We start from the raw sequence: 57,671 nt of genomic DNA, 5'->3' as shown, positions 1-57,671 counted from the left end.
GTTTCAATCCTTAAAACAGTATTATTTCACCCAACCTTTGTGACCTAATAATGACAGCTCATAATAATTCTAACGAATGTGAAAAGCGCTTATGCGCAACAAGTAAATTATTACCGACTTGAGATTGGGCACTATAGCCAAGAAGCTGTAACACCTGCTTTAACAGTGCTTGATGCTGCTGTTGTTTTGAATGGTTTACTACTTCTAATACCTCCAGCATGGCCAGTACATAGCTAGAGCCTGATTGGAGTGATTGCCAAATACGCGTTTGTATTTCAATAACTTGATAAATTGAAGTTTTATAAGTATTAATCTGCAAGCTTAATAGATAGTTTTCTAATGGATTCATTGTAGCGCCCTTTTAAAAACGCCACTTTAAAAGCTCAAGTTAAGTTGAGGTAAAGTGTTTTTTTATTAGTTTTTACTCCACTTATTCATTATTTCTTTAAATAATTTAGCATCCTTGTCTTCACAAGGTCTGGGCGAACCGCTTGGCACTCCAGATTTACCAAACACCGAATTAAAATCGATGCCATAACACATACCATTTAGCACCTCGATGCGCTTGCTACCATCACCACTCTGCCAAACGACTTTTGCCTTATCTGATACTGTTAATTGCACAGGTACAGATATCCTGCCTACAGACGAATTATTATTTGCGGCGTTCACCTGACCAAATAGCGATGCATTAGAAGAGTCATTTTCAAACTTAAGCTCTGGAATTGGCGCATACGGGTTGAGCTTTTTAAAGGGTACTTCGGTTGTTTTTGAGTGTTCAGGTGCCTGATCAGGCTTTGCGACCTCAGTTGTCACTTCTTGGGATTCACTAACTGAGTATTCAACAACCCTATCATCGCTTTTCTGCTTAGGACTGCTATGAGGGGTTTCCTCTCTTAGCGGCAAAGCCTTCGCTTCATCAACTGTTTCTGGCGGCTGATCCGATAAAGGTTTGTCTTGAGTCTTCTGCAAACTTGGTAGCTTTGTTAAATCGACACTCACATACGCGTTGATTACCTTGGGCGGTTCAGCGACTGCGGGAAGTTTCACAGACTTTCCATATCGAGCAAATAACAATAAAAGCATAGCATGTAGCGTAATCGAGATGATCCATGCTTTGTAATTCCCTTTTAACACTCAAGTGCCTCATTTTTATTTTTAAGAGTGTCAGATGAGTGAAATAGTTCATCAGAAAATGGCGGTAAGCGGTATTTTAAAAACAAAAAGCCCCAGCAGATGCCGGGGCTTTTTAGTAAGGAAACTTAATTAAAAATTAAGCTTTCTTTGGACGCTCAACAACGTCTACTAAAGTCCAAGACTTAGTCTTAGAAATAGGAGCGCACTCAGAAATAGTAACTACGTCACCAGTTTGAGCTGTGTTGTTTTCGTCATGTACGTGTAGTTTAGTCGTACGTTTGATGAATTTACCATATACTGGATGCTTCACGTAACGTGCGATAGCAACAGTGAAAGATTTATCCATCTTGTCGCTGATTACACGGCCTTGAAGAGTACGGATTTTATCGCTCATTATTGACCTGCCTTCTGGTTAATAACTGTTTTTACACGCGCGATATCGCGACGTACTGTTCTTAGCGTGTGTGTCTGAGCTAACTGACCAGTGCTTGCTTGCATGCGCAGGTTGAACTGCTCACGAAGAAGTCCTAGAAGTTCAGCATTTAGCTCTTCTACGCTTTTGTCTTTTAGTTCGCTAGCTTTCATTACATCACCGTCCGAGTTACGAAAGTTGTTGTGAATGGTAATTTACGCGCTGCAAGGTTAAATGCTTCACGAGCAAGCTCTTCAGAAACACCTTCCATTTCGTAAAGTACTTTACCAGGTTGAATTTCAGCAACCCAATATTCAACAGAACCTTTACCTTTACCCATACGAACTTCTAATGGTTTGTTCGTAATTGGCTTATCTGGGAATACACGAATCCAGATTTTACCTTGACGCTTTACGTGACGTGTCATAGCACGACGAGCTGCTTCGATTTGACGAGCAGTCATACGGCCACGGCCAGTAGCTTTCAAACCGAAAGTACCGAAGCTTACTTTGTTACCGTTTTGCGCTAAACCGCGGTTGCGGCCTTTGTGCATTTTACGGAATTTTGTACGTTTTGGCTGTAACATTACTCGCTACCTCTACTTAGCACTTTTTTTGGCTTTCTTTGGCGCGCGTTTAGCTGGCTTCTCTTGCTCTTGTACTAGTGGTAAACCACCAATAACTTCGCCTTTGAAGATCCAAACTTTAACACCAATGATACCATAAGTGGTTAAGGCTTCAGAAGTTGCGTAGTCGATATCAGCACGAAGAGTATGTAGAGGTACACGACCTTCACGATACCATTCTGAACGTGCGATCTCAGCACCGCCAAGACGACCGCTAACTTCAACTTTGATACCCTTTGCACCAATGCGCATTGCATTTTGTACCGAACGCTTCATAGCGCGACGGAACATAACACGACGCTCTAGCTGTGACGCAATACCGTCAGCTACTAGTTGTGCATCAAGTTCAGGCTTACGAACTTCAGCGATATTAATCTGAGCCGGAACACCTGCAATCTTAGTTACTGCTTGACGTAGTTTTTCAACGTCTTCGCCTTTTTTACCGATAACAACACCAGGACGAGCTGTGTGAATTGTTACACGGATAGATTTAGCTGGACGCTCGATAACGATTTTAGACACAGAAGCCGCTTTTAATTCCTTAGTAAGGAAAGTACGTACTTTGTGATCGCCAAAAAGCTGATCAGAGAAATCTTTTGAATTCGCGTACCAGGTAGAAACCCAAGGTTTAGAGATACCTAGGCGAATACCAGTAGGATGAACTTTTTGTCCCATTACTTATACTCCTAGCTATCTGAAACCACAACAGTGATGTGGCTTGTACGCTTAAGGATGCGGTCTGCGCGTCCTTTAGCACGTGGCATAATACGCTTCATTGTTGGACCATCGTCCACAAAGATCGTAGTTACACGAAGCTCATCAATGTCAGCACCTTCGTTATGCTCTGCGTTAGCAATAGCAGACTCAAGTACTTTTTTAACTAATACAGCCGCTTTTTTAGGGCTGTACGCCAGGATTTCTAGAGCGCGATCAACCGGAAGTCCGCGGATCTGATCTGCAACTAGACGTGCTTTTTGCGCCGAACCAGAGGCGAATTTATGTTTAGCTAATGCTTGCATTTATCATTCCCCTCTTAACGTTTCTTCGCTTTCTTATCCGCAGCGTGACCGCGGTAAGTACGAGTTGGTGCAAATTCACCTAGTTTGTGACCGATCATTTCGTCTGTGATGAACACAGGAACGTGCTGACGACCATTATGGACAGCGATGGTCAATCCGATCATGTTAGGTATGATCATTGAACGACGGCTCCAAGTTTTAATTGGCTTCTTGTCACCGCTTTCCAACGCTTTCTCTACCTTCTTCAGCAAGTGTAGGTCAATAAAAGGACCTTTCTTGAGAGAACGTGGCATGGCTATTCCTCAACTATTATTTAGTACGACGACGTACGATAAATTTATCAGTACGCTTGTTCTTACGTGTCTTAGCACCTTTAGTCGGTTTACCCCATGGAGACACAGGATGACGACCACCAGATGTACGACCTTCACCACCACCGTGCGGGTGATCTACCGGGTTCATGGCAACACCACGAACTGTCGGACGGATACCACGCCAGCGATTTGCACCAGCTTTACCTAGTGAACGAAGCATATGCTCAGCATTGCCTACTTCACCAAGTGTTGCGCGACAGTCAGCTGGAACTTTACGAACTTCGCCAGAACGAAGACGTAGAGTTACGTATTGACCTTCACGAGCAAGGATTTGAACGTATGCACCAGCAGAACGTGCGATTTGCGCGCCTTTACCTGGTTTTAATTCTACGTTGTGAACAGTCGAACCTACAGGCATGTTACGCATTGGTAACGTGTTACCAGCTTTGATTGGTGCATCAATACCAGATTGGATTGAATCACCAGCTTTTAAGCCTTTAGGTGCAATAATGTAACGACGCTCACCGTCTGCATATAATACAAGAGCGATGTTTGCGCTACGGTTTGGATCATACTCTAGACGCTCAACAACAGCTGGAATGCCATCTTTAGTGCGTTTAAAGTCGATTACACGGTAATGATGCTTATGACCACCACCGATGTGACGAACCGTGATACGACCTTTGTTATTACGACCACCAGACTTAGAGTTTTTCTCTAGTAGTGGTGCGTAAGGTTTACCCTTATGTAGATCTGGGTTAACCACTTTAACCAGGTGACGACGACCCGCAGAAGTTGGTTTACACTTTTGAAGTGCCATAATTCTAACTCCCCTTATTACTCGGCGCCGCCGACAAAGTCTAGCTCGCTACCTTCTTTAAGAGTAACGTAAGCTTTCTTCCAGTCTGAACGACGACCGAAACGCATGCCAGTACGTTTTGTTTTACCCTTAACGTTTAGTGTGCGAACACCAGTTACTTCTACTTCAAAAAGCTTTTCTGCTGCAGCTTTGATTTCAGCTTTAGTTGCATCAGAAGCTACTTTGAAAACAATCGTGTTGTTCTCTTCAGCAGCGATAGTGCTTTTCTCAGAGATGTGTGGAGCAAGGATCACTTTTAAAAGACGTTCTTCACGGATCATGCTAGCGCCTCCTCAAGTTGCTTAACAGCAGCAGCTGTAATAAGTACCTTATCGAAAGCGATTAGGCTTACAGGATCGATACCAGCTACATCACGCGTGTCAACCTTGTATAGGTTACGTGCCGATAAGAAAAGATTCTCATCTACTTCTTCAGTCACGATTAGAACATCTTTAAGCTCAAGTTCTTTAAGCTTAGCAACTAGTTCTTTAGTTTTTGGTGCTTCAAGACCAAACTGCTCAACAACGATTAAACGCTCTTGACGAACTAATTCAGATAAGATGCTTTTGATCGCACCGCGGTACATTTTACGGTTTACTTTTTGGCTGTGATCTTGTGGTTTAGCTGCGAAGCTAACGCCACCTGAACGCCAAATTGGGCTACGAATTGTACCAGCACGTGCACGGCCAGTACCTTTTTGAGACCATGGTTTTTTACCACCACCGCTAACTTCAGAACGTGTCTTCTGAGCACGAGTACCTTGACGAGCACCTGCTGCGTAAGCAACAACTACTTGGTGTACTAATGCTTCGTTAAACTCACGTCCAAAAGTAGCTTCAGAAACTTCAAGAGCGCCAGAAGCGTCTTTAATTGCTAATTCCATCACTAAATCTCCAGGACTTATGCTTTAACAGCTGGTTTAACGATAACGTCACCGCCGATAGCGCCAGGTACTGCACCTTTAACTAAAAGCAAGTTACGCTCAGCGTCAACGCGAACTAGTTCTAAGTTTTGAGTCGTTACACGCTCAGCACCCATGTGACCGGCCATTTTCTTACCTTTAAACACCTTACCAGGTGATTGGTTTTGACCGATTGAACCAGGAGCACGGTGAGATAGAGAGTTACCGTGAGTAGCGTCTTGCATGCTGAAGTTCCAGCGCTTAACACCACCTTGGAAACCTTTACCTTTAGAAGTACCGGTTACGTCAACTTTGTTGATTTCGTTGAATAATTCAACAGTAAGCTCAGCGCCTACTTCAAAATCGCCTTCACCACCATTTAGGCGGAATTCCCACAGACCGCGACCCGCTTCAACACCAGCTTTAGCGAAGTGACCCGCTGCTGCTTTGTTTACACGGCTTGCTTTTTTAGTGCCTGCGGTTACTTGAAGCGCGTTATAACCGTCAGTTGCTTCAGATTTGATCTGAGCAATGCGGTTAGGTGTCGCTTCGATAACTGTCACAGGGATAGATACACCATCTTCAGTGAAGATACGTGTCATACCCACTTTACGACCGACTAGACCTAATGCCATTTTCCTAAAACCTCTCTAATCTTCCGATTAACCCAGGCTGATTTGAACATCAACACCAGCAGCAAGATCTAAACGCATAAGAGCGTCAACAGTCTTGTCAGTTGGTTCTACGATGTCGATCAGACGTTTATGGGTGCGGATTTCGTACTGATCACGCGCGTCTTTGTTAACGTGCGGTGAAGTTAGTACAGTAAAACGTTCAAAGCGTGTAGGTAGTGGGATTGGACCACGTACTTGAGCGCCAGTGCGTTTCGCAGTTTCCACGATTTCCGCCGTTGATTGGTCAATCAAACGGTGGTCAAAAGCTTTTAGGCGAATACGAATGCGTTGATTTGACATTCTTAAACCTCAATATAAAGAGCATTTAAAAAGAGCATAAAAAAACGACCGAAACAATCTTAATAACTAAGATGTCGGCTGCTTTCTTATATCTACGATGAATTCCAAATCGGAATTCCTGTTTATTAGCTTGAAATCCAAGCTTAATCTTTCCTTCCAAGTTCCCGAGGGAATTTTGAAAGCCTGCGTATTATAGATAGATTGGTGATAAATGCAACAACTATTTTGAAAATCTCAAAGGTCTAAATTAAATTTTGTTTAATTTTCGAACTTTATCAATAACATTAGCGTCTTTAAATTATACTTATGCGAGTAAAGAGGCTAGAAAATCGCTTTTAAATGGTCAGTCCAGTTAATAATTGTTATTCTATGCCGCTTATTTTTGACCACACTCGGTCTATTTAATATCTACTAATAACTTTGGTGAGTTGATGCGTATCATTAATCGTTGTTTAAATTTCATTTCTGCCGGTATGAACCGCTTGTTTGTAAAAAGTAAGGTGCTGCCAGAGAATCCGATTGAACAATACAATCTAAACCCAGCCAACCCTACTTTTTATATTGTTAGGCTAAATGCACGCTCTGATTTAGCAGCACTGGCGCGGGTATGTAAAAAATACGGCTTACCTAACCCGACCGAAGAGCAGTTATTAGGTAATGCAGAACTTGATCGCTTTATCGGTATTCAAAACCCACCACCGCTATTTGGTAACAAAAGCAAACCTAGCAATGCTCTGCAGCAAGGCAAACAAATTATTGACCACCTGATGCAATCAGGTGAGAAAAACGTCCAAGTGATCCCAGTGACGATTTTATGGGGCCGCAACCCAGGCAAAGAAAAACCAGGTTTAGGTACTTTGGTGTCTCATTCATTAACACCTAGCTGGTTTCGTAAATTCTTTGTGTTGCTATTTTCTGGGCGCGATAACTTTATTCGCTTTAGTCAGCCACTCGATTTATCTTTATTGGTCAATGAAAAAGCCGATGTTGATGAACTACCACATAAACTTTTACGTGTAGCCCGCGTGCACTTTCGCCGCCAAAAACTGGCAGCGACTGGCCCGAAAATGCCATCACGTGAACAGCTATTTAATTCGCTACTTGCCTCACCAACAATAAAAAAAGCAATTCAAATAGAAGCGAAAGAAAAAAACATTAGCCAAGAGCAAGCGCGCCAAAATGCGCTAAAGCTACTTGATGAGATTGCCGCTAATTATAGCGATGCCACCATTCGTGTTGCAGACCGTATTTTAACGTGGCTGTGGAATAAACTTTATAACGGGATTGATATTAAGTTTTCAGAACAAGTGCACGAGCTCACAGATAAAGGCCACGAGATTATCTATATGCCTTGTCATCGCTCGCACATGGATTACTTATTGCTGACCTATTCTATTTACCATTTAGGCTTAGTTCCGCCGCATATCGCTGCCGGTATCAACTTAAACTTCTTCCCAGCAGGGGGGATTTTCCGTCGCAGTGGTGCTTTCTTTATTCGCCGCTCATTCGCGGGCAATAAATTGTATTCGTCAGTATTTAAAGAATACCTGAGCCAGTTATTTATCAAAGGCTATTCAGTAAAGTTTTACACTGAAGGTGGTCGTAGCCGTACTGGTCGCTTGTTACCGCCAAAAACAGGTATGCTCGCTATGACATTACAAGCTATGTTACGCGGCATTGATCGCCCTATTTCAATTGTGCCTGTATACATTGGCTATGAGCACGTAATGGAAATTAATACCTACTTAAAAGAGCTTGCCGGTAACGATAAAAAAGGTGAGTCGGTATTAGGTATCTTTAAGGCAATTAAAAACCTTAAAAACTATGGTCGTGGTTATTTAAACTTTGGCGACCCTATATCGATAAACCAATATCTCAATGATCAACAACCTGATTGGCGAGAGTCGATTCACCCAACTGATGTTCAGAAACCACAATGGCTTGGACCACAAGTCGCTAACCTCGCTGATAAGGTAATGGTTAATATTAATAGCGCCGCTGCACTTAATGCAGTGAATCTACTTGCGATGATTTTACTGGTAAATGATAAGCACGCGTTAAGTAAACCTAAGCTGATTGCTCAGCTTGAGTTTTATTTACATTTACAGCGTAGCGCCAGCTACAGTGAAAAGGTGACCACACCAGACGAAAGTGCCGAGCAGCTACTAGAGCATGCCCTTAAACTTAATAAGTTTGATGTTATCAGTGATGAGTTCGGTGAAATTATCGCGATTAACGATAAAGAAAAAACACTGTTCAACTACTACCGTAATAACGTGTTGCACTTGTTTGCAGTACCGAGCTTATTGGCGCTGCATTTATTCAAAGCACATCAAACTACCATGGCAGATTGCCAAGCCTTAATTGCACGTTTTTACCCGCTATTTGCCAAAGAGTGGTTCTTGCATGAGTTAGATGAAAACTACATTACGCGCGTACTTGCAAGCTTCGTTGATCAGGACCTGATTGAAATTGATAGCGATAATATCAAGATCACAAACAGCAACGACTGCTTAGCGAAACTCGAAATGCTTGGTCGTGCTCTAAGCTTAACACTACAACGCTACGCTATCGTGGTTGGTTTTATTCAAACTAGCAGTGGTATTGAGCGTGAAGAACTTGAACACGAAAGCCAAGTGTTAGCAGAGCGCTTGGGCACCTTGCACGGCATTAAAACCCCTGAGTTCTTCGACAAAAAAGTACTTATTGGTTTTATTTCAAGCTTGCGAGAGCAAAAGCTAATTACCGAAACAGAGCAAGGCTTAACGGGTAGCAATGAACTATGTGAGGTGTATTTATACCTTAAAGCATTGCTGCCAGCACGGGTCTGGCAGTCAATTGACGATATAGTGCAAAGTCAAGCTCAGCACACAAAAGATTAACGCTGACGCATGACCCCTTCTTGGATCGTTGAGGCAACCAAATTGCCTTGGCGGTCAAAGAACTGACCTCGCACCAAACCACGACCAGAGCTCGCACTTGGGCTATCAATCGAATATAAAATCCAATCGTCTAGTCTAAACGGGCGGTGGAACCACATTGCATGGTCAATCGTCGCAACCTGCATATTCGGCTGCATAAACGATACGCCGTGCGGCTGTAATGCAGTCGGTAAAAATTCAAAGTCAGATGCGTACGCGAGTAAGTAATTATGAATACGCTGATCGTCAGGCATCTCACCATTAGCTTTAAACCAAATATGCTTAACTGGCTCCATCACTTGTGGTTTGAATGGGTTATGAAAAGTCACAGGGCGCATTTCAATAGGCACTTCACGAATGAACTTATTCCGAATTGGCTCAGGAATAAGCTCTGCATTTGCTTGGTAAAATTCAAGCGATGACTTTAATTCTTCAGGCTGAGGGACATCAGGCATCTGCGCTTGGTGTGATAAGCCTTCTTCTTCACCTTGGAAAGAAGCGGTCATGTAAAAAATTGGCTTACCATATTGAATTGCTTTTACACGGCGAGTACTAAAACTTTTACCATCACGGATATTCTCTACATCATAGACAATCGGCTTTGCAGCATCACCTGGACGCAAGAAGTAAGAGTGTAAAGAGTGAACAATACGCCCTTGTGGTAATGTTTCTTTTGCGGCAGATAGGGCTTGGCCCATTACTTGGCCACCGAATACAGCTCTAAATCCTAAATCTTGGCTTTGCCCGCGATACAAGCCTTGCTCAATCTCTTCTAACGACATTAATGACAGTAGGTCATCTAATACTTGGCTCATTTATTTATCCTCAATCCCGACAAGCGTTTAATGATACTATAGACTAATTGGAAGTAAATCTTTGTAAGAGCACCTCATTATGGCTTATTGGCTTTTTAAAACCGAACCCGATGCATTTTCAATTGATGATCTAAAAAACGCACCTGAGCAAACTTCTATGTGGGATGGCGTGCGTAATTATCAAGCCCGCAACTTTCTGCGCGATGGTATCAAGCACGGTGACTTGGTAATGATTTATCATTCAAGTTGTAAACAGGTGGGTGTTGCTGGTATTGCTACGGTAACTCGCGAAGCTTATGCCGACCCAACACAGTTTGATTTAAATAGCGACTACTACGACGCCAAAGCAACCGCTGACAACCCGCGCTGGTTTGTGGTCGATGTGCAATATCAAGCACACCTTAAAAAGCTAGTGAGCCTGCAGGCGATTAAAGCCAATGATGCAATCACCGAAATCGCCCTTAAAAAAGGCGGCCGATTATCAGTAATGCCTGTAACTGAACATGACTGGCAACAGATCATCGCAATGAGCGAGGGCTAAGCATATAAAGTAGCGGCCATTTTTAATGAGCTGCTATTTTTGCTATAATTTCGCCCCTTTATTTTAGAGGTACTAAGGGGGATGTATGAAATTATTGTATTGGTTAGAGGAATGGACCAACCTCCCACGCGATGAGCAACAAAGCCTTGTACCTATGACTGGCGGTGATTTGCTCGGCGATGTTTATGTAAAATACCATATCATTGATGCCAATAAGCCCCTGCTAATTACCTTCTCTCCTGCTGGAACAAATTATCAAGAACATGATATTACTGATGATTTTTCGCCTTGGGCTTATAAGCTCGCGAAAAAACAAGATGTGAATATTATCGCCTTTCAACATTTAGGCATTAGCAACTGGTTTAGGCACCGTAACCTGTTGTTTTTCATTGAGCAGCTAGCACCACTGATTGGCGGATTCAAAGAGCGGTTAGGTTATGGTTTGAGCCGAGGAGGCTTTGCCGTTGGCGCCTTTGCCAATCTATTAAAGCTTGATAAAGTTTTACTCTTTCACCCTGTTAGCACAAAAAACAAAGAAAAAGCACCATGGGATGACCGTTCAAGCACTGACATCGCGCAAAAATTCGATTGGAACGGTGACTACCACGATTTAGATTTAGGCCATGCAAAGGGTTATATTATTTACGACCCAACTAATCGTATCGACCGAGCTCATGCTAAACGTTACCCACAACTCACCCACTTACGCGTGTTTGGTATGGGCCATAGTGTTCATGCAACATATTTAAATAAGTTTGGCTTTTATAAAGATGTTGCTGTTGATTTTATAAGCCACCAGCAAGTTGATATCGCCCAATTCCGCCAGCAAACCAAAACGCTACGCTTTAAAGAAGACTATTATCGTCGCCTAAATAAGGCAAACAAGAGTTCGCCACATCGTTTAGCCTTACTAAGCACCGCGCATACAATTTTAGCTGAAGAAAAAGCCGAGCACATGCAAGAGCAAAAAGATGCGATTGATGTGCAACCGCTGATTGATGTTGCAATCAAACATCAAGATGAGCACCCAAACGATGCAATTAAGGTCTTAGAAGTGGCTCAGCAACTCTCACCCGATGATCCTGTGATAGACCATAAACTAAAACAGTTGAAGTGATACAGCAGCTGTAAGTTTAGAAGCATTAGCAGTAAGCGGCAAAAATCCAACTTATGAATCAAATAAGCTCTGTTAAAAAGCCTCCTTTTCGATAAGCTTAAAGCTTCCAGCTATCCCCTCCCATACCTATCATCAAATCGCTCGATGTCAGTTTCATCAAGTATCGCTCCGGTTTGTACTTCGATAACGATTAGTGGCGTGTATTGTTGATTAGCAAGGCTGTGTAGCTGCTTAGCCGCGATGTAACAAGATTGGTCGGCGGATAATTCAAATTCATCATCACCTACTCGCACGCTTGCCACTCCAAATACGACGACCCAATGTTCTGCACGGTGCTGATGGCGTTGAGTTGAGAGCTTTGCGCCGCTGTTTACGATTATTTTCTTTACTTTAAAGCCAGTGCTTTCAATTAAAGTTCGATAGTTGCCCCAAGGTCTGAATACGGCTTGATGGTGGGTTAGTTTATCGCTATCAACAACAGCAAGCTGTTTAAGTAAATCAGGAAGCTTATCGAGCGCACTTTTGTCTGCCACTAAGGTGGCATCATGAGTATGTATAATTGCTTGATTACTCACGCCGAGCGCCGCAATAGTGTGGTCAGCCTCGCTGATCAGTAGATTATTTTCGCTATCTAAACTCACTCCTTGTGAGGCTAAATAGTTGCCATGATGGTCTTTTTCTGCGATTTTCGATAATGCAGAAAAGCTGCCAACATCGCTCCAATTTAAGTCAACAGGTATAACAGCAACGTTAGCGCTACGCTCCAAAATAGCATAATCAATAGAATCACTTGGGCATGCTGTGAGCGCACCCGCAACAGGCCGTTGAAACCCTAAATCTGCGGTGAAGCTAGCCGCTTTTGCGACACTGTCAGCAATCTTTGGCGCAAAACGATTAAGCTCACTCAAGTACACATCTGGCAAAAATAAAAACATGCCACTATTCCAGCCATACTCACCACTGGCAAGGTATTTTTCGGCTAATTGCAGAGCTGGTTTTTCTTTGAAGTCAGCCACCTTAAAACAGCCTTTATGAGCTAACTGTTCACCTTGGCGAATATAACCATAGCCGGTATGTGGCTCAGTGGGAGTAATGGCAAAGGTTACTAATTGTTGTTGCTGACAAAGCGCTATCGCATTATCTAAGCAGGCAATAAGTTTATCAAAATCACTGATATGATGATCAGCAGGCATCACCAACAAGGGATCAGTTAGACCATTTTGCAGTGCAAATTCAGCGGCTAGGGCAATCGCGGGGGCGGTATTTTTACCTTCAGGTTCAAGCAATAAAGTATAGCTATCTGTGATTTCTGCAATTTGCGCTTTAGCGATAAAGCGATGCTCTTCATTGCACACTAGAATTGGTGCATTAAATCGTGAGTCAGCCACTCGTAAAAGCGTGCTCTGTAACAGTGATTTTTCGCTAAGCAAAGACAAAAACTGCTTAGGCATCGCTTTACGCGACAAAGGCCATAAACGAGAACCTATGCCACCAGCAAGAATAACGGGGGTGATTTTGCGACTCATGATTGCTTAAAGTAAATAATCCAACCATGAGTTTAACAAATTTTTGAGTATGCGGCTTCGAGCAATTACAGTAACTGAAATTGATCAGCATCTAAGTGAGCAGGAAACGCTCTTCGAAAGTCATCAAGCGGTGATTTTTCTAAGCGCTGAATAATGATACCCGATTGGCCATCTTCGAGCTTAGCCAAGGTGTCACCTTTAAAATCATAAACGGCAGTTCCACCACTGTGGGCAACATTATTACCATCAGCACCAATGCGATTGACACCCACGACATAACACAGGTTTTCCATTGCGCGTGCTTTTAGCAGGGTATCCCAGACATGGCGACGAGCTGCTGGCCAATTAGCTACGTTGATCATCACATCGTAGTCGTTGCAATTACGCTGAAATACAGGAAAGCGTAAGTCGTAACACACTTGCGGCAAAATGCGAAAATCATTGATAGCGAATACCTCGCGATGCTCGCCTGCTGCGACGAAATTGCCTTCGTTACCTAAACAGAATAAATGGCGTTTGTCGTAATACTTCACTTCGCCATTTGGCCAAACCCAATAAAAGCGATTAGCCTTTTTGTCGTCTTTTGCAACTAAAACAGAGCCTGCAACCACAGCATTTTTTTGCTTAGCTGTGGCTTTTAACCAGCTAAGTACCTCGCCTTGTTCTGGTTCGCTGCAATCTAGATTAATCGCAAAACCCGTGGCAAATGTTTCTGGCAAGACAATTAAATCAACTTGCTCGTTTAAACTGTTAAGCTGCTCAGTAAAGTGCGCAAGGTTAGCGCTTTTATCAAGCCAATGCAGTGATGACTGCACTAAAGCTAAGGTTAAAGTTGGCATAAAATCTCCGCGGCACATTTTAATGTGTCATCATTTTTAGCAAAACATAAACGAATCACTTTGTCGCTGCTTGCACTGTTATAAAACACACTGAGTGGTACAGCTGCAACACCCGCTTGCTCAACCAACCAATGGCAAAACTCAACATCATCAAGATCAGACACATCACTGTAATCGAGTAGTAAAAAGTAGGTACCTTCACTTGGTAATATTTTAAAACGGCTTTGCGCTAGTGCTTCGCTAAGCAAGTCGCGTTTTTGTTGATAAAAATGACTTAGCTCATCAACATGCTCAGGCTCTAACTCAAGCATATCGGCTAATGCATGCTGAGCAGGCGTAAAGCTTGAAAAGGTCACATATTGGTGAATTTTACGAAACTCCACCATCAGCTGAGCGGGTGCTACACAGTAACCCATCTTCCAGCCGGTGCTGTGAAAGGTTTTACCAAAGCTTGAGATCACAAAACTGCGTGCAAATAACTCAGGGTCGATCAGCGCACTTAAATGCAAAGCACCATCAAAGGTAATGTGCTCATACACTTCATCACTAATTACATATAAATCATGCTTAGTAACAAGCGCTTTAAGGGCGTTAATATCTTCTGTTTTAAAGATTTTACCGCTTGGGTTATGTGGCGTGTTGATGACGATGACACGTGTTTTTTCTGTAATAACATCAGCTACGGCTTGCCAATCGATTTTGTAGTCTGGCGCATGCAAAGCAACATGAACTGAACGACCGCCTGCAAGTTCAATTGCCGGTTGGTAAGAGTCATAAGCGGGGTCAAACACCACCACTTCGTCACCCTCTTTAACAAGCGCTTGAATTGCTACGAATAATGCCTCTGTTGCCCCTGAGGTGACGGTAACTTGTTGCTCGTAATTTATGTTGTTATGGTATTTTCTAGCAATCAAAGCTGCTATTTGCTGCTGTAGCTTTGCAACCCCACTTGAAGGCGCATATTGATTTGCTCCCTCAAGTACATAATGATTGAGCTGTTTTTTTAGTAATTCTGGTGCATCAAATTCAGGAAAACCCTGAGATAAATTAAGCGCTTGGTGCTTATTTGCTAGAGCGGTCATTTGACTAAAAATACTGGTGCCTAAATTCGGCAATTTACTTTCAAACACAGAGGTTCCTTAAAGATGGTTTTGCGCCCGAAGCGATGCTATCATTGCTTAAAACAGATGTATAGCCGTCTAAATAACTTTTAGAATGTCGAGGAATATATGCATAACAATACCGCTATTTCAGAACTAATTGAAGCTGGTAAATGGGTAAGCCAACGTGGCTGGGTCCCTGCTACTGGTGGTAACTTTTCAGCCCGCACTGCAAGCGGTTATGTCGTCACAGCAAGTGGTTTCGATAAAGGTCAACTCGGCACTCATGCATTTATTGAATTTGATCATGAAGGCAATCGTACTAAAGGCTCTGGCAATCCATCAGCTGAAACTGAGCTACATTTGAATATGTATAAGCTTATCCCGTTAGCTAAATTTGTTTTGCACACTCATTCTGTTGCGGCAACCGTGTTATCTCGTGTGATCAAAGGCCACGCTATCAATTTGCATGGCTACGAAATGCAAAAATCTTTAAGCGGTATCAAATCGCACTTAGATACCTTAACTATTCCCATTTTTGATAATGACCAAGACATTGACCGTTTAAGCTTACTAGTCAGTGATCATCACCTTCACACCCCTATTGAGCATGCCGTATTAATTCGTGGCCATGGTTTATATGTCGTTGGTCGAGATATCAAAGAAGTACTTCGTCATTTAGAAGGGTTAGAGTTTCTATTTAGCTGTGAGCTTGAGCGCCTAAAATTAGAAGGTATTCAAGCTGGAGTTCAGCCATGATCAAAGCAATTTTAACTGATATTGAAGGCACTATTACCCGCATCTCATTTGTTAAAGACGTATTATTTCCTTACGCGGCAGGGCAATTACCTGAGTTTGTAAAATCACATCAAACAGACCCAGAAGTTGCAGCCCAAATTGAGGCCGTTAAAGCACACATTGAACAACCCGAAGCCGATATCGACACGGTTATTAGTCATTTAATTCATTGGATTGAAACTGATCAAAAAATTACCCCACTCAAGCAGTTGCAAGGCTTAATTTGGCAAACGGGCTACGAAAGTGGTGATTTTACTGGCCACCTTTACCCTGACGCTTATGACTTTTTACAAGCCCAAAAACATGCTGGTAAAAGTTTATATGTCTACTCATCAGGCTCAGTAAAAGCCCAGCACCTGATTTTTGAGTTTTCTGATTATGGTGATGTTAGACCTTTATTTAGTGATTACTTCGACACTAAAGTTGGCGCAAAACAACAGCAGAGCTCTTATGAAAATATTATTGCCGAGCTGCCATTTGACGCTGCCGAAGTATTGTTTTTAAGCGATGTGGTGGCAGAGCTTGATGCTGCCAAAGCTGCAGGCCTTGGCACTTTACACCTTGTTCGCGATGGACAAGCAGTAAGCGACGCTCACCCATACATTAACGATTTCACAGCATTTAGTGCGGAGCTTTTAGCATGAGCCAATTAACTATTTTTAATGATAACAACGCAAACAACATACTGTTTCATAGTGAAGACTTAAGCGCGATTGCCAGTGAGCTGAATGCGGTTGGCGTTCGCTTTGAGCAATGGCAAGCAACAGCACAGATTGACCAAGATACCAGCCATGACGCTATTTTAACTGCCTATGCTAACGATATAGAGCGCCTTAAGGCTGAAGGGGGTTATCAAACAGTGGACGTTATTTCGCTTGCTAAGGGAAGTCCAAATGCCAGCGAACTACGCAGTAAGTTCTTATTTGAACATACACATAGCGAAGATGAAGTTCGTTTTTTTGCGAAAGGCCAAGGTTTATTCTGCTTACACTTAGGCGACAAAGTGTATCAAGTGCTTTGCCAACAAGGCGACCTAATTTCAGTACCAGAACTCACACCACATTGGTTTGATATGGGCAGCGACCCTGAATTCACAGCAATTCGCTTATTCAATAATACCGAAGGTTGGGTCGCTAAAAGCACTGAGTCAACTATTGCTACCAACTTCCCGCTGCTGGATTAACATGGAAAAGCTATTCTCGTACGGTACCTTACAGTACCCGCAGGTTCAGCTTGATACCTTTGGGCGTTTGCTCGAAGGTCAACCTGCTACGCTAACTGGGTATGTCATTGGTGAAGTCGAGATCACCGACGAAGCCGTGCTTAAAAGTAGTGGTCAACGTTTTCACCCGGCGTTAATCAAAACAGGCAAACAAAGTGATATTGTTAATGGCACTATTTATTTAATCACTAAACGTGAGCTCAATCAGGCTGATGCTTACGAAGTAGATGATTATCAACGAATCGCAGAAACATTCCAATGTAACAACCAAGCTTGGCTATATGTTGCAAAAAACAGCCTTTAATTTACAAATATAAAACAAAAAGACCCAAATCAAGAACAAAAGCTGTTATTATCTTCCCTATCAAAATTAATATTTTTTAGTTAAAGGACTAAACATGGGGTCGGCATTTTCACCCTTACGCGATACCGTTATTTATGTGGGTGAGTGGCAATTTAACACTCAGCAGCAAACCATCAGCGATGGCACTCATAAGCGTGAACTAGAACCTTTATTGTTTAAATTGCTGTGTTTCTTTATTGAGCATAATGATCGCATTATCACTCGCCAAGAGCTGGTTGAGAATATTTGGCAACAAAGTTTTGTTGATGACAATGCTATTAACCGTGCCATCTCTGAACTAAGAAAAACTCTCAAATCAGAAAAGCAGCCCGGGCAAACTATTAAAACCCATTACCGCAAAGGTTATAGCCTATTTATTAAAGTTAAGCCTCTTGAGCCCACCCCCATTTCAGACCCACAAATAACAGAAGATAAAAACACAGAACATAAAGAAGCTGAAACTCCAGTTAATACAACTCCCCTTAACGTGCAAAAAGCGCATTCTTCACGCTGGCCATGGTCTTTTGCGGCCTTAGCGCTTGGTTTATTGATTGCGGCTATTTGGTTGTTCTTACAGCAACCTAAAGTAAATGATGAAGCACAAAACGAAGCGCCATTTTTAGACCTGCAAGCCGAAACGATTTCATGGCATAAGGGCACTCACTATCAATTATTGCTAAATCACGACAAAACGCAGCTTGCCTATGTGCTGCAAAATGACAATCAGCATATTTATGTTGTCGACTTAACGACAAAAAAAGAGTACTCAATTACATCTGGCGCTGTCTTTTTACAGGGCTGGTCTGAAGATGGCGAGCGGCTATTTTATAGTTCATGTGAAAACAGTGACTTCAATGATTGTAGTGCTTGGCAAGCAAGCAATTTGCTATCAAATGAAGTATTACTAAAGCCAGTTACAAATCAATCTATATTAAATATCACACCAGATCAGTACATTGAAATTGGTAATACGGCAATTACAAGACGTAATAATTACCGTGGCTTAACTCACCTATCTGCTCTGTATGCGCAAGACTTAAAGACCGGTGAAGAAATTCGCATTACATCACCTAATATTACTGGCACTGGCGATTATATTTTAACAACACTTAAAAACCCCAACCGTGTTATTTTTGAACGCCACAATGTTGGCCAAGCAGAAATTTATATAGCGAATTTAGACGGTAGCTCACTCAAACTTTTAACCACCAACGAATACCGAGCTTGGGCTGCAACTTATGATAAACAAACTAACTCGCTTGTTTGGTATAACCGCGGTAAATTAACTATTGAATCATTTTCATTTGATACCATGAGTCGGGGACAAGCCATTAAAGCCCCAGTAAAACGAGCAAATTACGCTTACCCTCTTAATAAACAAAGTGTACTGATCAGCACTGATTTACACGACAGTGATGCGGCTATATTTGACATAAAATCAAAACAAATGAGCTATATTGCCACAGCTAATAAGCATGAAGGTGATTTGGTCGCCCTGACTAATAATGATGTCTACTTCGCTGATCTTGAATACTATAAACGACAGCACTGGCTCAGAAAAAACAACCAATATATAGATATAACCGACAAAATTGGTGAAGATACCACCATTATTTCTGCAAATAACGACAGCAGTCAGCTGGTGAGTTTTAATAAAAGCAATCAAAAGCTAAGCTTATTAAATGCCAATGACTTTTCAGAAGTTAAACACTGGACACTACCAGGAAACAGCAAACTAGCAGCAGTCAGAGGTAATAAAATTGCAGTAATCTTTACCGAGCTTAGTAACCAGCAAAACCAACTAATGATTTTGCACACCAACAGCGATCAGGTTGTCAAAAGCACCATCGACACCCCATTGGCAATTGCTTGGTATGATGATAATCAGCTAATCGTCCATTCTAAATACGGAAAATATTTGCTTTTAGATAGTGACAGCAATACTTATAGTGAGCTGATAACTCCTGACAAACTAATAGAGCTAAAGCCTTCAATTATCACTATGACAAGCAACCATCACAGCTTATATATTGCCACAAATAATGAAATTTATAGTATTGACTTGGCAAACATACAAAATGTTGATCTAGCAATGAAAATGCGGCCCTTACACTATATAACGCATATCAATGCGAGTAATGACAAGCTGGCGATTTCGTTACTAACCGCAAATAGTCAAAATAGCATTGAGCTCTACACTAAAAAAAGTGCTGAGTAATTTTCTATTTTAATTGCTTTAGAATACCTTGCTCGATATCAGATTGGTTATAAACGCCGCTATCGAGCACCCAGCCTGTGACTAGGCTAGCCGGTGTAACATCAAATGCCGGGTTATAAACCTTCGCGTTAGTTGGTGCCCATATTGCTTCGCCAAAACTGCCACTAACACCGCGCACTTCATTAGGGCTGCGTTGCTCAATTTCGATATTCGCACCACACGCCGTTTGTGTATCAAGTGTCGTAAGTGGCGCAACGACATAAAATGGAATGTTATGGAAATGCGCTAACACAGCAAGGTTATATGTACCTACCTTATTAGCAAAGTCACCGTTTGCAGCAATACGGTCTGCACCTACAAAGATTTTATCTACTTTGCCCGCAGCCATTAAACTCGCCGCCATGTTATCGCAAATCAAGGTATAAGGAATTTGCCAGCGCTCAAGCTCAAAAGCCGTTAAGCGGCCGCCTTGCAGTAGCGGTCTCGTTTCATCAACCCAAACATGAATATCACCGTGGCGTTGCTGCGCTTTATGAATAACCCCTAATGCAGTACCGACACCCGCAGTCGCTAACGCACCGGTATTACAGTGCGTTAAAATGTTATCACCTTTATCAACCAAGGCAGCACCACGTTCTGCCATGCTATCGCAAAGGGCAATATCTTCTTTAAATAACTGCTCAGCAGTAGAGGCAACAGCTGCAACATAATCAGTCTCTACAAGCGCTACGCGTAACTTGGCCATGCAGTGCATAAGGTTAACGGCGGTTGGGCGTGTTGCTTCTAGTTCATCTATAGCAACCGCAAGTGCTGATTGACTCATGCCCTGCTCGGCTAGGTGTGCAACCAATAAGCTAGCACCTAAGCCAATTAAAGGCGCTCCCCGGATTTTCAAAGTCAGAATCAAATCTTTCATCGTTTCAACATCGTTACATACATGCCAATGCTGTTGATGTGGTAACAAATACTGATCAAGCACGGTTAGCGTACCTTGCTGATATTTAATACTGCTGGCGATGAGATCTTGCATACTGAATCCGAATAACTAATGAATAACTAATTTATGTGAATAGTTATTTTACATCAGTTTTGATAACTAACAAACTAGATGTATGGACATCTAAACGGTTACAGGTATAGAATGCTCAAAGTTAATTGTATTACGAGATAGAGCCATGGCTAAATACACTGCCTTTAATGCAGAGCATGCTGTTGATTACATTAAAGAACTTGTTAAAAGTGAACTAATTTCAGTCTTCCCTGCTGATGCAGCACTGACTGCATACGAGTTTGGAGATGGAAACTTAAACTTAGTTTTTCGGGTTGCTGATCAGCACAACAACAGTGTAATTCTAAAGCAAGCACTCCCTTATGCCCGCTGCGTAGGTGAGTCATGGCCATTATCGTTAGACCGCGCCAGAATCGAAGCCGAAGTATTGATTAATCATGGTAAGTTATGCCCAGAGCATACCGTGGCGATATTGCATCACAATGTAGAGCTGGCATTAACCGTGTTAGAAGATTTAGGTGAGTTACAAATTTTACGTGGCGCACAAATCAACGCAGAGCAATTTCCCTTATTGGCAAGTCATGTTGCGCTCTACTTAAGCCGAACAGGCTTTTATAACTCAGATTTTTACTTATCTGCTGAAGATAAAAAAGCCAAAGTCAGTCAATTTATTAACCCTGATTTATGTAAGATCACAGAAGACTTATTTTTCACTGATCCGTACATTGAGCATGAGCGCAATAATTTCCCTGCAGAGCTTACTGAGCACGTCGAAAGTATTCGTAATAATGATGCTTTAAAATTGGCCGCTGCTAAATTAAAAGCGAAATTTTTATCGTGCCCGCAAACTTTATTGCATGGCGATATGCACAGTGGCAGCATTTTTGTTGATAGCAAAACCACTAAAATGATCGACCCAGAGTTCGGCTTTTTTGGCCCTGTTGGCTTTGATATCGGCTCATTTATGGGTAACTTGCTACTAAATTACTGTGCCCAAAACGCCCGTATTACAGAGCAAGCAAAGCGCCGTCAGTATCAAACCCATTTATTAACTTGCTTACAAGACTGTTATAGCCAATTTGAGCAACATTGGTTAAACCTAGCAAGCAGGGAAGCAACTGATATTAGCTTTGCAAACCGCGCCTTTAGCGAAGATTACTTACAACACGTATTGCGTGATGCGATTGGCTACTGTGGCGCTGAACTTATTCGCCGTACTATTGGTTTAGCCCATGTTGCAGATATAGACGGTATTGAAGATGCACAAGCTCGTTTAGCAGTACAACAGCAAACGCTCGTACTCGGCGAGCAACTGATGCTCAATGCCACAAGCTGTAACAATAAAGACGAGTTCTTTTCGTTGTTAATCAGTTTATTAAACTGATAGTCAAAAAGTAAAAAGGCGCTTAATGCGCCTTTTAATTATTCAACTCAACTAGATTATTTATTGTAGTGCTCATACATTTTATCGAGCGGCTCTGATAAACCATTTTCTTGTACCACTCGCACATGCTGGCGAGCTAACTCGCGGGCACTTGATACACCACATGAATGAGCAATCAGCCCTGCACCATAATGAATAAACTTATTATAATTGGCGACACGTTGTGCCTTATCGGTCACATCTAGGCCCCGCTGTAAGCGTTCATTATGAGTCGTAATACCGGTCGGGCAGGTATCTTTATTACATTGTAGAGCCTGAATACAACCTAACGAAAACATATGACCACGCGCCGACACAATAAAATCAGCACCCAGCGCGAGTGCCCAAGCCACTTTTGACGGTACGATTAGCTTACCCGATGCAATCACTTTCACTCGTTCTCTGAGACCATGTTTTTTTAGCAAGTCAACAACCAAAGGCAGGCTCTCTCGTAGCGGTAAACCAACTGAATCCATCAAGGGTTGAGGGGCAGCGCCCGTTCCACCGTCGGCACTATCAATAGTGATAAAATCAGGGGCAGATTCAATACCACGGTTATTTATTTCACTAAACAAGGTTTCGAGCCAAGTGTATTCACCAATAACCGCTTTAAAACCGGTTGGTTTACCTGTGGTACTGCGTACCGTTTCAATCATATCGAGTAAATCTGCTGGGCATTTAATCTCTGGGTGACCATTTGGACTAATCGAGTCATGCCCTTCAGGAATACCCCGAATTTTTGCAATTTCAGCAGTCACTTTGCGCCCTGGTAACATACCCCCTTTACCGGGTTTAGCACCTTGACTCATTTTAATTTCGAACATTTTAACTTGTTCGTGCTCAGCAATCGCTTTGAGTTTTTCGGTGCTTAATTTACCGTGCTCATCTCGTACACCATATTTTGCCGTGCCAATCTGAAACACAATATCGGCGCCACCTTCAAGGTGGTAAGGGCTGAGCCCTCCTTCGCCGGTATTCATCCAACAGCCGGCTAATTTTGCCCCTCGCGATAATGCGCGAACAGCGGGCTTAGATAATGCGCCAAAGCTCATACCTGAAATATTAAATAACGAGTTTGTTGTATAAGGAGCTTGGCAATAAGGCCCTAACGTGACTTCGCTTGGATCAAGTGCATCTTCATCTAAAGTCGGAAACGCACAGTTCATAAACATCACAGTGCCCGTTGCATCAAGGCTTTGGGTTGAACCAAAGGCCGTAGTACGGTCAACATTTTTCGCAGCACGATACACCCAGCTTCGCTCAGCACGATTAAATGGTAGCTCTTCCCTATCCATGGCAAAAAAGTATTGTCGGAAGAATTCACCTTGGCGTTCAAAAAAATAACGAAAGCGACCGATCACCGGGTAATTACGGCGAATCGCCTGTTTAGATTGCGTCACATCACTAATGTAAAAGCACACAATCACCAGCAAACCTATACCGAGTGCAAAAATAAACAAGCTGGCAAATACATCGATACTAAAAATTATAAAATCACTCATCCAAGGCCCCTTTGTGAAATGACATCCTTCAAAGCATATAAGGTGTTTATATTACGTGCAATAAACAAAAAGGCGTGATGTAAATCACGCCTCTTCTTTTATACTGCTATACAGCTATGCTGCTCGTTTTGCTAATTCAGCTTTAATATAAAGTTGAATTTGCTCTTCAAGCACTGACATTGGCACTGAGCCATGACGCAATATTTGATGGTGGAATTCGCGAATATCGAAATCTGCACCAAGTGCTTGCTCAGCTTCGTGGCGTAGACGTTTAATAGTTAGCTCACCAATTTTGTATGACAACGCTTGTGCAGGCCATGAGATATAACGATCAGTTTCTGTCTTCACATTATGCAATGAAAGCGCGGTGTTTTCGCTCATAAACTTCATTGCACGCTCGCGGCTCCAGCCATACATATGCATACCTGTATCAACCACTAAACGTGCCGCTCGCCACATCTCATAAGTTAAACGACCAAAGTCACTGTATGGGTCTTGATAAAAGCCCGCTTCGATACCTAAAAACTCCGAATATAAGCCCCAACCTTCACCAAATGCCGACAAATATGCATTACGGCGATAACTTGGTAATGACTCAAGTTCAGCATTTAGCGAGATTTGTAAATGATGCCCAGGTACTGCTTCGTGTAAAGTTAATGCTTCAAGTACATACAACGGGCGCTTATCTAACGCATAGGTATTAACCCAGTAATAACCTGCTTGGTCATCACGGCGAGAGCCTGAGTAACGACCCGTTGTATATTTAGGTGCAATGCTCTCTGGCACTGGCGCAACACCGTACGGCATTCTTGGCAAGGTGTGGAATAACTTAGGTAACTGCGCATCCATTTTCTTGGCAATGTAAGACGCTTCTTTTAGCAAATCTTTTGGTGTTTTTGCGTAAAATTGCGGATCAGTACGTAAAAAGTGCACAAAATCAGCAAACGAGCCTTCAAAGCCTACTTTCTCGATAATTTTTTCCATTTCTGCGCGAATACGCGCGACTTCTTGTAAACCCAGCTCATGGATTTCTTTTGGCGTCATATCTGTGGTGGTGTAGTACTTAGCGCGATTTTCGTAAAACGCTTTGCCATTCGGCGTACTTGAAATACCAATATCTGTACGTGCACCCGGTTGATATTCATTGTTAAAGAAGGTTAAGTAACCTTGATATGCCGGAATAACTTGTTCTGTGATAATGGTTTGCGCTTGCTTTTGTAGCGCTGCAAACTCGCTATCACTTAGGCCTGCCGTGTTATTTAAAAATGGTTTGTAGAATTCAGACTTAGTAGCATCATCAACAATATAAGCCGTGATTGAGTCTTGATAACCTTCTAAAACAGCCTTTGGCTGGGTTAGGCCCACTTCAAGCCCCTTTCGCATCCAGCCAATATTTTGCGAAAAATAGCGAGGAATTTGCTGTAATTTAGCGAGATATAGCTGGTAATCTTGTGGTTTTGTGTAATCTGAGCTGGAGATCATAAATGACAAGCTAGAATGGAACCCATATTCAGATGTCAGCGGCATATAGTGCGCATTAAACACATATTCATCGACACTATTTTGCACTTGGCCGCGTAAAATAGTCAGGTTAATGCGATTTTCTTCCGATAACTTATCACGGTCGATAGCGTCTAGCTCGGCAAGTAACTCTGTATTCTTTTGGTATTTTTGTTCTAAAAATTCAGCCGATAGATTTTCTAATAAATAACCATCAACGCCATTATCTTTACCATACGGGCTGATGCTTTGGCGATAATTAACAATATTTTCGGCTACTTGAGTAAATTGCTGATCAGCATCAATATTTGTTACTTGGCAAGCGCTTAAAGTACACGCTAAAGCAACCGCAATAACAGAACGATTTAAAGTTCGCGACAGTGTTTGTTTCATAGCATTCTTTTTAGTTTTAATCAGTATCGCTAAAGTAGCGCAGCACTGGCTAAAACCCAAACAAATGCGACCAAGCTCAGGTTAAATACGCTCAAATTAACAACGGTGTATAAATAAGAATGAGCAAGGTTTAAGCAATTTTTAATTACACTTGTTAAAGTTGTTGAGAAAATCAGCTAATAGACACAAACGAAACAAATTTAAGTTCCAAAGTAAGCGATTTTGCTTTTAAATAGGCTGATTACAGATTACTGTAGACTCAGTATTTATGCTTGGAAGCAGCTATACCTTACGGAAGAGATGATTAATTGGTTGATATGCGTATTTAGTGGTATTGAAAAATGATGTTCCATGATCCCATGGCTATTGCTCAAGAAAAAATGACAAAGGTATGTATCTTTTTAGAACATCATGCATTACCGCCGTCACCACTTAACTACCAAGTTGTTTACACCTACGTCAGCCAGTCTAACCCTAAACTTAACGCCGCTATTGACCGTGCCATCGCACAAAGAAAAACCATCGATTGTGTCTATGTAGAACAGCTTTATTTCGATTTTATAGAGCAAGGGCATAAAATGAAAACCGCCATTGTTCGCAACGTTGACTCAGTAATTAACACCCTTTCGCGAAATGCTAACAATAACGAGCAAAATATTGTGCGCTTTGCTGATCAAGTCACAGAATGTGTTCATTCAATTGATGAAAACAATATTGAGCAAACGCGTCATGCATTAAAAATGCTCAGTAAGCAATCTGAAGTCCTGCTCAATCAGCATCGTCAATTTAAGCAAGAAATAGCAAAAGCCAAATCACTACAAGAAAAAACCCAAAAACAGCTCACTCAATTACGCAAACAACACATCACCGACCAACAAACCGGCTTATACAAGCGCCATTACTTAAATCAACAAACTCAACTTTGGGTCGGCCAAAATAAAGCGGTTTGTGCTATCTCTATTCACATTGAGAACTTAAACCATTTTATTGAAAACTATGGTGATGTGATTGGTGAAGTAATTTTAAATAAAGTCGCCAAGCAGGTGCAAAAATACGTACAAGAAAGCGGCTTACCTGGGCGCACAAGTAAAGATGAATTTACCATCTTACTTGCTGATATTGAGCCTGAAACTGCCAACTTAATAGCCGAAAAAGTACGAAATGGTGTCGAAAAGCTGCGCTTTGTCAGCTCAAAAAATGGCACCAAACTCCCCGCTATTACCTTAGCCCTAGGTATCGCTAAACATGAAGGCGATGGCGACTTTAACAGCTTAGCCCGTAAAGCCTCTTTAGCAGCTGCGAAAGCCAAGTCGCTTGGGCAAAGTAGTTTTATTGCCGGCCAGTAAAGTTTAAACCTGTGCTAAATCATGAAAAGCAATGCTAATCTGATGATTTAGTTATAATCAAATTGCACCCCACAGCTACAATCAAGTACACTAGTCTTTATTGCCACGATAGAGATTAATCATGAACGAGAATCAAGAAAAGACCACGCATTTTGGCTATAAAACCGTTGCTGAAAACGACAAAGCATCAATGGTTGCAGATGTATTCCACTCAGTCGCTGCAAAGTATGACGTAATGAATGATCTAATGTCGTTCGGTATTCATCGTTTATGGAAACGCCAAACTATTGCAAGTTCTGGTGTTCGTAAAGGTCACTATGTATTAGATCTTGCTGGCGGTACAGGCGATTTGACCGCTAAATTTAGTCAGTTAGTGGGTGAAACAGGCCAAGTTATCTTAGGCGATATCAACTCTTCAATGCTGAAAGTTGGCCGCGAGAAACTGCGTAATCTTGGTCGTGTTGGCAATATTGAATATGTACAAATGAATGCCGAAGCATTGCCATTTCCTGACAACAGCTTCGACTTAATTACGATTGCCTTTGGTCTTCGTAACGTGACCGATAAAGATAAAGCTCTACGCTCAATGTATCGTATTCTTAAGCCTGGCGGTCGTTTACTTGTGCTTGAGTTCTCAAAACCAGAACAAGAAATACTGAGCAAAGCTTACGATTTCTACTCATTTAATATCTTACCTAAGATGGGTGAGCTGGTTGCGAATGACAGCGAGTCTTATCAATACCTTGCTGAGTCTATCCGTATGCATCCAGATCAAGAAACATTAAAAGGCATGATGGAAGATGCGGGTTTTGAACAAACCAGTTATCAAAACCTTACTGGCGGTATTGTTGCCCTTCACCGTGGTTTTAAATACTAAAAACTCTGTAAATTAAGTAGGTAACGCGATGTTAGCAAACGCTCTGTTATCACTCGTCGAACGAATCATTAATCAACTGCTGCAGTTAGACCCTCATTTAAAGGGTAAGCTTGCAGCAATTGCTGATAAACAGCTGTTGATTGAGATACGTGATTGGCAACAGTCAATTTTGTGCGTTTACAGCGACGAGCAAATTCACTTATACAGTACGCAAGAACGCAGTTTTGACTGCATGATCAGCGCCGATATCAACACCTTGTTAGCGCTTAAAGATCCATCAATGCTCACGCAACTCATTCGCCAAGACAAGCTCGACTTACAAGGCGATTTAAATCTTGCGCAAGGCTTTAGCAATGCGTTTGCTGAGCTTGATATTGATTGGCCAGAACATTTTTCTCGATACATTGGCGATGCCCCAGCACAACAGTTGTGGCTCTCTATTCAAGCTTTAAAACGTCGTGGTTCACAAACGAGAAGCAAGTTAGAAAATACCTTAACAACGCTTTGCCAAGATGAGTTAGCAGTGACCATAAATCCTCTTGAACTTGCTGAATTTAAACAGCAAAATCGCCAATTAAAAAGCCAAGTATCTCAATTAGAGATGCGAATTAACGCGCTGTTACAGTCACGCTAATGCGCTAAGGAACTTGTGTGTCGTCTGCTCGTCTTTATTACATCACTAAAACCCTACTGAGCTATGGCTTAGACGAATTAATTCCACGTAAACGAGTGCCTTGGTTTGCCAAACTCGCCCGTGGCAGCTTATTTTGGTTACGTAACCAACATAAAGATAAACCTGCAGGTATGCGCTTAAGACTTGCATTGCAAGAGCTCGGCCCGGTGTGGATCAAGTTTGGTCAAATGCTTTCTACACGCCGTGATTTACTGCCGCATGATGTCGCATTAGAGCTTGCACTGCTACAAGATCAGGTTGAACCTTTTGAAGGTGAGCTTGCCCAGCAACTGATCGAAAAGGCGCTCGGTATTAATGATATTAGTGAATTATTTAGTGATTTTTCGCAAACACCTTTGGCATCAGCCTCGATTGCACAAGTTCACACGGCAACCTTAATAGATGAGCATGGCGCACCACAAGATGTGGTGATTAAGGTCATTCGCCCTAACATTAAAGAGCAAATTGATGCCGACTTAATGCTAATGCAAAAAGTCGCACGCTTAGTGGCTAAGTTATTAAAAGAAGCCAAACGTTTACGCCCTATAGAGGTAGTAAACGAGTACAAAAAAACCTTGCTCGATGAGCTCGACTTAATGCGTGAAGGGGCGAATGCGATTCAGCTACGCCGTAACTTCGAAGACTCAGATTCGCTCTACATTCCCTTTGTTTATAGTGACTACAGCCGCAGTAACGTATTAGTAATGGAGCGCATTTATGGTATTCCGGTATCAGATACCGACGCATTACTGGCACAAAATACCAATATGCAGCTACTAGCTGAGCGTGGAGTCGAAGTATTTTTCACACAAGTATTCCGCGACAGTTTCTTCCACGCTGATATGCATCCGGGTAATATCTTCGTTTCACGTGAAAACCCTCATAACCCAAAATATATCGGCATTGATTGCGGCATTGTGGGCACCCTTAATCGTGAAGATAAACGCTATTTAGCAGAGAACTTTATTGCCTTTTTCAACCGTGATTACCGCCAAGTAGCGCAACTGCATGTTGATTCTGGCTGGGTACCCGCCGATACCAGCATTGAAGAGTTTGAATTTGCCATTCGTACTGTGTGTGAACCAATTTTCAACAAACCACTGGCCGAAATCTCTTTTGGCCACGTGCTAGTTAACCTGTTTAATACGGCTCGTCGCTTTAATATGCAAGTTCAACCGCAATTAGTGTTACTACAAAAGACGCTGTTGTATGTTGAAGGCCTTGGCAGACAACTGTATCCGCAGCTTGATTTATGGAAAACCGCTAAACCTTTTCTAGAAGATTGGGTCAAAGAACAAGTTGGTCCGCTTGCAGTAATGAAAAAAATGTATGCGAACTTGCCATTTTGGGCAGAAAAAATGCCTGAATTACCTGATTTAATTTATCAAAACTTAAAGCGTCAACAACAACCTGTACAATTGCCAGCGCCGCAATCTGCTAAGCCTTTGTTACTTAGTATCTTTGCTGGTAGCTGTTTAATAGTTTCAGGCTTATGTTATTTACAGCATGACTTAGTCGCCAGTGTAATTACCGCAGGCTTTGCTATAGCAGGCTTTATTGCAGCATGGCGAAGCGCATAAACTAAGTGCTATTTATGTTTTGGTGGGTATAATCAAGGCAAGTCTATTCAATAAATTTGATAAAAACGGAGTAACCCATGGGTTTTGGTGGTATCAGTATTTGGCAATTAATCATTATTTTAGCAATCATCGTGTTGTTATTTGGCACAAAGAAACTTCGTGGCATTGGCGGTGATTTAGGTAGCGCAGTAAAAGGCTTTAAAAAAGCCGTGTCTGATGATGACCAAACTAATTCCAAAAGCGAGCAAATAGAGCAAGCTTCTAACACGCAAAGCAAAGAAACCGTAGAGAAAAGCAAAGACGACCATAAGGCTTAATCAACATGGGGATGTGGGAACTTGTTGTCGTACTTATCGTAGGTCTGATTGTGTTAGGCCCTGAGCGCTTGCCTGTGGCAATTCGTACAGTTAGCCGCTGGGTAAAAACATTAAAGTCAGTCGCCAATTCAGTGAAAGCTGAAGTGAACGAAGAACTCCGTATCCATGAGCTTCACGAGAACTTAAAAAAAGCAGAACAGCAAAACTTGCAAGAGCTCACACCAGATCTGCAAGATTCTGTAAACGAACTTCAAAAGGCTGCTCAGTCAGTTACCCACAGTTATAAAAAAGACACACCAGAAAAAGCAGAAACTAACAATAATGACGAAAAAAAGTGAATTTAATCTCTGCTTTTGTGGTCAATAACAATGATGATGAATAGTAAATTATGACCGAGCAAGCTCACACAGGCTTTGTTGGCCACTTGATTGAGTTACGAAACCGACTCATGAAAGCTTTGTTAAGCATTTTGCTAATATTTATCAGCTTGGTGTATTTTGCCAACGATATTTATAGCTTTGTTGCAGCTCCACTGATTGCAAACTTGCCAAGCACTGCCACCATGATCGCAACGGATGTAACAGCACCTTTTTTTGCACCGTTTAAACTCACCTTATTTGTGGCGTTATTTGCTGCTATTCCCATGATACTGCATCAAGTTTGGAGCTTTATAGCACCAGGTTTGTATCAACATGAAAAGCGCATGCTAATGCCAATTTTGGCCTCAAGTATCTTGCTATTTTATAGTGGTATCGCATTTTGCTACTTTGTGGTGCTACCTATTATTTTAGGGTTTTTTACTAATACTGGCCCTGATATGATGACATTAGCACCTGATATTAGTAGTTATTTAAGTTTTGCTTTAAAACTGTTTTTTGCTTTTGGTATTGCGTTTGAAATACCTGTTGCCATCATGCTGTTATGCTGGAGTGGCGCAACAACAACGAAAAGTTTAAAAGAAAAACGACCTTATATCGTGGTAGGTGTATTCGTGGTTGCCATGTTCTTAACACCTCCTGATGTACTGTCACAAACATTACTAGCATTACCCATGCTGTTATTATTTGAATTAGGTTTAATTTTGGCTGCATTCTATACCGCCAAACCTCAACAGGAATCCGAGGAATAAAATGAAAAAACAACTCATTCCCTTCGTTGCTCTTTTAACTATTGCTGGTACTGCACAGGCAGACGAAGTTAACTTACAAGCATTGCAAGCCTGTACTTTTGTTGAAAATGATTTTAACCGCTTACTTTGTTACGACAACGTAATGGCAGGTAAATCACTTTCAAAACCGGCTACAAAAAAACAAATTGAGCAACCTGTAACTAGCTCAGCAGCTCCTGTTGCCGCAGCAGCCGCAACAAGTGAACAAGCTCTAAAAACAAAAAATGAAGACTTTGGTTTAGAACACAAAGAAGTTGCAAAAAAAAATGATGACGAAATAACCGCAGTGGTTAAGAGCGTTAGAAAAGCGCCTTACGGGGAGCTGATTATAGAACTAGAAAACGGTCAACAGTGGCGCCAAGTAGGCTCAGATAGAATGAAGCTAGAGGTGAGCGACAAAGTCATAATTGAACGAGGCGTTTTCAATTCATTCTTGTTAAGAATCGAAGGGCAAAACCGTTCAATTCGTGTTAAGCGTACTGACTAATGAACTATTCGCTAGTTGATGCTGGCGTCAATTTAAGCAATCATCAATTTGATGATATTCATCAAGCTGTGTTACAACGTGCCGCAGAGGCAAATGTAACACAGATGCTTCTTATTGGCTGCGATCTGCAAAGTAGCCAAGCCTCTCTTAAACTCGCCAAACAGTTTAAGCAATTTTGCACAGCTGGGGTCCACCCTCATGATGCAAAAACTGCAGATGATCAGCTTGAAGCACACTTAACAACTCTCAGCCAACACCCTGAAGTGGTTGCAATTGGCGAGTGTGGCCTCGATTACAATCGTGACTTTTCTCCTCGCGATGTTCAGCGCAGCGTTTTTAGACGCCAGTTACAGCTTGCTGAGCAACTAAATATGCCTGTGTATTTGCATGAGCGAGATGCCAGCGAAGATATGCTCGCAATCTTGAGTGATTACAAGGTACGAGGCGTACTACACTGCTTCACGGGTGACGAAAACGCACTCCAAAGTTACCTAGCAATGGGGCTTTATATCGGTGTTACGGGCTGGGTCTGCGATGAACGCCGTGGTGAACAACTACAAGCCTTAGTACCAACTATCCCTTTAAATCGCTTGTTAATTGAGACTGATGCGCCCTTTTTAATGCCGAGAAATATTAGGCCTAGACCTAAAACTCGCCGTAATGAGCCTCAGAACCTTCCTTATGTATGTCAGCAAATTGCTGATTTAAAAGGCTCAGAATTTACTGAAGTGGCAAAACAAACTACACTAAACTTTCAGCAATTATTTTCCATAAAGGGTTAAGATGAAGCGCCTATGGTCACTTTGTGGCGTAATCTTCGTTGTTTTATTTACTCCTTACTTGCAGGCTAACTCCATTGTTGTTAGTTCACAATTCAAATCTCAACATACGCTTAATGTTGAGTACACCCTTGATCCTATCACTCAACAGCAAGCCTTTAGCAGTAACAATGTAACTTGGCATTCAAGCCAAGGCGAAACCCTAAATCTAGGTATGACTCTAAAACCAATGTGGCTCAAGCTATCGATAAGAAACACCTCATTAGATGTTATTCCACTGATATTATCGATAGATAACCCTTTACTCGATGAAGTGAGCGTGTTTCATCTTCAAGGTAGCCAATTATTATTTAACACAAAGATTGGGGATGCAGTCCCATTATCTAATCGGCAAATCAAAAATGAGTCTCTGTTAGTCTCATTAACCATTCCAAAAGCCAGCCACTCCGTTGTTTATCTTAAAGTTAAAAACAATGGGGGTTTAAGAGTACCTCTAAGCCTTTGGAAACCCTCAGAATACCTAAAGCATAAAAGTAAATTTAATTTATTGTACGGTTTATTAGTCGGTTTTATATTATCACTCGCACTCACTAATTTAGTGCTTTATGGCTTTTCTAGACGCCGCTATTTCGCCTATACAGGATTATTACTTACCTTGCTGTGGCTTTCTTTGGCTTACCTTTATGGCTTTGGTTATCGTTATTTACAACCTAGTGGCTCATCGTTTCAACAACTGACAATCCCAACTCTATTTTTTATCTGTGGTGCGTTATTTGTACCATTGCAAGGCTATATATTCGGCTTTGCCAAATCTCGCTTAAATCGTTTTCAGTATTGGTTAGCGTGGGTCGTGGTGCTTGTCACTGTAATAATGTGGTTCTTACCAATTCATATTGCAATTACACTGTGCTTGTTAAGTTTACCTGTGGTGCTCATCATCTTTGCAGGCATTGCTATTAAACAGTTTAATCGTGAATATAAACAACCTTGTAGCGCTTTTCTAATTGCCCTATTCGCATTTTTCTGCGCCATTATTTACAGTGCACTTGGGGTGTTTAACCCGTTTAATTTAAATATCGGCGTGCTTTCACTCACCTTCATTTGCTTTTTGGTTTGTAGTTTAAGTTTAAGCTATGCCGTTATAAAACTATTTTTAATGCAGCGCGATGCCGAAGTTGCAGCGCAACAAAATGCATTAGCGGAAAGCAAAGCAAAAGATACCTTAATGCGCGAGCGCCTTGAACTGCAAGAACAAGCGCGCCAAGACCTTGAAGCGAATATCGAGGAGCGTACCTTTGAGTTACAAGTGACATTACGCGAGCTTGAAGAGAAAAACCGAGAGCTTGAACAACTCAATATGGAAGACGCGCTGACAAAAACCAAAAATCGCCGTTACTTCGATAAAAAACTCCTGATGGATATTCGTCGCTCGCGACGTGAACAAACACCTTTAGCCATCATCATGTTAGATATTGACCATTTCAAAGCAATTAACGACACCTATGGTCATTTAACCGGTGATCAAACCATTCAATCTGCCGCCGATGTCATTAAACAGCACCTGAAACGACCTCTCGATGAAGTGGCACGTTATGGCGGCGAAGAATTTGTGGTGCTGTTGCCTAACACACCACAGGCTGGTGCCTTAGAAATTGCCGAACAAATACGCAAAGCCGCAGAAAATACTGATATAATAGTTGCCGGAACAACGATTAAATTTACTTTGAGTGCAGGTGTTTACAGCGCAATTGCTGAAGACATTAATAACCCAAGTTTATTCACTGACTATGCCGACAAAGCCTTATATCATGCCAAGCAAACGGGTCGAAATCGCGTAGTGAGTTATCCTCTACCAGACTAGGAGTATACAAAGCATGGCCCAATCAGGACTCGACCTTTTCCCTTATACACGTATGCGCCGCATGCGTCGTGATGACTTCTCTCGTCGCCTAATGGCTGAAAACCAACTAACCGTTAATGACCTTATTTTTCCTGTATTTGTGTTAGAAGGTAAAAATCGCCGCGAAGCCATTGAGTCTATGCCAGGCATTGACCGTCTTTCTATTGATTTACTGCTTGAAGAAGCAAAAGAACTCGTTGAATTAGGTGTGCCCGCAGTAGCGATTTTCCCAGTAACACCGAGCGATAAAAAATCGTTGCTGGCTGAAGAAGCCTATAACCCAGATGCATTAGCACAACGCACAGTTCGTGCACTTAAAGAAGCTTTTCCAACCCTTGGTGTGATCACTGATGTGGCACTTGACCCGTTCACCGTGCATGGTCAAGACGGTATCATTGATGAAGATGGCTATGTGATTAATGATGTCACAACTGAAATTTTAGTTAAACAAGCGCTGTCGCATGCCGAAGCGGGTGCTGATGTAGTTGCACCTTCAGACATGATGGATGGACGCATTGGTGCTATTCGTGAAGCACTTGAAGCCGAAGGTCATATCCACACTCGTATTATGGCTTACTCTGCAAAATATGCTTCAAGCTACTACGGCCCATTCCGTGATGCGGTAGGCTCTGCAGGTAACTTAAAAGGTGCCGATAAAAAGACCTATCAAATGGATCCAGCCAACTCAGATGAAGCTATTCGTGAAGTTGCCCTCGATCTGCAAGAAGGCGCAGACATGGTTATGGTAAAGCCTGGTATGCCATATTTAGATGTTGTACGTCGCGTAAAAGATGAGTTTGGTGTACCAACATTTGCATACCAAGTGAGCGGTGAATATGCCATGCATAAAGCGGCCATTGATAACGGTTGGCTTGCAGAAGAAGCAATAATCATGGAGTCATTATTGGCATTTAAGCGTGCTGGCGCCGATGGCATCCTGACATATTTTGCAAAACAAGCAGCAATTTGGTTAAAAAATAACTAATCTAAAGCAAATGTTCTAAAAATTGGTAATTATTCCGATTTTATTAACATTTTGTATTTAATTTGTCATAGATTTTTCTTAAAGTACTGTGTCCCATATTGGGACTTTTATAATACATACACGGGAAAAATAATGATAAATACAAAATTAACGCCGCTCGCGCTTGTGATTGCAAGCTTGAGCGCGCCTGCTTCTGCCAACCTAATCATCTCTGAATACGTTGAAGGAAGCTCTAACAATAAAGCGGTAGAGCTTTATAACACGTCTGGTGCTGATCTATCGCTTGACGGTTACACCATCTCTTTATACTCAAATGGTAATGGCGACCTTGCTGCGCCAAACAACACCTTAGCGCTAACCGGTACACTTGCTGCAAATGCAACTTACGTTATTGTTAACGCAGGCTCTGCTGATGAACTAAAAGCAAAAGGCAACACCGAATCAACAATCACTTATTTCAACGGTGATGACGCATTAGTACTAACTAAAGACGGTGCAATCGTTGATAGCTTTGGTCAACTTGGTGTTGATCCGGGTTCAGCATGGGATGAAGGCGGTGTTTCTACACAAAATAAAACGCTTCGCCGTAAAGCAACTGTGACTACAGGTCGTACAGATGCAACATCAGCATTCAACCCAAGCGATGAGTGGGAACAATTCGACCAAGACGATTTCAGCAATATTGGTTTATACGGTGATAGCACAGAGCCAACACCTGAACCAGATCCAGTGACACCGCTTGAGTGTGGCGCAACAAAAACGTTAATTAGCGCAATTCAAGGTGAAGGCGGTGACAGCCCGCTTATTAACACTGAGGTTGAAGTTGAAGGTGTTGTTACAGCTGACTTCCAAGGTGATGATCAACTAAAAGGCTTCTTCATTAGCTCACTTGCTGCTGATGTTGATACAAACCCACTTACTTCTGAAGGTGTATTCGTTTATTTCGCAGATACTGATGTTGCTGTAGGTGACCACGTACGTGTTAAAGGTAGCGTGGCAGAATACTACAGCGCAACACAACTAGGTGATGTTAGCCAAGTTGAGATCTGTGCAACCGGCTTATCGACAGATGCAACCGCAATCACTTTACCAGTTACTGACGTTGCAGACCTTGAAGCCTATGAAGGTATGTTAGTAACCATCGCGCAACCTTTAGTAGTTAATAATAACTACGGTCTTGGCCGCTATGGTGAAGTTGACTTAGGTACTGAGCGTTTATACCAAGGTACTCAAGTGGCGCTACCAGGTGATGCAGCGAATGCGATTGAAACTGAAAACCTTAAAAAACAAATCTTAATCGACGATGGTTCAACAAAGCAAAACCTTGATCCTATTGCTTACCCAGGTACGGGCCTTGATGCCTATAACACATTACGTTTAGGCGATACTGTTAATACGATTACCGGTGTGATGGGTTATAGCTTCGACCGTTATCGTATTCACCCTACAGTACAACCTGAGTTCACTGTAACTAACCCTCGTACAGATGCACCAGAGCTTAACGAAGATGCAGATCTACGTGTAGCAAGCTTTAACGTATTAAACTACTTTAATGGCGACGGCCAAGGTGCAGGCTTCCCAACTAGCCGTGGTGCAGATAGCGAAGAAGAGTTTACTCGCCAAGAAGCTAAATTAGTTAGCGCAATCACGGCTATAAATGCTGATGTGATTGGCTTAATGGAAATCGAAAATGACGGTTTCGGTGAAAATAGCGCCATTGCTAGCCTAGTATCTGCACTTAATGATGAAGATGCAGAAAATACCTACGCATTCGTTGATTTCGGCGTTGACCAAATTGGTACTGATGCAATCACGACAGCACTGATTTATCGCTCAAATAAAGTATCTGAAGTTGGTAAGGCTGCTCATACCACAGTAGAACCTTTCGATTACAGCAATCGCCCGCCAATTGCACAAAGCTTCCAATCTCTTGAAAGCGAAGAAATCTTCACTGTTGCCGTTGCCCACCTAAAATCTAAAGGCGGCTGTGGTAGCGCTGAAGGTAATAATGCTGACTTAGGCGATGGTCAAGCATGTTGGAATGAAATCCGTGTTGCGGGTGCAAATGCATATGCTGATTGGTTAGCCACTTACCCAACAGAAGTTGAAGATGAAGATATCATCTTAGTGGGCGATATGAACGCATACGCGATGGAAGATCCTATCCGTGCATTTGCAGATAAAGGTCTGAAGAGTGCGGTTGCTGAACTAGACGGCGACACATTAGGTTATTCTTATAGCTTCTCTGGCCGCATTGGTAGCCTTGACCACGCACTAGTCTCTGAATCTATGCTTGCTAAAGTTGTTGCTGCTACGGATTGGCATATCAATGCCGATGAGCCAATCAGCCTAGACTACAACCTTGAGTATAAATCATCGACACAACAAGCTAGCCTTTACGCTGACGATGCATACCGTGCATCTGATCACGACCCAGTGATTGTTGATATCCAATCTGCAGAGCCTGTTCCAGAACAACAAGCGCCAGTAATCGAAGTTCAGCAATCATTCGAAATCGTTGAAAACAGTGAGGTAGGCGCTGTGATTGGTCAACTTGTTTTCTCTGATGGTGACGCTGATTATACACCTGTCGTTAGCTTTAGCATTGAAGGTGAGCATGCTGACGCGATTGCAATCAGTGCTACAGGTGAAATCACAGTAGCCAAAGAGCTCGATTTTGAAGAAGAAGACAAGCTTACATTAATGATCCGTGCAGAAGATAGCGCAGGCAACTTATCAGAAGCACAATTACTCTACATCAACATTACCAATGATGTGGCAGATGATGTAACCGAAGAAGTTGAAGAAGATGAAACTGAAGAAGAGTCAAAAGATGATGATTCTGGTTCATTTGCTTGGTTAAGTCTACTTGCTTTACCATTTGCACTTCGTCGTCGCATGAAAAAATAAGCGACACCCCATTAAGTAAAAAGGCCGCTTATCGCGGCCTTTTTTATACTTCACACTCTAAAACTGATTCAACTCTAGAGTTGGCTTTTGCCTTATAGAGTCTTTCAATCTCAATTTTTTGCTCATCGCTAACTTGCCAATTAAAGAATTGGCAGCTTTTTCCATTTACTAAATCTACTTTAAAAATAGTTAGAAATGCGAGCTGAGAGAACTCAACTGCAGCAATATCTTCAGTGTTAATATAACGCTTTTTAATTCCACGCGAATAACAAATTCCCGCTTTATAACAGTGTAAAAAGCGCAGTTGTAAGAAATTTAAAATAGTTATAAAGAGCAAAATAGGTAAAAGAAACAAAAGTAGCGATGTTCCAAGAAAAGTAACGCTTAATAAAACAAGAATAGCAAACGCTATCTTGGTTCCCTGTAGAGTCCAATTAGGACTTAACTTTATCGTTTTCATGAGGCTGAATCTTAAAATTTTAATGATAATAAGCTGACGTTTAATACAAAATGATTAAAGAATCATTCGATTGCTATTTTACAGAGTCTAAAAAAGGGACACAAGGTACAAAAAAATACTTTTGTACTAGAAAAAAGAAACCAGACCGCAACTCATTATAAAACCGCTACTTTTTACCTATAATAGATTTAAATTAAAATATTATAATTTATACCACTCATACCAATCCGCTTAATTAAGTTGTCTATTTTGAGGCAATAAAACCTCAAAATGATTAAGTATTATTGCGGGTTGGTATCACACCAATTCGTTTAATAAGCGGTCTATTTTAGGCAATAAAAAACCCGCAACAAGTGCGGGTTTTTTTAAAAGAAGTTAAAAGGCTAATTACTTAGCAGCTTTTTTCTCTTTTTCTGCAGCGATTACTGTTTCAGCAACGTTTGCAGGACATGGTGCGTAGTGTGAGAACTCCATAGAGAACTGACCACGACCAGAAGTGATAGTACGTAAGTGGCCGATGTAACCGAACATTTCAGAAAGTGGTACATCACCCTTGATGCGAACGCCCATTGCGCCAGCTTCTTGGTCTTTAATCATACCACGACGACGGTTAAGGTCACCGATTACGTCACCTACGTTGTCTTCCGGAGTGAATACGTCAACTTTCATGATTGGCTCAAGAAGTTGTGCACCCGCTTTAGGGATAGACTGACGGAAAGCGCCTTTAGCAGCGATTTCGAACGCGATTGCTGATGAGTCAACTGCGTGGAAAGCACCGTCGAAAAGTTCAACTTCAACGTCTAATACTGGGAAGCCAGCTAGAACACCTTCTTGCATCATTGATGCGAAGCCTTTCTCAACTGCAGGCCAGAATTCTTTAGGTACGTTACCACCAACAACTGATGAAGAGAACGTGAAGCCTGAGTTTTGCTCGCCTGGCTTGATGCGGTAATCGATCTTACCGAATTGACCAGAACCACCAGATTGTTTCTTATGCGTGTAGCTATCTTCGATTTCTTTCGTGATAGTTTCACGGTAAGCAACCTGAGGTTGACCAACAACTAGGTCTACGCCGTAAGTACGCTTAAGGATATCTACTTTGATATCTAAGTGAAGCTCACCCATACCTTTAAGGATGGTTTCGCCTGAATCTTCGTCAGTTTCAACTTGGAATGAAGGATCTTCTGCAACCATCTTACCGATAGCAACACCCATCTTCTCGTTACCGCCTTTGTCTTTAGGAGCAACAGCGATTGAGATTACTGGATCAGGGAAGATCATCGCTTCAAGTGTACATTCGTGCTTAGGATCACAAAGAGTGTGACCAGTTTGAACGTTCTTCATACCAATAACAGCGATGATGTCACCCGCTTGTGCTTCAGTAAGCTCAGTACGCTCGTCAGCTTGCATCTCAACCATACGGCCGATACGCTCTGTTTTACCAGTTGCTGAGTTAAGGATTGTGTCACCTTTCTTCATGCGACCAGAATAGATACGGATGAACGTAAGTGCACCGAAACGGTCGTCCATGATTTTGAATGCTAACGCTTTAAGTGGCTCATCTGCAGAAACAGTTGCTACTTCACCAGTAGGCTCACCTGTTTCAGGATCAGTTAGAGGTTGTGGGTCAACTTCTGTAGGCGAAGGTAGGTAATCTACAACCGCATCTAGTACTAGTTGCATACCTTTGTTTTTGAATGCAGAACCACAGTATGTTGGGAAGAACGCAAGGTCACGAGTACCTTTACGGATACAACGTTTGATGTCTTCTAAAGAAGGCTCTTCACCTTCCATATAAGCCATCATTAAGTCTTCGTCTTGCTCAACAGCAGACTCAACAAGCATTTCATGGTATTCATCAACTTTGTCTACCATGTCAGCTGGAACGTCTTGTACTTCGTAGTTTTCAGGAAGACCTGTCTCATCCCAAACATATGCTTTTTTCTCAAGTACGTCTACTACACCAGTGAATTGGTCTTCGATACCGATTGGTAAAGTCATCACTAATGGAGTTGCGCCTAGTACTTTTTTAACTTGATCAACTACACGGTAGAAGTCAGCACCCATACGGTCTAGTTTGTTTACGAAGATTACACGTGCAACTTCTGATTCGTTCGCATAACGCCAGTTAGTTTCTGACTGCGGCTCAACACCACCAGAACCACAGAATACACCGATACCACCGTCTAGTACTTTAAGTGAACGGTATACTTCTACTGTGAAGTCAACGTGTCCCGGAGTATCGATAACGTTTAAGCGGTGGCCTTTCCATTCACAAGTTACAGCTGCTGATTGGATTGTAATACCGCGCTCAGCTTCTTGTTCCATGAAGTCAGTAGTAGACTCACCGTCATGCGTTTCACCACTTTTGTGAATTTTACCCGTAAGCTTAAGGATACGCTCGGTGGTAGTAGTTTTACCCGCGTCAACGTGGGCGAAAATACCTATATTTCTGTACTTCGATAAATCTGCCATTATTTTACTCTTAATAAAGTCGAAAAATTATTCGGCGGGAGTATAGCATTACTTAAAGCGAACATCACCATCGAAGTCGCTTAAAATGCAATCAATTTTATAAAATTTTTCTATGCTCAGGATAAGCGGCACTTTTTAACGTGCCGAACAGTGAGTTTATGCTACTAAAATCGCTAATTTAGCGCTGATTTGGCATTTAAATGATGTGATTAGCTACTTGTCATTTTATAACAACGCTCGGGTCGCCCGATACTTCCGTAGCTCTGATCAGCACTGACTTGCTCAGCTTCAAGCAAGTATTCAAGGTAACGACGGGCTGTTGAGCGGCTTACGCCGACTAAATCACCCATTTGCTGAGCAGTAAAAGCCGTGCCAATATTCGCTTTAAAAGCTTTTAAGATCTTTTGCAAAGTGAGCTGATCCACCCCTTTTGGCAACCTGACCGGGGCTTTTAACTGTTCTTGCGATCCAAATAAAGTATCGACCATAGATTGGGTTACTTCATCGGCATCTGATAAACATTGTTGCCTTGCTTCGAATCGCGCCAGCGCTTGATCTAAGCGATTTAGCATTAATGGTTTAACTAAGAAATCACAGGCGCCAAGTTGCATGGCTTTTTCCAGTGTTTCTACTTCTTTTGCTGCGGTTAATAGCATTACTTCGCTTTTCATTTCTTCGCGGCGTAATTCATTAAGTAAATCAAGGCCATTGCCATCGGGTAAATGAATATCGAGCAAAATTAAATCGGCATTAATCGCCGATAATAGCGCTTTCGCAGTGGCAAGATTGCCTGCAATACCAACAACCTGATATTGCCCCTGACGCAGTGCTTGCCGCACCCCTTGTTGGCCAGCAACGCCATGAGGAAGTAATAAGTATTGCGCCAATAATTGGGCTACTTCAACTTCGTCTTCAACAATGACAACTGAGTAAGTCATGTTCTTTACCTTTTATTTATAGGCTGATCATTTTTTATTATTTTGGAATGTAGACACTTAAGCGTGCCCCCATCAGATCAGACTCACCTATTTCTAAACTACCACGACACGAATCTAAGTTGGTTTTAACTAAATAAAGGCCGATACCATGCTCAGCCCCTGACTTAGAACTGTATTGTGGTGTAAATATCACATCCTTGTCATCGCCTAAACCAAAACCGCTGTCTTCAACATCAAACAATAGTGTTTTACTGGTTTCATCAACCGTAACACGAACCTTAGGGGTACGTGTATCGCTAGCTCGAATAGCAGCTTCAATTGCGTTATCAATCAAATTGCCAAGTATCGAGACAACCCGTTCAAGCATATCTTTACGGGTGATCGATCCTAATAAGCTATCTGGATTAAGCTCAAGTATCACGTTTAATTCACGGGCTTTGTGGTATTTACCAACCAATAAACCTGCTAGTACCGGATCTTGGATCCTTTCGAGTAAATGATGGATCTGCGCTTGCGAGCCTTTACTTTCTTGACCAATTAACTCAATTGCCTGATCCGTTTGCCCCATTTGAATTAACGCACCAATTAAGTTTAGCTTGTTCGAGTAATCATGCGTTTGCACCCGCAATAACTCAGCAAAGGCTTGCACTTTAGTTAATTGCTGCGATAAATATTCAAGCTCATCCGCAGGGCGCATACTCAACAAAATACCATCAGCCTGACCTTGCACTTGCAATGCATATCGCGACAACACAATGCGTTTATCGGCGGCAAACAATTCAAAACCTACAATCGGGCGCTGTTGGTTATGCATCAAAAACTCGCTATGTTCAGGAAGCAAATCTGCAAGCTTAAGAGGCTGATGAATACAGCTAATCGGTTTACCGAGAATTTCGCAAGCACGTTGGTTTAAGTTACGCACGTTACCCTCAGGATCGAGAGCGATAATGCCGCTACGAACAGTGTTCAAAATAGCATCTTGCTCCGAGAACAACCGTGCTATTTCGTCAGGCTGTAAACCAAAAATAGCGTTACGTACCCGTTGACCGATATATACCGCAGCCAGAATGCTCAAGCCCACTAACAACAAGCCCCAAAGCATAATTTCAGCACTGCGAGCACGAATAAGCGGTTCAATTGATTGCACTAAAAAGCCAACCGATACCAAGCCGATGACTTCGCCCTGCTCTGAAAGCACGGGGACTTTGCCACGAATAGACTCGCCCAAACTCCCTTTTGCAATCGACACATACCGCTCACCACGTAGCGCCGCTTTACTATCACCACCCACCATCGGCTTACCGAGCTTGTCAGAGTCGGGGTGAACAATGCGGCGAGTATTTTTATCGCCAATTACGATAAAGCTGGCAGCGGTGAGTTCACGAATATGCTCTATTTGCGTATTTAACTCATCAAGCCCTTGCTTGGTTTGCAATGCATTTTGTACGTCATCCCGTGAGGCAATACTGGTTGCGAGCGCAAGCGCTTTATCACCCATGTGGTTATGTAAGCTTTCTGCAGTGATCTGATACACCAATGCGCCAAACAACACAGCCTGTAAAACACATAGACCGGTAACCCAAATAATGAGTCGCGTTTCTAAGCGCTTAGGTTTTTTAACCATATGCTGAAATGGGTTTAGCTTATTGGTGTATCTCATATCAGTGCCTTGTTCTACGCATGTTGCTCTGCTTGCGTAGCTGCTTTTTCTTTACGACGTTGGACAATATAGTCTTTCAGTGGGAACAACAACACTAAGATCGAAATCACAAAAATACTCAGTGTTAATGGGCGGTCCCATAAAAAGCTCAGCGAACCATCTGAAATCATCATGGCACGGCGGAAGTTTCGCTCAATCATATCACCGAGGATAAAGCCAAGTAATAAAGGTGCCATCGGGAAAGCTAACAATCGAAGCACCAAGGCCACCAGCGCAAAGCCCACCATCATAAATAAATCAAAGGTGTTAAATGACACTAAATACACACCAATTAAGCTGAAGAATAAAATCATCACGGTCAGCACAGATTTAGGCATTGCCAACACTTTAGCGAAATATGGGATCAACGGCAGATTCAAAATCAGCAGTACAATGTTGCCAAAGTACATACTGACAATGACAGCCCAAAATACGCTTGGGTTTTCTTGCATTAACATAGGGCCCGGCTGAATACCGTAAGCAATTAATGCCCCTAACATGATCGCTGTTGTACCAGAGCCTGGAATACCTAAAGTCAGTAATGGTACAAATGAGCCCGTACAGGCTGCATTATTAGCCGACTCAGGCGCCGCTAAGCCACGCATTGAACCCTTACCAAATTTATCTTTCAGTGCTTTTGGAGCAAGGTTACGCTCAGTAGCATAGGCCATAAAGCTGGCAATCGTTGCCCCTGCGCCCGGTAAAACACCGACTATAAAGCCAAGTAAAGATGAGCGGCCAACCACAGGAGCCATATCTTTTACTTCTTCTTTAGTCAGTTTTGTTGAACCAATTTTTGGCGTATCAGGATCGTCAATTTTTTTATCTGGCTCAGCTTCTGGGCGCGCCACATTAATCAGTGCCTCAGCCAACGCAAACGTTGCCATTGCTACTAATAAAAAGCTAATACCATCTAATAAATCAGCTTGGCCAAAAGTAAAGCGCTCGGTACCTGAAGAGGGATCAATACCTACCGTTGCCAGCATTAAGCCAAATACCGTCATCATCATAGCTTTTAAAAATTGCCCTTTATTAGAGAACGCAGCAATCGCCGTTAAGCCTAAAAACATCAGTACAACATAATCAGGCGACTGAAAACTTAATGACACTTTCGCTAATAATGGCGCAGCCACCATCAATAAAATGGCGCCAATGGTCCCGCCTATAAAGGATGAATAAGCTGCAATCGCAAGGGCTTTACCAGCCTTACCTTGTTTTGCTAGTGGGTAACCATCAAACGATGACGCTACTGTCCCCGCTACACCCGGCGCATTAATCAAAATAGAAGAAGTAGAGCCACCGAATATAGCCCCGTAGTAAACACCGGCCATTAAAATCATGCCCGAATCAGCACCGATGCTGTAAGTGATCGGGATCATCAACGCAATTGCAGTAATTGGACCAAGACCAGGTAGCATACCAATGAACGTGCCAACAAAGCAGCCTACAATCACATATAACAAGTTGTTCCAGTCGAGTACGGTCGACAAACCTAACATAATTCCATCAAGCATAACTTAACTCCACAGGTTGCCAGGTACTAAGTAAATGCCCAGTACTTGTGTCATTAAAAACCAAAAAACCACGGCCACAGGCACAGAAGCAAACAACAACACTGCCTTACGGCGTTCGCCCATGATAAAAAAGCCCGTAATTAAAAAGGCACTGGTGGCAATTAAAAAGCCGAACGGTTCAAGCATGGCGCTATAAGCAACCATTAAAACCAACAGTGCAAAGGTACGTAGTAAGTTGCCCTTACTGAGTAGATCTGCTTTTTCTGCAGGCGCTTGCTTTAATAAGTTGGCACCAATCGATAGTACACACACCACGATACCGAATACTGCATACACTTTTGGTAAGGTAGCAGAAGTAACGCTTTCGTACTCTTCAAATGGCATAAGTGGAATTTGCCAAGCCACAAGGGCGTAGAGAGTAAAGAGGACCAAGAATAAACTTGGTCCAATTAGTTCACGGTTTAACATCGTCTAACCTTAGCCTCGGATAAAACCAAGTTCTTTCATTACAACGCGTAATTGCGCTTCTTGCTGTTCAAGCGATTTAATAAACGCTTCTTTTTCTTGAAATAGATTTAGCCAACCATTACGAGCACGAACCGCTTCCCACTCAGGAGTTTGTTGTAGCTTACGTAGCTTTTCTGTGTACTCGGCTAGTTTGTCTGCTGGTAAATCTGGGGTTGCAAAAAAGCCGCGCCAGTTTACGAACTCCATGTCGTAACCTAGCGACTTTAAGGTTGGAATTGCTGGGTAATCTGGCAATTTATCTGCAGAAGTCACCGCTAAAATACGTGCCTGACCGCCATTCGCGACTTCGAGTGCTTCACTTAAGCCTGTTGAAAGTAAGTTGACCTCACCCGACAGTAAACCTGCTTTCGCTTTACCACCGGCATCGTAAGGAATGTAACGTAAACGACGACCATCAAGACCCGCCGCTTTCACCGCTTGTGCAGCCACTAAGTGATCCATGCTGCCGCGCGCAGAGCCACCTGCTACTTTTACAGAGCCTGGGTCTTTTTTCATGGCATCAATAACGTCTTGCCATGTTTTAAATGGTGAGTCATTACGCACAACAAACGCACCATAATCAGCAATCATGCTGGCAACTGGTGTTAAATCGCGATAGCTGTAAGGAATTTTGCCTGATAATGCGCGCAGTACGATAGGCGTTGAGTTAACCATCAACATATCGCCTTTTTTAGTGCCCGACTCAATCAAGTAAGCAATTGCACGGCCACCGCCGCCGCCCGACATATTCTGAAATGATGCATTATCTTCAATGCCCGCTTTGACCATTGCTTCACCGACACCACGTGCTGTAGTATCCCAACCGCCGCCTGGGCCACCCGGTACCAAAAAGTGTAAGTTTGCTAATGCCAGTGGGCTGGCTACTAATAATGAAGCTGCTAAAACAGATCTTTTTAATGATTTAAACATAGTCATAATGCACGACTCCTAAAATAAGTACTGCATACGAGCACTGATGCCCATACCTGAATCTTCATCACCTACCAGCGTAGAAGCACCGGCACCATCAACATCGCTGTAAATCAGGTTGCCCATAAATTTGATATCGCTGCTTAGATAATAAGATGTGCCTAATGTGTAAGTGGTTACGTCGGTACCTTGCTGTTTGCTGCTAGCGTTCATTTGTGACACACGGGCAACAAGTTCCCATGCATCTTTAATTCCTTTCGGTTGTACAAATAATGCTGAGCCTGCTTTGTAACGGCGCTGCTCACCACCTAAGAAGTAACTTGCCGAAACATGGAAGCCATCAAAACGTTCACCATCAAGTTCGTTGCTACTATCGACCGTATCAAGGTAACGGCTGGCATATTCAGCCTCTAGAGTGAATGCATTCGCTTGGTAGGCAAATTCAAGACCGCTTTGCGACATGCTATTTAGCGCTGCGGCTTCACCACCGACTGCGTAATCCACTAAGCGCACATTGGTTTCACGCACTTCACCACGGGCAAAACGAGCGCTCAAATCATTGTCGCCCATATCACGATAAGAATGCCAAGCACCTAAATGGATCACATCACCCGGCGCTGCACTTGACCAAGTTAAGCGACCTGTTACAGCCAATGTCAGTTTGTCATTTTCGTCATGGCCTGAAGCACCAAACGCATCGTTTTTGTAAACACCCACCGCGTAACGTAAGCCTGAATCTTTAAAGTATTGAGAAGCTGAGATACCCCAGCGGAAGAAAGGCGAGAAGGTGTTAGCAAGGGTGCTACGCTCAATGGTATTAATGTGTTTAGAACTGGTTAGCGCATTGAGCGACATGTCTTCACGGATTTTACCGGCTTTTACTTTTAAGCCGTTGTCGAATGCATAACGTACCCGCGCTAACACGATTTCAGCCGAGCCTTCAGAAAATTCGAGTAGTAATTTGTGATCCCAGTTACCATGTTCACTTTCAACATAAGTACGGATACGACGTGGGAAGAAGTCGCTGCCTCCAGCGCCATCATTGTCGGCATTGTAAGCACCGTCGAAATAGTTGTAATCAAGTTGCACGCGACCACCAAATTCTAGGTTGAAGCCGCTAGATGTTTTTAATGAATCCACTTCTTTTTGAAGTGCATCGAGTTGTTGCTGTAGTTGTTCAGTGTCGCTTTGTGCGAATGCTGATGTACTTGCTAACGCCGCTGCAACGGCTAAAGCGAGCTGTGTGTTACTTGCTTTCATGAATTACTCCACACCAGATTATAATTATTTGTTGTCGTTGATCGGCCTACTGCAAACGGCGATCTGGTTTGGAGCATAGTGTTAACGATAGATTAACGAAATGTTTAGGGGGTAAGTTGCATTGATGGTGATAAATGGCTTTTTGTTCATAAAACTCATGAACAAAAAGCACATTACTGGGGGTTAGTATAAAATCTAGGCAAATTAGCTGCTTAAAAGTCGCAAAACTAGCTAAAAGTCATCTCAGGAACGTCACCAGATACAATCAGCTTGCCCTGTGTTTTAGCAATAATCTCATCAACCGAAACACCCGGAGCACGCTCTAATAAATGAAATGCACCGTCTTTAATTTCTAAAAGTGCCAAATCGGTGATCACTTTATTGATACAACCAACGCCCGTTAACGGCAAACTACATTCGGTCAGCAGTTTTGATTCACCATGCTTGTTGGCATGGGTCATGGTACAAATAATGTTTTTAGCACCGGCCACTAAATCCATCGCACCGCCCATCCCTTTAACCAGCTTTTTCGGGATCATCCAACTGGCTATGTTGCCGTTTTGGTCTACTTCAAACGCGCCCAGCACGGTTAAATCAACGTGGCCGCCGCGGATCATGGCAAAGCTTTCTGCAGAGCTAAATATAGCCGCCCCCGTTGCAGCGGTGACCGTTTCTTTACCTGCGTTGATCATATCAGCATCAACTTGGTCTGCACTTGGGTATGGCCCCATACCGAGTAAACCATTTTCTGATTGCAGCATCACTTCGATGCCATCAGGGACATAATTAGCGACCAAGGTTGGAATACCTATACCTAAGTTAACGTAGTAACCATCCTGTAGTTCCATCGCCACGCGTTTAGCGATTTGTTCTCGTGATAATGCCATCAGCGTGCTCCTTATTGATTCTCTTGCTTAGTGGTAACTTTCTCGATGCGCTTTTCAAATTCACCTTTAATCACTCGGTCAATATAGATACCCGGCGTGTGAATTTGGCTTGGCTCTAGCTCCCCTGGCTCAACAATTTCTTCAACTTCAAGAACCGTAATTTTGCCAGCGGTTGCTGCCATCGGATTAAAGTTCATCGCCGTATGACGATAAATGCAGTTACCATAACGATCTGCTTTCCACGCTTTAACTATCGCAAAGTCGCCAGTAATGCTTGGCTCCAATAAATAGTCACGACCATTAATATTGCGGGTTTCTTTACCGTCAGCCACCGGTGTACCGACACCCGTTGCGGTATAAAATGCAGGAATACCCGCGCCGCCAGCACGCATTTTTTCAGCTAAGGTGCCTTGCGGTGTCAGCTCAACTTCTAGTTCACCATTTAATAGTTGCTGCTCAAATAACGCGTTTTCACCAACGTAAGAGGCAACCATCTTGCTGATTTGCTTGTCTTCAAGTAGCACCCCTAAACCAAAACCATCAACACCACAGTTATTCGATACCACGGTTAAATCTCGGGTGCCTTGACGTTTAATTTGCGCAATCAAGCCTTCAGGAATACCGCATAAGCCAAATCCACCGGCTATCACTGTCATGCCATCTTCAAGGCCAGCCATTGCTTCGCTATAACTTGTAACTACTTTATCAAAACCTGCCATTGGCTCCTCCTATTGTGCAGTCCAACCGCCATCAATGGCGATTGCTTGGGCGGTAATATTGCGTGCTGCATCGGCCATTAAAAAGCTAACGGTATGCAGGATCTCATCTAAGCCGATAAATGCTTTTTTCGGCATTGGTGCTAGCATAATTGTGTCGATCACTTGTTGCTCAGAAATGCCATGTTCTTTGGCTTGCGAGGCAATTTGTTGCTCCACAAGCGGCGTTTTTACATAGGCTGGGCACACAGTATTAATCGTGATGTTGGCATCACCAGTTTCGAGTGCCATGGTTTTAGCAAAGCCGATTAAGCCATGTTTTGCAGCGATATAAGCCGACTTATATTTAGACGCCACCATGGCATGAATTGAGCCAATATTAATGATGCGACCAAAATCTTGCTCACGCATGCGAGGGAGTACCGCCTTGGTCATCATCGCCGGGCCAACGAGCATAACTTGCTGTAAGAACTGCCATTTATCAGCAGGAAAATCTTCAAGCTTTGCCACGTGCTGAATACCTGCATTATTAATAAGTACATCAATTGGCTGATTAAGCTCAGTGAAAAACTGCTCAATTGCATCACTATCTGCCACATTAAGCGCATACCCTTCGGCGCTACCACCTTGCTCAACAATGCCTGCCGCCGCTTGTTGTGCTGCTTGCTGATTTAAATCAGTCACAATAATAGTGTGACCTTGCATCGCCAGTTGCTGGGCAACATATAGACCAATCCCACTGGCTGCACCGGTAATTAAAACTGTTTTGCTCATCGGGTTACTCCTCTAAAAACTCACTGATAAGCTGCGCTTTCGGGGCGATTGAGAAAATGCCATCAAGGTGTCCCCAGCCCCCTTCAATTTCTGAAATCTCAACGTCTTTACCTGCCGCTTTCATGGTGTCAAAAACGGTGCGCATGTTTTCAGGGCGAAGCAGTAAGTCGTTCGTTGCGGGTAGTAATAATGTTTTGGCAGAGACATTTTTAAGTGCCGTTGTTAAATCGCTTTGCATACCAGCGGTAAATAGTTGTGATGCCCGGACCAAATAAAGTACATGGTTTGCATCTTGGGTTTTAGCTCGTGCCATTGCGCGCTGAGCGAGTACTTGGTTTAACTTAGGCAAGGTACGAATATCTTTTAATGCACCTTCATCCAATACATTAAAGTCAGGGAAGCTCGCGTTATAAATAATTGGATGCATCGCATCTTGCGTAATATTAAGCATGGTTGCCGCTAAACCATCTAACGGGCGCTCTTTGCCGTAGTAATTACCTTGCTGCCAGTTTTTATCTAGACGAATTGGTAACGCCCATTTTTCAAGTGCAGCGACTGTCCATGCATCCATCGTTGCAGCGCCAATCACATGAATTAAACGCTCTACTTTATCTGGGTAACGAGTAGCCCACTCAAGTGCTTGAAACGACCCCATTGATGCACCCATCACAGCATGTAATTTAGTGATTCCTAGGCTGTCGAGTAAACGCTTTTGCACATTCACAAAGTCAGTAATCGTAACCACAGGGAAATCCAAACCATAAGGTTTACCTGTTTTTGGATTAGTTGACGCAGGGCCTGTGGTGATTACATTTTCATCATGCCAGTTGGCGTTCACTAAGGTATCTGAGCTAATCACATAATATTTATTGGTATCGATAGCTTTACCTGGGCCGATAATCGCATCCCAATAACCCGGTAGGGCATCATCCGCTTTATATTTACCTGCGGCATGAGAAGTACCAGAGAAGTAATGAGTGATTAAAATCACGTTATCTTTATTGGCGTTTAGTTTTCCGTAACTTTCCCAACCAATATCCACTTGCTCTAACGTCACACCAGACACAGTGGTAAAATCTTTTGTCGTAAAATGCTGCTTTTCCACCAGCATGGTGTCGGCTTTGTTTGCAGCGCCATACGCGGTGCTACTAAATACAACCAGCCATAGCAAAATTATTAATTTGGTTTTCATTGCTGTTCCTTAAAAGAAAATAAAGAGTCCGAGTGCCAATGCGACACCGATAAGCGGAATGACCGCAGTCAGCGCTGCCATTGACCAATACGCTCGTTGATGCGTTTCTTTACAGATAGCGCGTATTGTTGTGACCACATAACCATTATGCGGCAAGGTATCGAGGGCTCCAGAGCTAATTGCTACCACACGGTGCAGTTGTTCAGGGTTTACACCCATGTCTAAATAACCTGGTGCGACAAGGGGTAATGCGATGGCTTGTCCGCCAGAAGCAGATCCTGTTAAGCCGGCAATTACACTCACCGCAACCGCAGCACCAACCAACTCATTCCCCGGCATATGGGTCATCACATTGACAGCGGCGGTAAATGCCGGTGATACTTTCGCCACAGCGCCAAAACCAACCACAGCAGCGGTATTACCGATTGCCACTAAAGCGCCGGTTGTACCAACATTAATAGCGTTACCCATATCGTGAAAATGCTTAAAATTGATAATCACAATACTCAGTACACCACCAAGCAAAGCGACAATAAGCGCGGTTTGCTGCAGTACATCATGTAGCGTAAATGATAAAAGTAGCACCACAATAAGCGGGATCACACCCGTGATTGGATGCGGACGACGACGCTCAATAATGACAGGATCATCATCACGCGCTTCAAAGGTTTCGCCATTAGCAACGGCTTTTTTGATCATCTTGTTCAACCAAAAGTAACCTGCTGTCGCCATGAAAATAGCGACCACTAAGCTCACTTCCCACGCTGCATAGGGTGACGTACCAAGGTGCTTAACCGGGATCCAGTTTTGAATTTCTGGCGAGCCTGCCGAAGTCATGGTAAAGGTCACCGAACCAAATGCCAGCGTTGCTGGAATAAAGCGGCGCGGTAAGTTTGCATCTTTAAACAGACTTAATGCCATTGGATAAACGGAAAACGCAACAATAAAGACGCTCACGCCACCGTAGGTTAAAACAGCACAGGCAATCACAACCGCAAGAACGGCGTGCTTCATACCTAGTTTACCCACAATGTAGCTTGCAACACTGTCTGCAGCACCGGTGTCTTCCATGAATTTACCGAACAACGACCCCAGTAAGAACATAAAAAACCACGCACTTAAGAAGCCTGCAAAGCCATCCATATAGGCGTTAATAAAGTTTGTATCTGCCGATACAGGGAAAATGGCCATGCCACTACTAAGTGCAACTAACAGTGCACAGATTGGCGCAGCGATAAATAAATTTACCCCACGCAGCGTTAAAATGATCAGCAGTATTAAACCGCCTAACAGTCCTATCATGCTCAGCATAGACATTCCTATAATTATTGTTATTACACAGATGAGGTGACATCGGAATAATGCTTTCAGTCTTACCCTAAGCGTTCAAAAAATACATAACACTAAGGTACTATCTGCTTTAAAAATAGCTTAATTGCTTGATAAATAAAGGGCTGTGACGGGTATAGCACTATGGTACTAATTCAATTTTTGCAACTATCTTCTACATTAATTGACAGGTGACACGGGCAAATCTTATTCAGTCTTCGGCAACATCGATGTGAGTGGCCATAAGACTAATGACAACAATAACAAGGAATACAACATGATAAAGCTTAACCCAAAAGTCGCGCCACTTACTCTGGCTGTATCACTTGCTTTGGCAGGTGTCAGTGCTCAAGCGGCAGAACAAGCCGAACCTGCAGCAAAAAAAGGTGAACTTGAACGTATTCAGGTAACAGCACGTAAAACTGTTGAAAACCTGCAAGAAGTGCCAGTCGCAGTCACTTCAATTGGTGCTGAAGAGCTAGCTGAAAATGGCATCGTCGTCATGACCGAAGTTCAGCAGTTCTCGCCAAATACTACCTTGCAAGCAAGCCGTGGTACTAACTCTACAATTACTGCGTTTATTCGTGGTGTAGGTCAACAAGATCCACTTTGGGGTTATGAGCCGGGTGTAGGTATCTATATTGATGATGTTTATCTTGCTCGCCCTCAAGGTGCCGTGCTTGATCTACTTGATGTTCAACAAATCGAAGTATTACGCGGCCCGCAAGGGACGCTTTACGGTAAAAATACCATTGGTGGTGCCATTAAATACGTCACCAAAGAAATGAGCGGTGATGCAACATTAAATATTCAAGGCACTGTAGGTAGCTATAACCAAAAAGATTTAAAAATCACTGGCCAATTACCGATTGTTGACGAAAAACTTTACGTGGGTTTTGGTTTTGCAACGCTTAACCGTGATGGCTTTGGTGAGTTTTTAACATCGGCTCTTGATAACCAAGACCGCGAAAACTACAACAAAGACGTAACCGCAGCTCGTGTTACACTCGAATACACACCGACTGATGACTTATTCTTCCGCCTCGCGTGGGATAAAACAGAAGACAAATCAAACGCAAAAGGTGGTTACCGTTTACTACCAAGTATTCTTACTGATGCACCAGTTCCAGACAGCGTGTATGACTCTTACACCAGCTTACCAACATGGAATAAAGTTGAACTCGAAGGTTACAGCCTAACTGCTCGTTGGGATATGACTGACAGCACTAGCATTAAATATATCGGTTCAAGCCGTGAGAGCTACTCACCAACCAATATCGACTTTGATAACACGTCACTGCAAATTTTCGACGTACCTGCTATTTACGATGATGAGCAAACGACTCACGAGTTGCAGCTAAATCATCAAGGCGATAACTACAAATTGGTTTCAGGTCTTTACTACTATGATGGTGAATCTTGCGGTCAATTTGAGGCTATTTTAGGTATCTTAGGTCAAAGTCTAGGTGCTCCGGGTCTGACTCGTGAAGTAAGCGGCTGTAGTAACTCAAACAGTAAAGCAGCGTATATCCAAAGCTCGATTGATTTAACAGATAAATGGTCAATGACACTCGGCGCACGTTACACCAAAGACAAAAAAGAAGCGCAGGTTAACAATGGCCTAATCTTTGACATTGTTTACCCTGAATCAGGTTGGGTACCAGGTTACACTCGCCCAGAAGGTCAGCTTGTACCAACGGTACTCGATGATGAAGAAGAATGGTCACGCTTCACACCACGTGCTGGCGTTGAATACCAGTACAATCGTGACATCATGTTCTTTGCAAGTTATGCGCAAGGCTTTAAGTCAGGTACTTTCAATCCACGTGCAACCACTGCAGAGCCAGCTGCAAAGCCAGAAATCGTCGATTCATTCGAAATCGGTATGAAGAGTGAGTGGAACAACAACTTACGTGCAAACGTCACGTTATTCACCCTTGACCATAAAGACCGTCAATATATTTCGGTATTACCGGGCGATAGCGCAGCAGATCTGAACCAACGTTTAGGTAACATTGGTGAGTCAACCTCAGATGGTATCGAGCTTGAACTAAACTATGTTGCATCAGAATCACTCAGCTTTGATGCGTCAGTGGGTTACATCGATAGTAACTTCGATAACGTAATTGATTACGACCCAGAAACCGGTGAAGCATTCGATAAATCAGACCGCTTTACGGTATCAAACACACCTGACTTAACCTTTAACCTGGGTGCAACGTACCGTATGTACACAGAAATGGGTGACTTCGTTATCAATGGTAACTACTACCACAGAGGCGACTACGCGCTATTTGAAGAAGATAGCCTACTAACGCAAGATGCTTACGGTATTTTTAATATGGGTATTACTTGGTACAGCACAGATGGTCACTGGACGGCAGGTCTTTACGGTAAAAACTTAACGGACGAAGAGTACATGATTGGTGGTTACCAGTTCGTGGCACCGGATCCAACAGACCCAACAGATACCAGCAAATACACACCAGGTTTAGGTGGTGATAATACGCTAATTGGTTACTACGGCGACCCTCGCACTGTAGCCTTCACTGTTGGTTACCGTTTCTAAAATAGAATCTAAATCCTTGTGTGAGAAAGGTTTGTCTGAAACTTCCCCTCAGGCAAACCTTGTTTCAAAAGGCAAAATCACTTATAACATAACGCATTGGAGAATCGAGGGAATGTCTTTAGCTGTGAACACCATAATCGCCGATGATCACCCGTTATTTAGAAGTGCGCTGCGTCAAGCTGCCGCGACATCAGTGCCTGAAGAACATATTAAAGAAACCAGTGACATTGATGGTTTGTTTGCACTGTTAAGCGCTCATCCTGAGATTGAACTGATATTTTTAGACCTTACGATCCCAGGTGCAAATGGCCTGCAAGCCCTTTCGCAACTGCGTAACCACTACCCTGATATCTTGGTAATCATGGTCTCTGCCAATGAGACACCCGCCATAATCAAACAAGCGATGAGCCTTGGCGCTGCTGGCTATATTCCTAAGTCATCTTCTTTAGATGTTATTAGTGAAGCAATTAGTCATGTACTCAATGGCGACACTTGGTTACCACCTGAAGTGGATTTAACCGATGTGGTGATCAACGACGAACAAAGCGAATTTGCTCGTAACCTTGAAAAACTAACTCCGCAGCAATACCGCGTACTAGCGATGATTGCCGACGGTTTATTGAATAAACAAATCGCCTTTGAAATGTCGATTCAAGAAACCACAATAAAACAACATGTGTCAGCGATTTTACGCAAACTTAATGTCTATAACCGCACCCAAGCAGGCATTTTGTTTAACCAGCTTTCGCAGGTTGGCAAAATCGAAGAAAGCTAATTTAAGCATTCACTCCCAGTTTTAAAACTCGCTTTCCCAGTAGTGGGAAAAGCTCACGTTGCAAAAGATAAAAAGTTACTACTTTTCAACACCTTAACTTTTGGCACAAAACTCGCCTTAGCTATTCCATGATTATTTATTTTTCTCAGTATCATGGATTTAGACAGCACACTAAAACGCAAACCTCAGCAATCAAAAGCTAAAAAATGGCTGGCTGTTGCAGCCATTGGCGTATCGGCTCTTGGCGCTTTAATGGTGTATCAATGGACAACCCCCACAGTGGTTGCTGCAAGCCAGCTGCAAATAGCAACCGTAGAACAAGCCGATTTTGTGGTAAAAATACGTGGCTTTGGCCGTTTAAAGCCAAAGTATCAACGTTATTTAACCAATACCGACACCGCAATGGTCGAAGCTATCCATGTATACCCCGGCACTATCGTCAAAAAAGACACAGTGATTTTAAGCCTCGTCAACCCACAGCAAGCGCAGCGTTTATCGGTCGCTCGGCTAGAACTTGCTCGCCAAAAAGCCAGTGTTAATGAGCAAAGAATTAACCAGCAAAGTGAACTACTTGAGCGCCAAGCAAATCTCGCCATATTAAAAAGTGAGCTGCAAAGTGCAGAGCTTAGAGTCGATGCTGAAAGCAAACTGATCGAGCAAGGGATTGTTTCAAGCCTCGATTACAAACGAAGCATGCTAAACGTTGCACAGCTTACAGAACGCGTAAGTATCGAGCAACAACGCCTTGCACAGCTTAAAGAAATGCACTTACAACGTAGCAAAATACAGCAAGAACTATTAAGCCAATTTGAGCTTAATTATCAAGTTGAGCAACAGGCTTTTGATCAGCTGCAAATAACGTCAGGTATCGATGGCATGCTGCAAGAATTGAATGTTGAACTTGGCCAAAACCTCGTGCCGGGTACCCGCCTTGCGGTGGTTGGCTCAAATAAAGCACTCAAAGCAGAGCTAAGCGTTAAGCAAGCAGATGCCGAAAAAGTGGCACTCAATATGGCAGCGAAAGTAAATACTTTTAGCCAAGCAGACCACGGTGAAGTTGATGCCAAAGTCACCCGAATTGACCCTATTGTTACCGATGGTCGAGTTATTATCGAA

At 42.7% G+C, this 57,671-nt stretch carries 57 protein-coding genes (1 of these 57 cut by a window edge); 24 read left to right on the top strand and 33 right to left on the bottom strand.

Annotated elements, in window-relative coordinates:
- Positions 1–58: 58 nt before the first annotated feature.
- The 13 genes from CWB80_RS01995 to rpsJ form a co-directional block, all read right to left on the bottom strand.
- Entirely contained in the window at positions 59–349 is a 291-nt protein-coding gene (locus CWB80_RS01995; RefSeq protein ID WP_138599065.1) for a hypothetical protein, read from the bottom strand.
- Positions 350–414: 65 nt separating this feature from the next.
- On the bottom strand, positions 415–1,050 hold the full coding sequence (locus tag CWB80_RS01990; RefSeq protein WP_138686270.1) for a hypothetical protein: 636 nt from the start codon (positions 1,048–1,050) through the stop codon (positions 415–417).
- Positions 1,051–1,273: 223 nt separating this feature from the next.
- Entirely contained in the window at positions 1,274–1,531 is a 258-nt protein-coding gene (gene rpsQ, locus CWB80_RS01985; protein WP_054552372.1) for a 30S ribosomal protein S17, read from the bottom strand.
- Positions 1,531–1,722 (bottom strand): 50S ribosomal protein L29, encoded by a 192-nt coding sequence (gene rpmC / locus CWB80_RS01980; protein WP_054552371.1) that lies wholly within the window; start codon positions 1,720–1,722, stop codon positions 1,531–1,533. Before rpmC ends, rpsQ begins: the two co-directional genes overlap by 1 nt.
- Entirely contained in the window at positions 1,722–2,135 is a 414-nt protein-coding gene (rplP, locus tag CWB80_RS01975) for a 50S ribosomal protein L16 (protein ID WP_036974208.1), read from the bottom strand. The genes rpmC and rplP overlap by 1 nt, the downstream gene beginning before the upstream one ends.
- Before the next feature lie 12 nt (positions 2,136–2,147).
- Positions 2,148–2,849 carry a 30S ribosomal protein S3 gene (rpsC, locus tag CWB80_RS01970; RefSeq protein WP_054552370.1) on the bottom strand — a complete coding sequence of 234 codons (702 nt, stop codon included), beginning with the start codon at positions 2,847–2,849 and terminating at the stop codon, positions 2,148–2,150.
- A gap of 11 nt (positions 2,850–2,860) precedes the next feature.
- Positions 2,861–3,193, bottom strand: a complete 333-nt coding sequence (gene rplV, locus CWB80_RS01965; protein ID WP_004588690.1) for a 50S ribosomal protein L22 — start codon at positions 3,191–3,193, stop codon at positions 2,861–2,863.
- A 14-nt stretch (positions 3,194–3,207) separates the two neighbouring features.
- The gene (gene rpsS / locus CWB80_RS01960; protein WP_010376377.1) at positions 3,208–3,486 is read right to left on the bottom strand and encodes a 30S ribosomal protein S19; all 279 of its coding nucleotides are present in this window, start codon (positions 3,484–3,486) and stop codon (positions 3,208–3,210) included.
- A gap of 16 nt (positions 3,487–3,502) precedes the next feature.
- The gene (gene rplB, locus CWB80_RS01955) at positions 3,503–4,327 is read right to left on the bottom strand and encodes a 50S ribosomal protein L2 (RefSeq protein WP_054552369.1); all 825 of its coding nucleotides are present in this window, start codon (positions 4,325–4,327) and stop codon (positions 3,503–3,505) included.
- A gap of 17 nt (positions 4,328–4,344) precedes the next feature.
- Entirely contained in the window at positions 4,345–4,647 is a 303-nt protein-coding gene (rplW, locus tag CWB80_RS01950) for a 50S ribosomal protein L23 (protein WP_054552368.1), read from the bottom strand.
- Positions 4,644–5,249 carry a 50S ribosomal protein L4 gene (rplD, locus tag CWB80_RS01945; RefSeq protein WP_062568199.1) on the bottom strand — a complete coding sequence of 202 codons (606 nt, stop codon included), beginning with the start codon at positions 5,247–5,249 and terminating at the stop codon, positions 4,644–4,646. Before rplD ends, rplW begins: the two co-directional genes overlap by 4 nt.
- A gap of 17 nt (positions 5,250–5,266) precedes the next feature.
- On the bottom strand, positions 5,267–5,902 hold the full coding sequence (gene rplC / locus CWB80_RS01940) for a 50S ribosomal protein L3 (RefSeq protein WP_036974218.1): 636 nt from the start codon (positions 5,900–5,902) through the stop codon (positions 5,267–5,269).
- Positions 5,903–5,929: 27 nt separating this feature from the next.
- Positions 5,930–6,241, bottom strand: a complete 312-nt coding sequence (gene rpsJ, locus CWB80_RS01935; protein ID WP_002957900.1) for a 30S ribosomal protein S10 — start codon at positions 6,239–6,241, stop codon at positions 5,930–5,932.
- A 431-nt stretch (positions 6,242–6,672) separates the two neighbouring features.
- Here rpsJ and plsB point away from each other — a divergent pair, with 431 nt between their 5' ends.
- On the top strand, positions 6,673–9,123 hold the full coding sequence (gene plsB / locus CWB80_RS01930) for a glycerol-3-phosphate 1-O-acyltransferase PlsB (protein WP_138599067.1): 2,451 nt from the start codon (positions 6,673–6,675) through the stop codon (positions 9,121–9,123).
- Here the strand turns inward: plsB and tesB are convergent.
- The gene (gene tesB, locus CWB80_RS01925) at positions 9,120–9,977 is read right to left on the bottom strand and encodes an acyl-CoA thioesterase II (RefSeq protein WP_054552365.1); all 858 of its coding nucleotides are present in this window, start codon (positions 9,975–9,977) and stop codon (positions 9,120–9,122) included. The genes plsB and tesB overlap by 4 nt on opposite strands.
- Positions 9,978–10,056: 79 nt before the next feature.
- On the opposite strand from tesB, the gene CWB80_RS01920 reads away from it, so the two are divergent.
- Positions 10,057–10,518, top strand: a complete 462-nt coding sequence (locus tag CWB80_RS01920) for an EVE domain-containing protein (protein WP_130167780.1) — start codon at positions 10,057–10,059, stop codon at positions 10,516–10,518.
- Between the two features lie 85 nt (positions 10,519–10,603).
- Positions 10,604–11,635, top strand: coding sequence for a hypothetical protein (locus CWB80_RS01915; RefSeq protein WP_063529763.1), 1,032 nt, complete (start codon positions 10,604–10,606; stop codon positions 11,633–11,635).
- 110 nt (positions 11,636–11,745) lie between these two features.
- Here CWB80_RS01915 and CWB80_RS01910 read toward each other — a convergent pair whose 3' ends face one another.
- From CWB80_RS01910 to CWB80_RS01900, 3 genes are all read right to left on the bottom strand, one after another.
- Entirely contained in the window at positions 11,746–13,161 is a 1,416-nt protein-coding gene (locus CWB80_RS01910) for a mannose-1-phosphate guanylyltransferase/mannose-6-phosphate isomerase (RefSeq protein ID WP_171041477.1), read from the bottom strand.
- Positions 13,162–13,226: 65 nt separating this feature from the next.
- On the bottom strand, positions 13,227–14,000 hold the full coding sequence (locus CWB80_RS01905) for an amidohydrolase (RefSeq protein ID WP_138599069.1): 774 nt from the start codon (positions 13,998–14,000) through the stop codon (positions 13,227–13,229).
- Positions 13,988–15,130, bottom strand: a complete 1,143-nt coding sequence (locus tag CWB80_RS01900; RefSeq protein WP_138599070.1) for a methionine aminotransferase — start codon at positions 15,128–15,130, stop codon at positions 13,988–13,990. Before CWB80_RS01900 ends, CWB80_RS01905 begins: the two co-directional genes overlap by 13 nt.
- 99 nt (positions 15,131–15,229) lie before the next feature.
- On the opposite strand from CWB80_RS01900, the gene CWB80_RS01895 reads away from it, so the two are divergent.
- From CWB80_RS01895 to CWB80_RS01875, 5 genes are all read left to right on the top strand, one after another.
- A complete protein-coding gene (locus tag CWB80_RS01895) occupies positions 15,230–15,859 on the top strand; it encodes a methylthioribulose 1-phosphate dehydratase (protein ID WP_138599071.1) in 630 nt (209 codons plus the stop codon).
- The gene (gene mtnC / locus CWB80_RS01890) at positions 15,856–16,542 is read left to right on the top strand and encodes an acireductone synthase (protein WP_138599072.1); all 687 of its coding nucleotides are present in this window, start codon (positions 15,856–15,858) and stop codon (positions 16,540–16,542) included. The genes CWB80_RS01895 and mtnC overlap by 4 nt, the downstream gene beginning before the upstream one ends.
- Entirely contained in the window at positions 16,539–17,081 is a 543-nt protein-coding gene (locus tag CWB80_RS01885; protein WP_138599073.1) for a 1,2-dihydroxy-3-keto-5-methylthiopentene dioxygenase, read from the top strand. The genes mtnC and CWB80_RS01885 overlap by 4 nt, the downstream gene beginning before the upstream one ends.
- Position 17,082: 1 nt before the next feature.
- Positions 17,083–17,424, top strand: coding sequence for a gamma-glutamylcyclotransferase family protein (locus tag CWB80_RS01880; protein ID WP_054552356.1), 342 nt, complete (start codon positions 17,083–17,085; stop codon positions 17,422–17,424).
- 94 nt (positions 17,425–17,518) lie between these two features.
- A complete protein-coding gene (locus CWB80_RS01875; protein ID WP_138599074.1) occupies positions 17,519–19,681 on the top strand; it encodes a winged helix-turn-helix domain-containing protein in 2,163 nt (720 codons plus the stop codon).
- Between the two features lie 4 nt (positions 19,682–19,685).
- Here the strand turns inward: CWB80_RS01875 and mtnA are convergent, their stop codons facing one another.
- A complete protein-coding gene (gene mtnA, locus CWB80_RS01870; protein WP_138599075.1) occupies positions 19,686–20,711 on the bottom strand; it encodes an S-methyl-5-thioribose-1-phosphate isomerase in 1,026 nt (341 codons plus the stop codon).
- 145 nt (positions 20,712–20,856) lie between these two features.
- On the opposite strand from mtnA, the gene mtnK reads away from it, so the two are divergent.
- The gene (mtnK, locus tag CWB80_RS01865) at positions 20,857–22,074 is read left to right on the top strand and encodes an S-methyl-5-thioribose kinase (protein WP_138599076.1); all 1,218 of its coding nucleotides are present in this window, start codon (positions 20,857–20,859) and stop codon (positions 22,072–22,074) included.
- A gap of 56 nt (positions 22,075–22,130) precedes the next feature.
- On the opposite strand, the gene CWB80_RS01860 is transcribed toward mtnK, so the two are convergent.
- Both CWB80_RS01860 and CWB80_RS01855 read right to left on the bottom strand, forming a co-directional pair.
- Positions 22,131–23,615 (bottom strand): FMN-binding glutamate synthase family protein, encoded by a 1,485-nt coding sequence (locus CWB80_RS01860; protein ID WP_138599077.1) that lies wholly within the window; start codon positions 23,613–23,615, stop codon positions 22,131–22,133.
- Between the two features lie 114 nt (positions 23,616–23,729).
- Positions 23,730–25,508 carry a DUF885 domain-containing protein gene (locus CWB80_RS01855; RefSeq protein WP_138599078.1) on the bottom strand — a complete coding sequence of 593 codons (1,779 nt, stop codon included), beginning with the start codon at positions 25,506–25,508 and terminating at the stop codon, positions 23,730–23,732.
- A 359-nt stretch (positions 25,509–25,867) separates the two neighbouring features.
- Here CWB80_RS01855 and CWB80_RS01850 point away from each other — a divergent pair, with 359 nt between their 5' ends.
- The 12 genes from CWB80_RS01850 to CWB80_RS01795 all read left to right on the top strand — a co-directional run bounded on the left by CWB80_RS01850 (position 25,868) and on the right by CWB80_RS01795 (position 38,530).
- Positions 25,868–26,854 carry a GGDEF domain-containing protein gene (locus tag CWB80_RS01850; protein ID WP_054552347.1) on the top strand — a complete coding sequence of 329 codons (987 nt, stop codon included), beginning with the start codon at positions 25,868–25,870 and terminating at the stop codon, positions 26,852–26,854.
- Positions 26,855–26,975: 121 nt separating this feature from the next.
- Positions 26,976–27,731 carry a bifunctional demethylmenaquinone methyltransferase/2-methoxy-6-polyprenyl-1,4-benzoquinol methylase UbiE gene (gene ubiE / locus CWB80_RS01845; RefSeq protein ID WP_054552346.1) on the top strand — a complete coding sequence of 252 codons (756 nt, stop codon included), beginning with the start codon at positions 26,976–26,978 and terminating at the stop codon, positions 27,729–27,731.
- A gap of 28 nt (positions 27,732–27,759) precedes the next feature.
- Positions 27,760–28,365 (top strand): ubiquinone biosynthesis accessory factor UbiJ, encoded by a 606-nt coding sequence (locus tag CWB80_RS01840; protein ID WP_138599079.1) that lies wholly within the window; start codon positions 27,760–27,762, stop codon positions 28,363–28,365.
- A gap of 17 nt (positions 28,366–28,382) precedes the next feature.
- Positions 28,383–29,984, top strand: a complete 1,602-nt coding sequence (gene ubiB, locus CWB80_RS01835) for a ubiquinone biosynthesis regulatory protein kinase UbiB (protein ID WP_054552344.1) — start codon at positions 28,383–28,385, stop codon at positions 29,982–29,984.
- 77 nt (positions 29,985–30,061) lie between these two features.
- Positions 30,062–30,301 carry a Sec-independent protein translocase subunit TatA gene (tatA, locus tag CWB80_RS01830; RefSeq protein WP_054552343.1) on the top strand — a complete coding sequence of 80 codons (240 nt, stop codon included), beginning with the start codon at positions 30,062–30,064 and terminating at the stop codon, positions 30,299–30,301.
- 5 nt (positions 30,302–30,306) lie between these two features.
- On the top strand, positions 30,307–30,639 hold the full coding sequence (gene tatB, locus CWB80_RS01825; RefSeq protein WP_054552342.1) for a Sec-independent protein translocase protein TatB: 333 nt from the start codon (positions 30,307–30,309) through the stop codon (positions 30,637–30,639).
- 50 nt (positions 30,640–30,689) lie between these two features.
- A complete protein-coding gene (gene tatC / locus CWB80_RS01820) occupies positions 30,690–31,430 on the top strand; it encodes a twin-arginine translocase subunit TatC (protein ID WP_063700986.1) in 741 nt (246 codons plus the stop codon).
- A gap of 1 nt (position 31,431) precedes the next feature.
- Positions 31,432–31,956, top strand: a complete 525-nt coding sequence (locus CWB80_RS01815; RefSeq protein ID WP_054552340.1) for a hypothetical protein — start codon at positions 31,432–31,434, stop codon at positions 31,954–31,956.
- Positions 31,956–32,738 carry a TatD family hydrolase gene (locus CWB80_RS01810; protein WP_138599080.1) on the top strand — a complete coding sequence of 261 codons (783 nt, stop codon included), beginning with the start codon at positions 31,956–31,958 and terminating at the stop codon, positions 32,736–32,738. The genes CWB80_RS01815 and CWB80_RS01810 overlap by 1 nt, the downstream gene beginning before the upstream one ends.
- Before the next feature lies 1 nt (position 32,739).
- Positions 32,740–34,596, top strand: a complete 1,857-nt coding sequence (locus CWB80_RS01805) for a sensor domain-containing diguanylate cyclase (RefSeq protein ID WP_138599081.1) — start codon at positions 32,740–32,742, stop codon at positions 34,594–34,596.
- Positions 34,597–34,609: 13 nt separating this feature from the next.
- Entirely contained in the window at positions 34,610–35,620 is a 1,011-nt protein-coding gene (gene hemB / locus CWB80_RS01800; protein ID WP_063700976.1) for a porphobilinogen synthase, read from the top strand.
- Between the two features lie 132 nt (positions 35,621–35,752).
- Positions 35,753–38,530 carry an ExeM/NucH family extracellular endonuclease gene (locus CWB80_RS01795; RefSeq protein ID WP_138599082.1) on the top strand — a complete coding sequence of 926 codons (2,778 nt, stop codon included), beginning with the start codon at positions 35,753–35,755 and terminating at the stop codon, positions 38,528–38,530.
- A gap of 43 nt (positions 38,531–38,573) precedes the next feature.
- Here CWB80_RS01795 and CWB80_RS01790 read toward each other — a convergent pair whose 3' ends face one another.
- From CWB80_RS01790 to CWB80_RS01730, 13 genes are all read right to left on the bottom strand, one after another.
- Positions 38,574–38,990, bottom strand: a complete 417-nt coding sequence (locus CWB80_RS01790) for a hypothetical protein (protein ID WP_138599083.1) — start codon at positions 38,988–38,990, stop codon at positions 38,574–38,576.
- 387 nt (positions 38,991–39,377) lie between these two features.
- On the bottom strand, positions 39,378–41,465 hold the full coding sequence (gene fusA, locus CWB80_RS01785) for an elongation factor G (protein ID WP_138599084.1): 2,088 nt from the start codon (positions 41,463–41,465) through the stop codon (positions 39,378–39,380).
- 209 nt (positions 41,466–41,674) lie between these two features.
- Positions 41,675–42,403, bottom strand: coding sequence for a response regulator (locus CWB80_RS01780; protein ID WP_138599085.1), 729 nt, complete (start codon positions 42,401–42,403; stop codon positions 41,675–41,677).
- Between the two features lie 37 nt (positions 42,404–42,440).
- Complete coding sequence (locus tag CWB80_RS01775) at positions 42,441–44,063, bottom strand: ATP-binding protein (RefSeq protein ID WP_138599086.1); 1,623 nt, start codon at positions 44,061–44,063, stop codon at positions 42,441–42,443.
- Positions 44,064–44,077: 14 nt separating this feature from the next.
- Positions 44,078–45,616: a tripartite tricarboxylate transporter permease gene (locus CWB80_RS01770; RefSeq protein WP_054552331.1), complete on the bottom strand. Its 1,539-nt coding sequence runs from the start codon at positions 45,614–45,616 to the stop codon at positions 44,078–44,080.
- Positions 45,617–45,619: 3 nt separating this feature from the next.
- Positions 45,620–46,084, bottom strand: a complete 465-nt coding sequence (locus CWB80_RS01765; protein ID WP_054552330.1) for a tripartite tricarboxylate transporter TctB family protein — start codon at positions 46,082–46,084, stop codon at positions 45,620–45,622.
- A gap of 9 nt (positions 46,085–46,093) precedes the next feature.
- Positions 46,094–47,059 (bottom strand): Bug family tripartite tricarboxylate transporter substrate binding protein, encoded by a 966-nt coding sequence (locus CWB80_RS01760; protein ID WP_370316435.1) that lies wholly within the window; start codon positions 47,057–47,059, stop codon positions 46,094–46,096.
- A 12-nt stretch (positions 47,060–47,071) separates the two neighbouring features.
- Positions 47,072–48,313 (bottom strand): OprO/OprP family phosphate-selective porin, encoded by a 1,242-nt coding sequence (locus tag CWB80_RS01755; protein ID WP_138599087.1) that lies wholly within the window; start codon positions 48,311–48,313, stop codon positions 47,072–47,074.
- Between the two features lie 227 nt (positions 48,314–48,540).
- Positions 48,541–49,200, bottom strand: a complete 660-nt coding sequence (locus CWB80_RS01750; protein WP_054562936.1) for a 3-oxoacid CoA-transferase subunit B — start codon at positions 49,198–49,200, stop codon at positions 48,541–48,543.
- A gap of 11 nt (positions 49,201–49,211) precedes the next feature.
- Positions 49,212–49,919: a CoA transferase subunit A gene (locus tag CWB80_RS01745; protein WP_063527828.1), complete on the bottom strand. Its 708-nt coding sequence runs from the start codon at positions 49,917–49,919 to the stop codon at positions 49,212–49,214.
- Between the two features lie 9 nt (positions 49,920–49,928).
- Positions 49,929–50,690: a 3-hydroxybutyrate dehydrogenase gene (locus CWB80_RS01740; protein WP_054552326.1), complete on the bottom strand. Its 762-nt coding sequence runs from the start codon at positions 50,688–50,690 to the stop codon at positions 49,929–49,931.
- A 4-nt stretch (positions 50,691–50,694) separates the two neighbouring features.
- Entirely contained in the window at positions 50,695–51,882 is a 1,188-nt protein-coding gene (locus CWB80_RS01735) for an E22 family MetX-like putative esterase (protein WP_138599088.1), read from the bottom strand.
- 9 nt (positions 51,883–51,891) lie between these two features.
- On the bottom strand, positions 51,892–53,193 hold the full coding sequence (locus CWB80_RS01730) for a GntP family permease (RefSeq protein WP_138599089.1): 1,302 nt from the start codon (positions 53,191–53,193) through the stop codon (positions 51,892–51,894).
- A gap of 295 nt (positions 53,194–53,488) precedes the next feature.
- On the opposite strand from CWB80_RS01730, the gene CWB80_RS01725 reads away from it, so the two are divergent.
- From CWB80_RS01725 to CWB80_RS01715, 3 genes are all read left to right on the top strand, one after another.
- Positions 53,489–55,780 (top strand): TonB-dependent receptor, encoded by a 2,292-nt coding sequence (locus tag CWB80_RS01725; RefSeq protein ID WP_138599090.1) that lies wholly within the window; start codon positions 53,489–53,491, stop codon positions 55,778–55,780.
- A gap of 112 nt (positions 55,781–55,892) precedes the next feature.
- Entirely contained in the window at positions 55,893–56,555 is a 663-nt protein-coding gene (locus tag CWB80_RS01720; protein WP_054552322.1) for a response regulator transcription factor, read from the top strand.
- 153 nt (positions 56,556–56,708) lie between these two features.
- Positions 56,709–57,671 carry the 5' portion of an HlyD family secretion protein gene (locus CWB80_RS01715; protein ID WP_138599091.1) on the top strand. 315 nt of this gene lie beyond the right edge of the window, so the window shows 963 of its 1,278 coding nt (coding positions 1–963); the start codon lies at positions 56,709–56,711; its stop codon lies off the right edge, out of view.

It is taken from the genome of Pseudoalteromonas sp. S1650 (genome assembly GCF_005887195.1).
In the GTDB taxonomy this organism is placed as follows: domain Bacteria; phylum Pseudomonadota; class Gammaproteobacteria; order Enterobacterales; family Alteromonadaceae; genus Pseudoalteromonas; species Pseudoalteromonas simplex.
The sequence above is the reverse complement of the archived record's forward strand: the minus strand, read 5'-3'. Positions and strand labels throughout refer to the sequence as shown.

What these genes read in the sequence shown, in the direction of transcription:
- mtnC (WP_138599072.1), top strand. Translation starts at nt 15,856, where the DNA reads ATGATCAAAGCAATTTTAACTGATATTGAAGGCACTATTACCCGCATC.
- CWB80_RS01795 (WP_138599082.1), top strand. Translation starts at nt 35,753, where the DNA reads ATGATAAATACAAAATTAACGCCGCTCGCGCTTGTGATTGCAAGCTTG.
- rplV (WP_004588690.1), bottom strand. Translation starts at nt 3,193, where the DNA reads ATGCAAGCATTAGCTAAACATAAATTCGCCTCTGGTTCGGCGCAAAAA.
- CWB80_RS01760 (WP_370316435.1), bottom strand. Translation starts at nt 47,059, where the DNA reads ATGACTATGTTTAAATCATTAAAAAGATCTGTTTTAGCAGCTTCATTA.
- rplW (WP_054552368.1), bottom strand. Translation starts at nt 4,647, where the DNA reads ATGATCCGTGAAGAACGTCTTTTAAAAGTGATCCTTGCTCCACACATC.
- tatA (WP_054552343.1), top strand. Translation starts at nt 30,062, where the DNA reads ATGGGTTTTGGTGGTATCAGTATTTGGCAATTAATCATTATTTTAGCA.
- hemB (WP_063700976.1), top strand. Translation starts at nt 34,610, where the DNA reads ATGGCCCAATCAGGACTCGACCTTTTCCCTTATACACGTATGCGCCGC.
- CWB80_RS01860 (WP_138599077.1), bottom strand. Translation starts at nt 23,615, where the DNA reads ATGAGTGATTTTATAATTTTTAGTATCGATGTATTTGCCAGCTTGTTT.
- ubiE (WP_054552346.1), top strand. Translation starts at nt 26,976, where the DNA reads ATGAACGAGAATCAAGAAAAGACCACGCATTTTGGCTATAAAACCGTT.
- rplC (WP_036974218.1), bottom strand. Translation starts at nt 5,902, where the DNA reads ATGGCATTAGGTCTAGTCGGTCGTAAAGTGGGTATGACACGTATCTTC.
- CWB80_RS01920 (WP_130167780.1), top strand. Translation starts at nt 10,057, where the DNA reads ATGGCTTATTGGCTTTTTAAAACCGAACCCGATGCATTTTCAATTGAT.
- CWB80_RS01905 (WP_138599069.1), bottom strand. Translation starts at nt 14,000, where the DNA reads ATGCCAACTTTAACCTTAGCTTTAGTGCAGTCATCACTGCATTGGCTT.
- CWB80_RS01730 (WP_138599089.1), bottom strand. Translation starts at nt 53,193, where the DNA reads ATGCTGAGCATGATAGGACTGTTAGGCGGTTTAATACTGCTGATCATT.
- rpsJ (WP_002957900.1), bottom strand. Translation starts at nt 6,241, where the DNA reads ATGTCAAATCAACGCATTCGTATTCGCCTAAAAGCTTTTGACCACCGT.
- CWB80_RS01840 (WP_138599079.1), top strand. Translation starts at nt 27,760, where the DNA reads ATGTTAGCAAACGCTCTGTTATCACTCGTCGAACGAATCATTAATCAA.
- rplP (WP_036974208.1), bottom strand. Translation starts at nt 2,135, where the DNA reads ATGTTACAGCCAAAACGTACAAAATTCCGTAAAATGCACAAAGGCCGC.
- CWB80_RS01805 (WP_138599081.1), top strand. Translation starts at nt 32,740, where the DNA reads ATGAAGCGCCTATGGTCACTTTGTGGCGTAATCTTCGTTGTTTTATTT.
- fusA (WP_138599084.1), bottom strand. Translation starts at nt 41,465, where the DNA reads ATGGCAGATTTATCGAAGTACAGAAATATAGGTATTTTCGCCCACGTT.
- CWB80_RS01765 (WP_054552330.1), bottom strand. Translation starts at nt 46,084, where the DNA reads ATGTTAAACCGTGAACTAATTGGACCAAGTTTATTCTTGGTCCTCTTT.
- CWB80_RS01775 (WP_138599086.1), bottom strand. Translation starts at nt 44,063, where the DNA reads ATGAGATACACCAATAAGCTAAACCCATTTCAGCATATGGTTAAAAAA.
- CWB80_RS01720 (WP_054552322.1), top strand. Translation starts at nt 55,893, where the DNA reads ATGTCTTTAGCTGTGAACACCATAATCGCCGATGATCACCCGTTATTT.
- rpsQ (WP_054552372.1), bottom strand. Translation starts at nt 1,531, where the DNA reads ATGAGCGATAAAATCCGTACTCTTCAAGGCCGTGTAATCAGCGACAAG.
- rplB (WP_054552369.1), bottom strand. Translation starts at nt 4,327, where the DNA reads ATGGCACTTCAAAAGTGTAAACCAACTTCTGCGGGTCGTCGTCACCTG.
- tatC (WP_063700986.1), top strand. Translation starts at nt 30,690, where the DNA reads ATGACCGAGCAAGCTCACACAGGCTTTGTTGGCCACTTGATTGAGTTA.
- CWB80_RS01850 (WP_054552347.1), top strand. Translation starts at nt 25,868, where the DNA reads ATGGCTATTGCTCAAGAAAAAATGACAAAGGTATGTATCTTTTTAGAA.
- CWB80_RS01725 (WP_138599090.1), top strand. Translation starts at nt 53,489, where the DNA reads ATGATAAAGCTTAACCCAAAAGTCGCGCCACTTACTCTGGCTGTATCA.
- CWB80_RS01735 (WP_138599088.1), bottom strand. Translation starts at nt 51,882, where the DNA reads ATGAAAACCAAATTAATAATTTTGCTATGGCTGGTTGTATTTAGTAGC.
- CWB80_RS01790 (WP_138599083.1), bottom strand. Translation starts at nt 38,990, where the DNA reads ATGAAAACGATAAAGTTAAGTCCTAATTGGACTCTACAGGGAACCAAG.
- CWB80_RS01780 (WP_138599085.1), bottom strand. Translation starts at nt 42,403, where the DNA reads ATGACTTACTCAGTTGTCATTGTTGAAGACGAAGTTGAAGTAGCCCAA.
- CWB80_RS01755 (WP_138599087.1), bottom strand. Translation starts at nt 48,313, where the DNA reads ATGAAAGCAAGTAACACACAGCTCGCTTTAGCCGTTGCAGCGGCGTTA.
- CWB80_RS01745 (WP_063527828.1), bottom strand. Translation starts at nt 49,919, where the DNA reads ATGGCAGGTTTTGATAAAGTAGTTACAAGTTATAGCGAAGCAATGGCT.
- rplD (WP_062568199.1), bottom strand. Translation starts at nt 5,249, where the DNA reads ATGGAATTAGCAATTAAAGACGCTTCTGGCGCTCTTGAAGTTTCTGAA.
- CWB80_RS01740 (WP_054552326.1), bottom strand. Translation starts at nt 50,690, where the DNA reads ATGAGCAAAACAGTTTTAATTACCGGTGCAGCCAGTGGGATTGGTCTA.
- CWB80_RS01770 (WP_054552331.1), bottom strand. Translation starts at nt 45,616, where the DNA reads ATGCTTGATGGAATTATGTTAGGTTTGTCGACCGTACTCGACTGGAAC.
- CWB80_RS01915 (WP_063529763.1), top strand. Translation starts at nt 10,604, where the DNA reads ATGAAATTATTGTATTGGTTAGAGGAATGGACCAACCTCCCACGCGAT.
- mtnA (WP_138599075.1), bottom strand. Translation starts at nt 20,711, where the DNA reads ATGCAAGATCTCATCGCCAGCAGTATTAAATATCAGCAAGGTACGCTA.
- CWB80_RS01875 (WP_138599074.1), top strand. Translation starts at nt 17,519, where the DNA reads ATGGGGTCGGCATTTTCACCCTTACGCGATACCGTTATTTATGTGGGT.
- CWB80_RS01910 (WP_171041477.1), bottom strand. Translation starts at nt 13,161, where the DNA reads ATGAGTCGCAAAATCACCCCCGTTATTCTTGCTGGTGGCATAGGTTCT.
- rpsS (WP_010376377.1), bottom strand. Translation starts at nt 3,486, where the DNA reads ATGCCACGTTCTCTCAAGAAAGGTCCTTTTATTGACCTACACTTGCTG.
- CWB80_RS01895 (WP_138599071.1), top strand. Translation starts at nt 15,230, where the DNA reads ATGCATAACAATACCGCTATTTCAGAACTAATTGAAGCTGGTAAATGG.
- rpsC (WP_054552370.1), bottom strand. Translation starts at nt 2,849, where the DNA reads ATGGGACAAAAAGTTCATCCTACTGGTATTCGCCTAGGTATCTCTAAA.
- plsB (WP_138599067.1), top strand. Translation starts at nt 6,673, where the DNA reads ATGCGTATCATTAATCGTTGTTTAAATTTCATTTCTGCCGGTATGAAC.
- CWB80_RS01995 (WP_138599065.1), bottom strand. Translation starts at nt 349, where the DNA reads ATGAATCCATTAGAAAACTATCTATTAAGCTTGCAGATTAATACTTAT.
- mtnK (WP_138599076.1), top strand. Translation starts at nt 20,857, where the DNA reads ATGGCTAAATACACTGCCTTTAATGCAGAGCATGCTGTTGATTACATT.
- CWB80_RS01880 (WP_054552356.1), top strand. Translation starts at nt 17,083, where the DNA reads ATGGAAAAGCTATTCTCGTACGGTACCTTACAGTACCCGCAGGTTCAG.
- CWB80_RS01855 (WP_138599078.1), bottom strand. Translation starts at nt 25,508, where the DNA reads ATGAAACAAACACTGTCGCGAACTTTAAATCGTTCTGTTATTGCGGTT.
- CWB80_RS01750 (WP_054562936.1), bottom strand. Translation starts at nt 49,200, where the DNA reads ATGGCATTATCACGAGAACAAATCGCTAAACGCGTGGCGATGGAACTA.
- tesB (WP_054552365.1), bottom strand. Translation starts at nt 9,977, where the DNA reads ATGAGCCAAGTATTAGATGACCTACTGTCATTAATGTCGTTAGAAGAG.
- CWB80_RS01885 (WP_138599073.1), top strand. Translation starts at nt 16,539, where the DNA reads ATGAGCCAATTAACTATTTTTAATGATAACAACGCAAACAACATACTG.
- CWB80_RS01810 (WP_138599080.1), top strand. Translation starts at nt 31,956, where the DNA reads ATGAACTATTCGCTAGTTGATGCTGGCGTCAATTTAAGCAATCATCAA.
- tatB (WP_054552342.1), top strand. Translation starts at nt 30,307, where the DNA reads ATGGGGATGTGGGAACTTGTTGTCGTACTTATCGTAGGTCTGATTGTG.
- CWB80_RS01815 (WP_054552340.1), top strand. Translation starts at nt 31,432, where the DNA reads ATGAAAAAACAACTCATTCCCTTCGTTGCTCTTTTAACTATTGCTGGT.
- rpmC (WP_054552371.1), bottom strand. Translation starts at nt 1,722, where the DNA reads ATGAAAGCTAGCGAACTAAAAGACAAAAGCGTAGAAGAGCTAAATGCT.